We start from the raw sequence: 56,150 nt of genomic DNA, 5'->3' as shown, positions 1-56,150 counted from the left end.
AGCAGCGGCTTGTTACGATGTACCTCCTGGCCGACATGCGCGGCCACCAGGCGAATGATCCGCTCGCCGTCGCCGGCCGCCAGCGTACCCAACCTTGAGCGGCCGGCGGAAAGGCGATCCAGCCAGAGTACGCCGTCGGGGTTGAGCATCACCTCGACCACGTCGGGGTCGTCCAGAGCTGCAGCGATCAGCGGACCCATCGCCGTGCGCAGCATGTGCGTGCGCCGATTCAGGGAAGCCGCCGCTGCGCCCAGTACGCTGGAAGTTGCGGCGGTCATGGACGTTCTCCCGAGACCTGAGCCTCTGCCTGAATCTCTTCATTTACGTCTCTGACCAGGCTGCGCCCGCGCTGCAAGTGACGCCCCAGTTGCTCGACGAACTGGCTGAAGCGCAGCTTGCCCTGCGCGCGGGCCGCCTCCTGATGTGTCTCGGGCACTGGCGTGCTGACCGTGAGGTAGTAGCGCACGTACAGCGCCACGGTCTCGATCAGGATGTGCTGGTCGCGCTCCAGACGTTCGAACTGACGTGACAGGCGATCCAGGCGTTTGGCCATGGCCACCTCGCGCTGCTCGCCGGACTCGGGCGACAGCCAGGAGGCCAGCGCCGCGGCGATGATCGAGGACTTCGATACGCCCTTGGTGATCGCCAGCTCGTTCAGGCGCTTGGCGTGTTCGGGTTGGATAAACAGGTTGAGGCGGGCTCGGCTCATAGGGCTATTCCATCGTCAGGGTCGAGGGCGGCCAGCCGCGCGACGCGCTGTAGGCGTGGGTCCGGCTGGGTGGGGAAGGGCGTGGGAATGTCGTCCTCGTCGAGCAACAGCAGGTCGCTGGTCAGCTCGTCGTGATCCGGAAACTGGGCGAGCACCGCCAGTTCGGGCTGACGGCGTGGGCCGCCGTCCTCGATGGTCGAGTCGTCGCTCAGGTCGGCCGGCGATGCTGTAACGGCCGCAGTCACAGCCAGGCTGCTCCAGTCGTCTGGGCGTGGCGCTGGTACGTCTGCGTAGCGGCCCGGCTGCAAGCGCGGCGTCGGCAGCACCCGGCTCTGGAAGTTGGCGTCGGTGAAGTAGCGCAGCTTCTTCGCGCGGATCGGTGCGAGGCCCGAGAGCATAACCACGGCCTCGTCGCTGGGCAGTTGCATCACCTCACCCGGAGTCAGTAGTGGGCGTGCGGTTTCCTGGCGCGACACCATCAAATGCCCCAGCCAGGGCGCCAGACGGTGGCCGGCATAGTTGCGCTGCGCGCGCAGTTCGGTGGCAGTGCCCAGGGTCTCGGAGATGCGCTTGGCGGTGCGTTCGTCGTTGGTCGCGAAGGTCACCCGTACGTGGCAGTTGTCGAGGATCGAGTGGTTCTGGCCGTAGGCCTTGTCGATCTGGTTCAGCGACTGAGAGATTAGGAACGCGCGCAGCCCATAGCCGGCCATGAAGGCTAGCGCCGTCTCGAAGAAATCCAGCCGCCCCAGCGCCGGAAACTCATCCAGCATCAGCAGCAGCTTATGCCGGCGCTCGATGCCGTCGGAGCCGTCGAGCGACTCGGTCAGGCGCCGGCCGACCTGGTTGAGGATCAGGCGGATCAGCGGCTTGGTGCGGCTGATATCCGAGGGCGGTACCACCAGGTACAGCGACACCGGATGCTCGGCGGAGATCAGGTCGGCGATGCGCCAGTCGCAGCGCGAGGTGACTTCGGCCACCGTCGGGTCGCGGTACAGGCCGAGGAAGGACATGGCCGTGGACAGCACGCCCGAGCGCTCGTTGTCGCTCTTGTTCAGCACCTCCCGCGCCGCAGAGGCCACCACCGGATGCGGCGCATCGCCCAGGTGCGGCGTTGTCATCATCCGGTGCAGCGTCAGCTCGAAGGTGCAGGCCGGATCGGAGAGGAAGTTGGCGACGCCGCGCAGGGTCTTGTCCTGGCCGGCGTAGAGCACGTGGAGGATGGCGCCAACCAACAGCGCATGGCTCGTCTTCTCCCAGTGATTACGCCGCTCCAGTGCGCCCTCTGGGTCGACCAGGATATCGGCGATATTCTGTACGTCGCGCACCTCGTGGGCACCGCGACGCACTTCCAGCAACGGGTTGTAGGCGGCCGAGGCTAGGTCGGTGGGGTTGAACAGCAGACAGTGGGAAAAGCGCGAACGCCAGCCCGCGGTCAGGCTCCAGTTCTCACCCTTGATGTCGTGGATCACCGCCGAGGCCGGCCAGGAGAGCAGGGTAGGCACAACCAGGCCGACGCCCTTGCCCGAGCGTGTCGGCGCGAAGGTCAGCACATGCTCGGGGCCTTCGTGACGCAGGTACTGATCGTCGAACTGGCCGAGGAACACACCCGCGGGCTGGGTCAGGCCAGCCCTGAGCACCTCATCCGCATCGGCCCAGCGAGCGGAGCCGTAGGTGGTGACCCGGCGAGCCTGGCGTGCACGCCAGATCGCCATACCAATGGCCACCACCAACGCCAGCAGGCTACTGCAAGCAGCGATACTGCCGCCGACATTAAATACGTCCGGTGCGTAGGCATCGAAGACGAACCACCACTCGAATAGACGCCAGGGGTGATACACCGGCGTGCCCAGCAACTCGAACCAGGGCGCGCCAAGGCGAGCCTGGTAACCGAGCGCAGCAGCCGTCCACTGCGTGGCACCCCACACCCCGGACAGGGTAATGGCCAACACCACCAGCACCTGGCCGTACAGAACCGTTGTTGCATGCATCCCTGAACCCAAGCTCCCAGACAAAACGCACGGCACGCAGATGTGCTGCGGATGAGAGGTTCGGTACTGGGACGGAAGGGGTCAAAGACCGTTTCGGCGAGGACTAAGGAGGTAGGGGCAACACAGCTGGCTGTGGCGGTCGGTGGAAAAACTCAGCAGGGTGTGTACACGAGGTAGATGTCTATCAGAAACTACACCTGGCTACTGGCAGAAACCGGCCAGAAGCGGACTTCGGCGAGGGCTGTGCAAACCAGCACAGCCCTCCTTTTTAACGTCAGATCACGCGCTTGATCGCGATGTACTCACCCTCGGTGCGCAGCGTCACGGTTACCGGTTTATCAGTGCGGTTACGCCAGAACCAGCCGTGCTTCCCGTCGAAGGCCGCCTCCAATACGCCCTTGTCTTCCGGGGTGAAACGACCCTTGCCGTAGCCATGGTAGAAGTCACGCGGTGCGTTGTAGGGATCACCGTGGGTGTCGTAGTTGACCTGGCCACCATTGGCCGTCCAGAAGTAGTTCACCTTGGCGCCCTTGAGCATCTCCAGCTTGATTTCGGCGCCCTGGCCGGGAGCCAGTTCAATGCTCATCTCGTGCTTCAGACCTGCCACTTCCGGCGCTGCCGGCACTACGGGCGCGGACGGCTGGGCAACTTCGGCCACCACCACCTCGGGGGCTGGCTGCGCGCTGGGCTGAACCACCGCAGGCGCCTGCGCGACCGGGGGTGCGTTCTCGGCGGCGGCTTCTTCGGCCAGTTGTTGCTTGATCTCGCCCATTTGGGTCAGGCCCAGCATGCGGCCCACGCCGGTCGGGTCGACGGCGTATTCCGACGGCATCACCACGGTGACAAGCAGGGCCATCGCGACGATCAGGGCGATGACGGTGGAACGCAGCAACTGCTGGCTGCTCGGCAGTTCGTTGAGGCTTGGGGCTTTGCTATTGAACATGGGGGAATTCCTTACTGGGAGACGATCAGGCCGGTGAGCTGGTAACCCATCAACAGGAAACCGGCGCTCATCATGGCGACATTGGCGGTGTATGCATGGCGCCAGAAGCTGGCGGTGCGCCGCCAGTAGCCCATCAGAATGAGGATGGTGCCGAGGGCCAGCAGCTGGCCGATTTCGACGCCGACATTGAAGGCGATCAGGTTGGCGATCAGGCCATCCGGCGAGATCTCGAACTCCTGGATCTTGGTCGCCAGGCCGAAGCCATGCAGCAGGCCGAAGATCAGCGTGGCCGCGCGCGTATCGGGCTGATAGCCGAACCAGCGCTGGAAGGCGCCCAGGTTATCGAGCGCCTTGTACACCACCGAGAAGCCGATGATGGCGTCGATCACGTAGGGACTGATGCTGATATTGCTCAGCACCCCGAACAGCAGGGTGATCGAGTGGCCGAGCGCGAACAGCGTGACATACAGCCCAACATCCTTGAGGCGGTAGAGGAAGAAGATCACCCCGAACAGGAACAGCAGGTGGTCGTAGCCGGTGATCATGTGCTTGGCGCCCATGTACACGAACGGCATCAGCAGCACGCCGCTGCTTTCTTGGATGAAACCCTTGTCGCCTTCGGGCACGCCATGGGCGAGCGCCTCGGGCGTGCCTATCAGCAGCAGAACGAAAGCCAGCAGGGGCAATAGAAACGGTCGACGCAGGGCGCCGTGACCGCGAAGTGGTAGCGATTGCATAAGGAGATCCTAAGTTGATGAGGTCTGGGCCACGAGGGCCAGAGTCAGAACACCCGTCAGGATCGTGGAGGGCGCTCTATGCGCGTGCGGGGGCCGTGGGCCAGCCGCTGGTCATAGGCAAACGCGGGCTGCCCTGCGGACACACGCCCAGGCGCTGGCAGCCAGGCGCTCAGGTGCGGCGTTTCATGCACATGATCGGCCATCAGCGATGAGTGCTGGTGGTCTCCCCACAGCTGAAAATCCTGTCCGAACGAGTCGTCGTGACTGTGCGGATGGTCGTCGTAATTCGCTTGCGCAGCCGATCCATTGCCTGCGGAATAGCCCGATAGCGCATGCCCCGTCCACAACAATAGCGACAGCAGTGCCAGGACGGAAAGGGATCGACAGGTAGCGATTTGGCTCAGCATCGACGGACAAATTACGACTCGACAGGGGAGAGCGTCTGGTTTGACGCATCCCCCCCAGGGGGATAGGATGCGGCGGCAGTTATCCTTGCATGAGACTCGGCGATGGGCAAGCACGAACACGAACATCAGCACCAAAGTCATAAGGAAATCATCAAAAGGTTGAAGCGTGCCGAGGGCCACCTGCGCAGCATCGTCGGCATGATCGAGGACGGGCGCGCCTGCGTGGACATTGCCCAGCAACTGCATGCGGTCGAGAAAGCGGTGTGTCAGGCCAAACGCACGCTGATCCAGGATCACATCGACCACTGCCTGGAACACACGGTCGGCGCCCTTACCAACGGTGAGCGGGCGCCACTGGAAGAATTCAAGCAGATCACCAAGTACCTTTGAGCACCCTGCCATGTCGTCCTTCGCCGAAATTCTCCAGCAAGGGGCCTCGCAGGCCTGGCTGTATATCCCCACCGCCATCCTGCTGGGCGCGCTGCACGGCCTGGAGCCCGGCCATTCGAAGACCATGATGGCCGCCTTCATCGTGGCCATTCGCGGCACGGTGCGCCAAGCCATTCTGCTTGGCCTGGCCGCCACGGCCTCGCACACCGCCGTGGTCTGGCTGGTTGCCATCGGTGGCATGTATCTCGGGCAGAACCTCGACGCGCAGACCACCGAGCCTTACTTCCAGCTCGCCTCGGCGGTGCTGATCATAGCCATCGCCCTGTGGATGCTCTGGCGCACCTGGCGCGGGGAGCAGATGTGGCGTTTCGAGCAGGGCAATGATCATCATCACGCGCATGACCATGCGCACGACGAAACCCGCCGCATCGACACGGGGCATGGGCGCATCGAGCTGTCGATTTTCGAGGAAGGGGTAGCGCCGCGCTGGCGGCTGCAAACTCTCAGTGGTCACACGTGGCAAGCCACCGATGTCGTCCTGCAGACCACCCGCGAGGATGGCAGCATGCGCCGCTTCGCCTTTGCCCAACGCGACGGCTACCTGGAGTCCGTGGATGAAATTCCCGAGCCCCACGCGTTCAACGTGCGTCTGAGCCTCGGCCATGGCGGCCACTCCCACGACTACGACCTGGAGTTCCACGAGCATGACCACGCGCATACCGAGCTGGAAGGTTTGGAGCTGTCACTGGAGGGTTACCAGGACGCCCACGAACGGGCTCACGCCAACGACATCCGGCGCCGTTTCGCCAGCCGTAACGTCAGCACTGGCCAGGTCATCCTGTTCGGCCTGACGGGTGGCCTGATCCCCTGCCCGGCGGCCATCACCGTGCTGCTGCTCTGCCTGCAGGTCAAGGAAGTCACGCTGGGTGCCGTGCTAGTGCTCAGCTTCAGTGTCGGTCTGGCCTTGACCCTGGTTGCGGTGGGCGTCGCCGCTGCCATTGGCACTCGCCATGCCACCAATCGTTGGCCCTGGCTGGGCGTAGTGGCGCGCCGTGCCCCCTACCTGTCGAGCCTGCTGATCATCGCCGTGGGTATCTATGTCGGCCTGCACGGCTGGGCCGGGCTGAACATCTGAGGTGTGGGACTTCTCCGCCTACCTGGGGCTGTTCGTCGCAGCCTTCGGTGCCGCCACCCTGCTGCCGCTGCAGTCCGAGGCAGTGCTGACCAGCCTGCTGCTGGCTGCCAAGCAACCAGCGGCCATGCTGCTGTTGGTGGCCACGCTCGGTAACGTGCTCGGCTCGGTGGTCAATTGGCTGCTGGGCCGCTACATCGAGCACTTTCGCCACAAACGCTGGTTCCCAGTGCCAGAGGACAAGCTGCAACGCGCCCAGCAGGCCTACCATCGCTACGGGCGCTGGTCACTGCTGCTGAGCTGGGTGCCGATCATCGGCGACCCGCTGACCGTCATCGCCGGCACCCTACGCGAGCCGTTCTGGAGCTTCCTGCTGATCGTGCTGGTAGCCAAGGCCGGACGTTATCTGGCACTGGCCGCGTTGACGCTTGGGCTGCTGGGATGAAGCGCGACGCCGGGCTCGATTTGGTCAAGTGGCTGGCCATGCTCAGCATGCTGATTGACCACTTGCGTTATCTGTGGCCGGACACCTATGGCCTGTTCGTCATCGGCCGCCTGGCGTTTCCGCTGTTCTGCCTGGGCATCGCCGCCAACGTGGTCAGAACTCAATCCGGCGAGTTGTTCAGCGAGAGCAATGCGCGCTACCTCGGTTGGTTGCTGGCCTTCTCCCTGCTCTCGGAGCTGCCCTACCGCCTGCTCTCGCCGGAGAGCGCGACGCTCAACGTGATGCCGACCCTGTCGCTCGGCCTGCTGGTGGCCTGGGGCGTTCACCATGCAGATCGCAAAAGTCTGCTCATAGCTACCAGTGCACTGGTCGTCGCCCTGTTGCTACATAGACAGTTGATGTACGGGGTAATCGGCGTGATGTTGCCTGCTGCCTTCGTTGTCGGGCTAATGGGTGTTCGTTGGTGGTTATTGCCTGCAGCCCTGGCGGTATTGGCAAATAGCCGCAACCGCTGGTTGGTGGAGTGGGGAATAGTGCCGGAGACCCTGGCCATGTTCGCCATGGCAGGCGCAGCCGTGTTGCTTGGGTTAGCCCTGTTGCGTCAGCCCATGCCCTGGACAGTCTGGCCCGTTGGCCGCTGGGGTTACTGGTTCTATCCAGGACACTTGGCTGCGATATACCTGATGAAATCCTAGATGAGGGTGGCGTATGGCGGCCGATGGCCGGCTCTGCGCGATCAGGTTGGCAGTGAAGCCTTGGTTCCTTACCTTTCAGCATTACCTGCGGGGGATGCAGTGGCTCGGCAGCGCTTCCTGATCTACGCCAGTTCGCGAATGAGCTCTGGATGCTTGCTCAGGATACGGATCAGGACGGTGGCCTGGTCGTTGGGCTTTGAGCGGTTCTGTTCCCAGTTCTTGAGGGTTGCTGGCTTGGCGTGAATGGCCTGGGCAAATACACCCTGGGACATCTGCAGCTTTTCGCGCAGTGCGACGATTTCTGCACCTGTCGCGGGTTCGATTGGCTTGTATTCGACCTTGTGGGTACGCAGCGTACGCTTGCCTTCACGTGCTGCGGCCAGGTCGTCGAAGCCTTCGATCAGCTCGGAAAAAATATCGCGTTTGGTCATGGTGCTTGCCTCGTCTTCACTTCGCGCTCAAGGAGCGCTTTCAACTGCCTGCGCTGGTCACTGCTCAGGTCATCGAGTTCGTCTTTGTCATACAGGGTGAAGAGCCAGAACTGCAGGCAGCTGTGCCAGTAGTAGTAAATTACCCGAACACCACCGCGCTTCCCTTTGTTGCGCCTGATCGATCCGAAGCGGACCTTCCTCAGACCACCGCTGTTGGCGATGACTGCGCCTGTCTCCGGGTTGGCCAAGAGCATCTGCTGGAATAGAGAGTACTCGTCGTCATCCAGGTGGGCTTTTCGATTGCGCTCAGAGGGTGACAGCTCAACGAACAATGCTTTCATATATGTGCGCTATTTGCGTATATTTAATGGTGAGTGTCTTCTTGTCAAGAAATGAGCAGGTGGCCAGATACAAGAAATGCGGCAGCCTGGCTGGGCTGCCGTTAAGACGCTCTTCTGAGAGGGCTCGCCGCGAGGGGGAGATCTAGTGCCTGTGGCGATCAGGCGATTTCCTTCTGTGATGTGTGATCAGGCAGCAACGCCTGGCTTTCCGCCGGACTCACCCGCCCGATGAACCGGGCCAGTTGTTCGGCCGGTTCGCCTTGGCGTCGTACCAGGTAGGTGGTCAGCATCGCGGGGCAGCCGGCCAGCGGCCGGGCCACGACGTCCGGGTTGTTGAGTTCGGTGATGCGCGCCAGGCTGGAAAAACCCAGGCCGTAACCCGCGGCTACCAGCGCCATCATCAGGTCCAAGGTGGGAACGCGGTCAGCGATGGTCAGCCGTGCATCCACCGTTCCTAGCACACGCTGCAGTTGCCTCCAGAAGCCTTCGCAGACCTGCGGATCGCAGAGCACCAGCGGATAGCGCACCACCTCGTCGAGCGGCACGCGCCGATAGGTCAACAGCGGGTGGCGTGCCGGCACCGCCACTACCAGCGGATCGAACCAGACCGGCTCGGCCACCAGGCCATCACCAACCTCGTCGGACTGGGCGAACCCGATGTCGAACAGGTCGTCGTTCAGGCCTCTGACCTGCTCGCTGAAGGTAACCTCCGACAGGCAGATCTCGACTTCTGGTTCTTCCTCGCGGCACTGGGCGAGCAGGGCGGCCAGGCGTGCCTGTGGGATGCCATCGGACAGCGCGATGCGGATGCGCCCGCGGTAGCCGGCCGCCGCGCTCTTGACACTGGCTTTGGCCTGGTCGACCACGGCCAGCACCCGACGTGCTTCTTCCAACAGGACCTTGCCGGCCCAGGTCAGGCGCGTGCGCCGTGTGGTGCGCTCGAATAGCTGCACGCCCAGGCGGTACTCCAGCTCCTTGATGATCCGCGACAGGGGCGACTGTTCGATATGCAGGCGCGCGGCGGCACGCGCAAAGTGCAGTTCTTCTGCTACGGCGATGAAACAGCGAAGGTGGCGCAGTTCCACGGCGGTCAGGCCGAACTTGGTGAAGGGGCCGACGGTGTTGCAGACGACCTTGGCGCCCTTGAACGCTTCGATCAGCGAGTCGACATTGTGCTCGGCCTCGATGATCTCGTAGGTGGCCGACTCCAGGCGTACCACGCGTTGCGCCATCATTTCGCGCACCCGTCCGGCGTTGCGCGCCACGGCGGTGAAGGGGATGTTCTGGTCGATCAGCCAATCCATGGTCAGCATGCCGGTGTAGCCACTGGCGCCGTAGACAACGACGGGGTACTTAGCCATTTCGTGTGTTCTCTTGTTCTTGCTGCTGTTGAAGGAATACGGGGCAGGGGAGCGATGCGGGTTTCAGTGCAGGGACGCGAAACTCACTGCGGGCGGAAAGCAGGCAATTCGGTTCGCCTGGCATTCATTCGCGGCAATTTGCCGGGACGGTATCCACGCGGCGCCGAGGAAAGTGGCGATCACGACCAGTGAGGCGACGGCCGATAGCACGATTGTCGTTTTCATCTTCTTCACCTGCTGTTCGAGCAATGTCTGAGCTCAGCAGGTGCGGCTCGCCGCGCCGGGTGGAGTCGAATCCAGCACCTGTTGACTGGACTTAAAGATAGAGAGCGGGTGTTTTTTGAACCCCCCCACGCCGAGGGGGACTAGGGACGCACGCATCCGGCGCGCGAGTGCCGCCGGAGATGTTTCCGCAAGTGCAGATTGCAATGTCTTCTGGAACGCAGGGGGGAGGGCTCAGCGCGCAGCTTGCTCGGTTGGGGTTGTCGAATTCCATGCGGACTTCACTGTACTCGACGGAAGTTCACCGAACGCTCTGCGATAGTCCATTGCGAAATTGCCAAGATTGCCGAATCCGCATTTATAGGCGACCGCCGCGACGGTCGTCCCCGGTTGGCCGCTCAATAGCATCTGGCGTGCGTGGCGAAGGCGCACTTGCTTCACGAAGCCCATCGGAGAGTAACCGCGATTCTTCTTGAAGGAATGAAACAAGCTGCGCACGCTGACATTGGTAAGCTGCGCCAGGCGTTCCACTGTGATGGGCTGGTCCCAGTGAGCCTCGATGTACTCTTCCGCAAGCCGGACTGTTCTGGGTGCGACATCGCGGTGCGGACCATTCAACAAGTGACTGAGACTATGGCGGCTGGCCTTGAGGAACATGACGATCAGCGCCTGCTCAATCTCACTCAATGAGGTCAGCGGAATGCCGACCTCGCACGCCTCGGCCTCCCCGATGAGAAAGCACAACAGCCGCCACCATTGTCGGCCGACCGGATTTTCGAAGTCGAAGGCCGGGTCGAAGATGACGCCCCCGTTGACTTCAGCGCCGACCAGGCAGGCGAGCTTTCGCTCTACTACAGAGGCGTCCAGCAAGACTGCGATCTCCTCGAAGTCGGGATCGGAGTGCAACTCGGTTCGCCCACCCGGTGATGCAATCAAGCCTTGTCGTCCGGCAAGACTCACCTTTTGGCCCCGCGTTTTGCCCCAGCCGGTTCCGGCAATGGCAATCGGTACGGCGTAGCTGGCCGAAGTGTCAGGGTAATAGGCCTGATCGACTGCGCTCCCAAAACTCACATAGGAGATTGCCATATCGTTGAGCTGGCAATGGTTGGCTCGGGCGCGAAAGTCTCTGTAGTCATCGGCGACGGAAAAATACAGCTCACCGTAAAATGGGCTGGCCGCCACTCTCATCTCTTCGACGTCGTCGGTCCGGATGACCGCAAATCGATCGAGTGGTTTCCTTTCTATCTGAGTATCCATTGGTGTCCCCAGCGACCTGACGCTGTCGTCTGCAACCGGATGGCAACCTCCGGTGCGAATCACGTGTTACGCAAACCCTTTCACAATTCGGGCAAAGTTTGCACTCGAATGGTAGACGGGGTCTTTCCCCCGGCGAAAGAATATGGCGGCTAGTTGCCATATGCACGGCACCCCTCGAATCAAGACGGAATGTGCTTTTGACCAGCGCCAGGAACAGGCGGTTGCTACGATAACGGCTCAGTTGCACTACGTTGGCAGAGGGGTACGTACTGTCCCCATATTTCCAAAAGGGGAGTTCGTACGAGTGACGGGGCTACGGGTAGCGCAGAAGGGTCAGTTGCGCACGCCGAATCGGACTGGAGCCTCACTCACAGGAAACTCGGATTGTTCAACGCCGGATTTCTGACCAGCTATATACCTATCTTGCGTCTCTTCAACCCGCTATAGGCTGACTTCGACACGTCCTGGCCACCAGGTGACATCGAGTTGGTGAAGCAGGAGAGGCGCATCGCTGCACGTATCGCAAACAAGGATAAAAGGATGACTCCACGTCTTTACATGGCAGTTTCAGCCGCCCTCATGGTGTTGCCCGGTCAATTGCTGGCCGGAGGCCTGATGCTCTATGAGATCGGCACGGACAACGTGGGGCTGGCCAATGCGGGAGCCGCAGCCAGAGCCCAGGGGCCTGCCACCCTCGCCAGCAACGTGGCGGGTATGGCCTGGTTGCCCGGTACGCAGATCACCGCTGGCGCCCAGGTGCTGCACAGCAACCTGGACTTCGAGTTGGACGCAAACACCAACGTCGCAGGGGGAGACAGCGGCAACGCGATGGAGTGGTCCCCAGGCGGGAGCTTGTTCGTGACCCGGGAAATCGGCGATGGCTGGTCGGTCGGGTTTGCCAGCTACGGTGACTTCGGCCTCAATCTCAATTATGAGAATGACTGGAGCGGCCGCTACTTCCTGCAGAACGGCGAATTGCTCGGTATGTCGCTCATGCCGGCACTGGCCTATCGCCTCAACGAGCAGTGGGCATTCGGCGTTGGCCTGCGTGCTTTCTATGCCACGCTGGATACCCAGTTGGCCGTGAACAACGATCCGCTGGGACTGCTCCAGCGCCCGGACGGCCAGTTGAAATACCAGGATCATGACTGGGGCTATGGCGGCAATCTGGGGGTTGTCTATGCCCCTGCTCCCGGGACGCGATTGGGCCTGAGCTATACGAGCGAGATCGACATCGAGTTCGAGGATGGCCTGGACCTTCAGGGTGTCGGCCCCGTGACGACGCGCTTGCTGCGCGATCGCGGGCTGCTCGATGCCGCCACCCGCATCGATATGCATGTGCCACAAACCCTGACCTTCAGCCTCTACCACCAGCTCGATGAGCAGTGGGCACTCCTGGCCAGTGCCAATTGGCAAGACTGGTCCAGGTTTGGTGAGGTGGGCGTCGATCTGGACAGCAATCAGCCTCGCTCAGCAACGCTTGAGGCGAATTATCACGATACCTGGCATCTCTCTGTCGGCACCCAGTACCGGTTCGATCCACGGTGGATGTGGAGTTTCGGCGTGGGCTACGACAGCTCGCCGGTGGATGACGAGGATCGCACGCTCACGGTGCCGATGGCCGAAACCTGGCGCATCGGCACGGGCCTGACCTATGCATTGGATGCCCAGACCGAGATGAACCTGAGCTATGAAATGGTCTGGCTCGGGGACATGGAGATCAGCCAGGAGAAGTCGCTTCCCGTGAATGACCCCCAGCGGGTCTCCGGCGAATTCGACAATGCCTGGATCCAGGCGCTCAGTGCCAGCGCTACCTGGCGCTTCTGAGTGTTGTGAGTGGTGGTCCGTGACGCGGTTGGATGCACAACGCATGCATGTACAGGGACTCGTAGAATCTAATGTCCAACAAGGAGAGAGCACGATCATGATGAAGACCAGGACCCTGATGGCAGGCAGCCTCGTGGCTGCCGCAGTACTACTGAATGGCTGCACCAGCAAAACGGTCAGCCAGGAGCAGTATTCAGGGTTTCTTCCCAGCTACGACGGGTTGAAAACCGTCGAAACCGCCAGCGGCCAGAAGGCCCTGCGCTGGGTGGATCCCGCGTTCAATGTGGCCAACTACGACAAGCTGATCTTTCAGCCGCTGCGCTTTTACCCCACCCCGCAAACGACAGATCGCATTGGGCAGCAGACCTACGACGAACTGTTGAAGTACGCCAACGCGCGCCTGGGCGAGGCGTTGTCCAGCAGGTTCCAACTGGTGGGCTTCTCCACCGGGCCTCGCACCCTCGAGTTTCGCGGGGCCATTACCGGCGTCAGTGCCAACACCGAGGGGCTCAAGCCCTATGAGGTCATCCCCATCGCTCTGGTGGTGGCCGGCACCATGGCCGCCACCGGCGAGCGCGACCAGGATACCGAGTTGTACCTGGAAGGGGAGCTGATCGACACCAGCACCGGCAAGGCCGTGATGCGCGTCGTGCGCAAGGGCTTTGGGAAGACGCTGAGCAATGACCGCCAGGCTATTGGATTCGCCGATCTCAAGCCGGTTGTCGACGAACTCACCACCGACGTTTTGAAGTTCCGTTAGCCCTGCAGGGGACTGTGCGCGAGTAAGTGATTCGATATCCAGACCGCGCTGTGTTCCTGTGCGCAAAAACCGTCTCATAGCCAAGGAGAATGCATATGAAAATTGCATCTACAGCCATGCTGGCTGCCGCTATCAGCCAGGGGCTAGCCGGCCATGCATCGGCTGCCGATCAGGACGAACTCCTGCAGATTGCCAAGGACGCCTACGTCTACGGCTATTCGTTGATGACTACCGAGGTCACCCGTGTGCAGATGACCAACGTAGACAAGGTGGACAACGAACATGCCCCCATGGGGCAGTTCTTCAACGTCAAGCGTTATCCGCCGGCGGGGTACCGCGGCGTGTCGGCACCGAATGCCGACACGCTCTACTCGATTGCTTGGGCGGATCTGAGCGAGCCGCAGGTATTCAGTCATCCCGACATGGGCGATCGTTATTACCTGATGCCGATGTACAACCTGTGGATGACCATCTTCGACTCGCCTGGGGCGCGCACCGCAGGCGGCGCTGCGGCCAACTATCTGCTGACCGGGCCGGGCTGGGAGGGCAAGGTGCCCGAGGGTATGAAGCAGATCAAATCCGCCACCCGAAAGATGTTGATTCTGGGGCGCACCTACGCCAACGGCACCGACAAGGATTACGCGACCGTCAATGCCTTACAGGCGCAATTGAAGCTCACCCCGCTGTCGGCCTGGGGTAAACCCTATACGCCCAAGGCTCCAGCAGTGGATCCGAATCCGGGCTTCAGCATGACGGCCAAACCGCAGGAAGTCATTCTCGGCATGAGTACCGAGACCTATTTCAACAAGCTCGCCGAACTGATGTGTGAAGCGGCGCCTCCCGCCGCTGAGGACGGCGCTATCCTGGTCCGCATGGCCAAGCTTGGCATCGAACCCTGCAAGCCGTTCAAACTCGGCAACCTGGACTCGGCGCTGCAAGCGAAGTTGAGCGACCTGCCAGAGGTCGCCCTGAAGGAGATCGGGGCCAACCAAGGCACCCTGGGACACAAGGTCAACGGCTGGACCTACACCAAGGGGCTTGGTGTATACGGCACTGACTATATGAAGCGTGCCGTAGTCGCAGCCTTCGGCTGGCCCGCAAACGTGGAGAGGGACGCGGTGTATCCCTACACCGAGGTGGACAGCGACGGACAGAAACTCAACGGCGCAAACAAGTACACCCTGACGTTCCCCAAGGGGCAGACGCCCCCGGCGAACGGCTTCTGGTCCATCACCATGTATGAGATCGACAAAGGTTGGTGGTTCGTGCCGAACCCGCTCAGCAAGTTCACCGTCAGCGCGCGCAACGATCTGCAATACAACGCCGACGGCTCGCTTACGCTGTACTTCCAACACCAGTCTCCCGGCAAGGACAAGGAGGCCAACTGGCTGCCGGCACCTCAAGGTGATTTCCTGCCAATGATGCGAATGTACTGGCCGAAGGAGGGCAACCCCTCGATCCTGGATGGTAGCTGGACTCCGCCGCAGATCGTCCGCGTCAATTAGCTGCCTTGGTGAGATGCCCCAATGCAGTTGGCATTGGGGCCCATTGGGCTACTCATTGTTCGCAAGCCTGATTCGGAGGGGGCGGTAATCCCCTTGTCTCACCTTCGGCACTCCCAGATACCACGCGGCCGATATGTCATGGCCTCATCCTAGTACAGCGTCGGCGCCCCGAGGCCTGAGCTCTGGTTGCTTTCCCGTCTTGTTCAACGTCATGCCCCCTCGTTGCTGGGGGTGGAACCTGAGCCATGGCTTTTTATGTTTTGCAGAATGCTGTCGCGCTTTGCCGGTGGCTGCCGCTAGTGAGCGCGACGAGGATGCCGAGTTGTATATGGAAGGGGAACTGATCGACACCAGCGCTGGCAAGGCCGTGCTGCGCGTCGTGCGCAAGGGCTTTGGGAAGACGCTGTTCAACGACAGTGCTGATCTCAAGCCTCTCATTGATGAGCTCACCACCGAGGTTTTGAGGTCTTGAAGGGGGGAAGACTGGCCCCGGTCAGGGGCTGCACCGATTGTGTGACGCCCATATAACGTAGTGCCGCTGAGCCGTCTCAGCGTGCCCTGTCAGATAGCCAAGCGAATAAAGAGAGCGAGTTCCGATGACGCCCAAATACAGGATGTGCCTGGCCGCGTTGGCCATGCTGAGTTGCGGATCAGTTGCCGTAGCGCAGGACAAGACACCGGGTTACAACTACCGGATTCCCGACAAGGTCATGACCCCGGACTCCGTCGAAACCCGACTGGGCACATTGCGTTTCTTCGACGGAATGCCGGATGCGGCGACGGTCGAGGCGCTGTATGACAACCTCGACCTCATGCGAGGCGTGGAGACCTTCCTCAATGGTATCCCCGCCACCTCCATTGAAGGGCTGCGCCTGGGTCACCTCAGCATGGGGGTGGATGCCTCGAACAAGGCACTCATCATGGACAAGTTGCTGGATTCGGCTCCTCTGATGCTGACCGGCAACACCGACACGGTCTATTTGTCGGTGTTCCTGAATCTCGAGAAGGACGGCGCAACCGTTGTCGAGATTCCACCAGGGTCGGGCCCTGGGACTGTCAACGACGCGTACTTCCGCTTCGTAACGGACATGGGCGCCCCCGGCCCTGACCGCGGCAAGGGGGGTAAGTACCTGATCCTGCCACCGGACTATAAGGGGGATCTCGATCCGCCAGTGGGTGGTATGGAAGCTGTCGTCGAAGGTGAGAAATACTTCGTTTCCAGGTCGACCAGTTACGTCAACTGGCTGATCCTGCGCGGCTTCCTGGTGGACGGCAAACCCGATGCCGCAACCAAGATGTTCGAAAGCGGAGTAAAGGTCTATCCGTTGTCCAGCAAGGGCAATCCTCCGAAGATGGAGTTTGTCAGCGCCTCGCGGAAATTCTTCAACACCATCCACGCCAACAACCTCAAGTTCTACGAAGAGCTGCATACCGTGATCGATCGCGAGCCGGTGTCGATGCTTGACCCGGAACTCCGTGGGCTGTTCGCCGCTATCGGCATCGAGAAGGGTGAACCCTTCGCACCGGACGCGCGGATGCGGAAGATCCTCACCGAGGCGGTCGCCATCGGCAACGCGACCGCCCGGGCAATCAGCTTCCGGCCGCGCTTTAAAGACGCCCCTCTCTATCCGGGTAGTGCATGGACGCATGCATTCATCGGCGGCGATTATCAGTGGCTATCAGACAAAGGCATGGGCGGCCGCAATCTGGATGCGCGGACGCTGTTCTTCTACCAGGCCACCGTCAACACCCCGGCCATGGTGTTGAAGATGGTCGGGGCGGGCTCGCAGTACGCCTATGCGGCGACTGACAGGAAGGGTGCCTACCTGGACGGCAGCAAAACCTACAGGCTGAACATCCCCGCCAACGCACCCGCCAAGAATTTCTGGTCCATAGTGGTCTACGACCCGCAAACCCGGTCCGAGCTGCAAACAGGACAGACATTTCCCAGCAAGAACAACAAGCGCGATGACCTGATCGCCAACGCAGACGGCTCCGTTGACCTGTATTTCGGCCCGAAGGCGCCGGAAGGCAAGGACGCTAACTGGATCCAGACCGTACCTGGAAAAGCCTGGTACACGCTGTTCCGGCTGTACGGTCCGCTCGAGCCCTGGTTCGACCAGACCTGGCGCCCTGGTGAAATCGAAGAGGTGAAATAGAGACGCCGATAGCCGTTCACCTGAATACGCAGGGCAGGGGGCTCGTCATCGTTAGGCTTTCCCCTGTGCCTGCGGTTCTGGTGGAGTTGCGGTAGTGCTCGACAGCACTCCAGCGGGGGCGTCATCCGGGCCAGTATGCTGATTAGATTTGATTCTGGGGCGCAACCGCCAAGGTATGGCCGTTATCTTGGTGCCTGGTGGTTGAAGCACTGGGTCCAGGCTTTACGTGCCATTGCCGTGAGCGGAGCAGTTGTCCCCGAATGATGCAGACCTCGGCAAGCTCCTCCCTGACTTTGAAAACCAAGGGAAAAAGCAGCATTGCCAGGAATTTCCATGCGACCTGTGCAATAGCAGCGTGCGTTTGACACGTTGGCATCGTGCTGGCCGCGACCGTACGAACGATCAAATCACCAATTCGAAGCTCGATAACAGCCTCTCGGTCTGGGTTAGCTCCTGCTGAAGCAGTTTATCGAGGTACTCCCGCGCAGTATGGGGCGGGTTCCTTAGGGATGCTCGTTGGCGCTGCGCAGCCTCTAAGACTGCCGCCTGATCCAAATCCCAAAGGTCAGCGATGAAATCATCAGGGTGCAACGCCTCGATTTCGAGTGGCGCGAGCACCGAATCGGGGAAGTCTCTCAGGTTGAAGGTCACGATAACTGAAGCATTACATTTGATCGCTGCGGCAAGCACATGACGATCATCCACGTCGGGAAGGTCCAGACCTGCACAGAGGGACTCATAGCCCGTCACAAGTGCGTCGGGCACAGCACGATCCATCAGTGCCGAGGTGCGATCGACCTGCTCCTGAGTAAGGTCGGTTCGATTCAGCAGAAGGTTACGCTTCCATTCATCATGGATCTGCGCGGTCCAGCGTGCGCGGTACACGCCAGTCAGAGCAAGATGCATCAAGAAGTCACGAAGAGGGGCAGGGTAGAGAACATTCGCATCATAAATGGCAGTAAAGGGTGTATGCCTCATTCGTACCCCATCCCTAACTCCTGGGCTTGAGCGGCAAGCTCATCCATGGCTTCACGGCTAGCACGGTCTCGCAGCTCCTTGTACGCCATCAGATCCGCGAACCTGACCCGGCGGTGACGACCAGTCTTGGTGTGAGGAATCACCCCCTCATCGAGCAGTTTCACCAAGTGCGGCCGCGAGACATTGAGCAGATCAGCCGCTTCCTGGGTCGTCAGTTCCGCATGGATGGGCACCACCTTTACGGCGTTTCCCAGGGCCAGCTCACTGAGAATATTGTCGAGCAAGCGCAGCGCGAATGCTGGCATCTCGACAACCTGGCGCTTCTGCTGCTCATCAACCAGCTCGATGCGTTGAGTCTCTAGCTTGGTTGAGAGAAATGCTGCCAACTGGCGACGTGATTCCACAGCCGCAGCAATCTCCTTCTCGTCAGGGAGAATTGTGCGATTGAGGTCGGCGGTGGTCATGGCTTTCTCCAAAGAATGCTCTGTTTCGAACGGTGCGCATGATTGCGGCTTCGCACCAACGTAGCCTTTATATTCGAAATAAACGAAAATCGCAATAAACGAAACGGAGTTGTTCGAGGTTTGGAGCACCAGGAATTTCTCCCAGGCTCAAAGCCGCATGGGGGGCAGGTCGCTGCGCAACTAGAAGTGCATCCAGCCAGGAGATACGCATCAGGGTGTGTTCGCTGACGCTTGGTGTGTGCCTGAAGCCTTGAGGAAGAACAGTGGCGCCGGCTACGAAGCGAAGATCGGGGGTGGGCTGGTGAGGTTCGGGCGCCGGAGGTACCAAGTGACCTATCTGGTCGAGGGAATTTCCAGTTCAGCCGTAGGCGGCAGGGGCGGCAGATCGTTATAGGGCTTGTCGGCCTGCCAGGGGAGGTTGGCTGTAGTCATGGTGTGATCCGGGGCCTTGGGGTATCCATCCAAAGGAGCGGCCCTCTGGAGAGGGCCCGTTTCGTGGCGTCCGTGTAAACATGTGCGCATAACGTGTCGTCGTTTTTTGAATTTGGCGACACGTTATGTTCTCGTGTCGCTGGTGACGACATGTGGACACAACGTGTTCTTGAAATGGATTTTCTGCGACGTATTGCTTACGGCCTGGTGAGTAGTGAGGCGCCTGGCTGGAAATGCTCACAACTGGGTATGGCTAGCTGGAATTGACTTGGGGTTGTGCCATTCCTGTATGACCGTAGCCCAGTTGAGCTGGTTTGAAGATGCTGCTCCATCCCTATAGCTATGCGGAAGCTTTACTTCGGAGCAGGGACTTTTGCGGGAAAACGTTGAAAACCGTCAGGTAGCGTAGGACATCGGTTGCAGCGAGCGCCCTAGCTGATGCTATAAAAATCAATATGTTATAACTCGGCCACCGGCATGGGGTATAGGGGTGCGATGGAGTACTCCCTAGCTTGTCAGGACGCTCCTCAGCACGCCCTACAGCGGTTAATTACAGCGTTTTGGTGGCCGCCTACCTGTAGTGGATCAGCCCATGCCGGACGGCGGTTGCCACGCGCAACGGAGCCTCCCTGGTTGAACGGCTTTTTGTGCTATCTATTTCTGCTATCATCTCTGCCATGAAAAATCGACACCGTAAAACCCTTGAGGCCATTTTCCGTACGCCGACTAGTGCGGCGGTGGTGTTCTCCGATATCGAAGCCTTGGTTCTACACCTAGGCGGTCAGGTGCTGGAGCGCGAGGGATCCCGGGTCAAGCTCTTGCTGGGAAACGTGCAATGGCGCTGCCATCGTCCGCACCCCGGGAAAGAGGCAAAGAAGTATCAGGTAGAAGAGGCTCGCGAGTTCTTGCAGCGGGCAGGAGTTGAACCATGAATAGCATGAGTTACAAAGGCTATGTTGCGCGCATCGAGTTTGATGAGCGTGATGATATTTTCGTTGGCCGTTTGTTGGGCGTGCGGGACATCATTAGCTTTCATGCAGAATCAGTGGCGGGATTACGCGCAGAGTTTCATTTGGCTGTGGATGATTACCTGGACGATTGTGCCGAGCGTGGGGTTAGTCCGGAGAAGCCGGCGTCCGGCAAGGTGATGCTGCGCATTCGCCCTGAAATACATGCTGCGGCCACAGTCGCTGCTCAGGCTGCCGGAAAAAGTCTGAACCAGTGGGCGGACGAGGTATTCGAGCGCGCTGCACATGCTGGATAACCGCGAAGGGTACCGTTTGGTTGACCCGCTTGTGCGAAAGACTTCCTCTCCCGCTTGGAGGTGAGGTTCAGATGAGGGGATATAAGAGGGGCGGTGAACTGCGGGTATGGCACCTGTGATTACCGGTCATACCTGAATGGCAAAGGCCCGACCAGCGAAGGTCGGGCCTTGTGCGTATATGTGGGGCAAAGGTACTTGGCTCAACGAATACCTGCGTTGCGCAGTGCCGCCGGGGTGAAGTCATTCAGGCTGAACTGTAGGTCATAGGTGATACCGCGCTTGGCCTCGTTGATCAGGTTCATCACCAGATAGCGCCCGGCGACCAGGTCATAGAGGCTGACCGCGGCGTAGGAGCTGACGCCGGCCTGATAGTTGAGTACCTGATGGCCCTCGCCAACCCGCCAGAGCTGGCCGCGGCCATCGTAGTGATCCACCTCCACCAGGGTCCAGGTGTCCTCGTCGAAGTACATGTGGCGCTTGGCGTAGATGTGCCGCTCGCCGGGCTTGAGGGTGCCTTCTACCTCCCACACGCGGTGCAGTTCGTAACGGGTCAGGTCCTGCTTGATGTGTCCGGGCTGGATGATGTCCGCGTACTTCAGCTTCGGCGACCACAGGCGGTAGTTGTTGTAGGGGATATAGATTTCCCGCTTGCCGATGAGCTTCCAGTCGTAGCGGTCAGGCGCGCCGTTGTACATGTCGCCGTTGTCCGCCGTACGCATGCCATCGGCTGCGGTGCCCGGACCGTCATAGGCGACCTGCGGGGCGCGGCGCACGCGGCGCTGGCCGGCGTTGTAGGCCCAGGCCATACGCGGTTCCTTGACCTGGTCGAGGGTCTCGTGGAGCAGGATCGCGCCGCCAGCCAGGCGTGCCGGCGAGAGCACCTTCTGTTTGTAGTAGATGAGGATGTTCGAGGCCTCCTGGGGGTTTACATCCTTCAAGGTCGCCGGGAAGGCGAAGGTTTCTTCCATCTGCACGACGGTATAGTCACCGTTCACCTGGGGCGTGATCTGCGACACCAGTTGGCTGCCATTGGTGCCGCGGTAGCGGGTCTCGTGGTTCCACACCACTTCGACGCCGTTCTTCGGGATCGGGAAGGCGTAGTTGCGCGACTGCTCAAAGTTCTTCAGACCATTGCCGTCGTTTACCGTCTCGGTGGTCACCGCGCTGACTTTCGCTGCGTCGTAGACCGCCTGCGGCGCCGCGGCGCTGCGGCGGGTCGGGTACACCGGAATCCTGTAGGTCTCCGGGTAGCGCTTGAACAAGGCCTGCTGCCCCGGGGTCAGCTTGTCCTTGTACTGGCCGACGTTGTCCTTGGTGATGACGAACAGCGGTTTGTCGTCCGCGAACGGATCGCCGAGGAAGCCATTGGCATCCACCGGCGCCGCACCCGGCTGCAGGCCGCCGGCCCAGGCGGGGATGCTGCCGTCGGCATTGCCAGCCTTTTCCGCGCCGAGCGGAGTCAGGCTGGTGCCCAGCTTGGCTGCTTCTTCCGGGGATACCGCCGCCAGCACGCTGCAGGACAGCAGGGACAGCGCCAGGGCGCCGGTTTTCAACATAGTGCTCGATTTCATGCTCTGGTCCTCTGCCGGGCTGGCGTTAGAAGTTCACGCCGAAGCTGAGCGCGACGAAGTCGCGGTCACCGTTGGTGTTGAAATCGCCGCCAAAGAAGTCGGTGTAACTCAGGCTGGCGGTGTAGGTGCTCAGGTAGTCGGCGTCGACGCCGATGCTGATGGCCTTTAGGCCTTCCTCGAAGTTCGGGCCGTTGCCATCCACGTCGTGGGACCAGGCCAGGTTCGGCGACAGGTTGATGCCGGCGAGCACGTTGCTGTAGTCCAGCTTGGCGCGGGCGCGATAACCCCAGGAGTGGGTGGTGTAGAAACCGTGGTCGTTGCACTCCTGCTGCGGGTTGCTGGCCGACGGCGTACCCGGGTTGCTGCCGACGCACAGACTGGTGCCCGCCGGCACGAGCTGCCCTGGGCCGAAGATCGGATTACGGCCGAAGCGGATGTCGGTACCGTCGGTTCTGCCCAGGCCGTTGATGCGGTTGTAGCCCACCTCGCCGACCAGGGTCAGGCGGTCGGCGCCCCAGAACCGATCGAAGAATTGGGTGGCGGTCATCTGCGCCTGGAACACCGGCATGCGTTTGTAGCCGGGCAAATCGCCACCCGGCGCAACGGATGCTTCGCCGCTGACGAAGACCGGCGAAACCTGCTGGCTGAAGGTCTTGATGTCGGTTTGCTGCAGCGCGGCTAGGTTGGCGTCGGTGGTGTTGATCTGCAGCGGCATGTTCGGCCGGTAGCTGATCTCGCCGCCCAGCGCGGCACCGGCGACATTGGTCTGGAAGCTCAGGCCGTAGAGGCGGATGTCTTCCGGATAGTCGATGAAGAAGCGCGTGCTGCGCAGCCGGTCGAGCTGGTTCTGGCCGACAGCGCCCAGCACAGCCCGTTGCGCCTGGGCGAGGGTGCCGCCGGCGGCGATCACCTGGCCGGCGATGCCTTGCACCTGCGCGCCGGTGATGGGCGCCACTGTGGTCTGCTTGAAGCTGATGTATGGGTTGCGGCTGTGGTAATTCATCATGTAGGCGCCGAACTCGGTGTCGTTCAGCTCCGGCACGAACCAGCGCAGGGCGATGCCGTACTGCCCGCTGTCGCGGGCGTCGTTGTCCGGGAGGCGCGGTTCGAAGGCGTTGCCCTGGCCGGCCGCGACGACGCCGATATTGCCGGTGTTGGCCCGTGGATCGCCTTGCGCGAAGTCCGGCCCGGCACCCACCAGTCGATCGTTGCAGCCCTGGGCGACGGCATCGCTGCCAAAGAAGGTGCCGCAGTTGTCGACGACGCTGTTGTCCCACTCCAGCTGGTAGAAGGCTTCGGCGGTAAGGTTGTCGGTTAGGCCCTGGGAGATATAGAACATGTTCACCGGGATCAGGCCTTCCTTGATCTCGGCGCCCGGACGGCGCAGGGCAGCGACGTCGATCGGGTTGATCGAGTTGATGCTGTTGCCGATGAAAGTGCTTTCGCCCCAGCTCACCACCTGCTTGCCGAGGCGCACGTTGCCGGCAAGGTCCCCCAGGTAGTAGTTGTGGTGGACGAAGGCATCGAGAAACTCCGCGCCCGAGGACTTGGCCAGGTCATCGCGGCCGCTGTCGTCGATGTCGTAGAACAGGCGGTGTTCGTCCTTCAGCTCGAAGTCGTACCAATACTTGCCGCGCACGAACATACCGCTCTCGCCGTACTTCAACTCCAGGTCGTGCACGCCCTTGAAGATCTTCGAGAAGGTCTCGCCCTTCTTGAAGTTCAGGCGATTGTCGTCGGCGGTCCGGGTCGAGGACTCACCGCGCATGCCCAGCACGTTGGCGTTGGAAATGAAATCCGGGTCCGGGCCCCGAACCGCCCAGCTAGCGCCGATGGACAGTGATGAGTCGAACTTCCCTTCGAGCTCCCCGATGTTGAAGTCAATGGCATGGGCCTGTGCGCTCACGCCCAGGGCCACCGCGGCTGCCAGTCGATGCAGGCGGAAGGCTCGGTTTCTTGTTGTGTTCATACGGCGCTCCGACGGGGGAAGAAGAGGCTGTCGAAAGGTGAATCGCCGTCGGCCTGGACGGGCAACGAAGTTGGTGGGAGGGGAAAAGCGATGGGCACTTGCGGGTACTCCTCAGCGGTTTCTTGTTGTTTTGGGAGGGGGCTGAGGACCGATCCTAGGAGCGTGACCGATGGGTTCTACCACTCGTGGTGGGGGGAAAGGGGGGGGGGGGCAGGGGGCGTGGATGCTGGCCGGGCAGGTTTCACCGTTGGCTGCGGTGGAAATTCGCCGCGCGGATTTTCACCCTGCGTGGGCGTCGGGAGGGGTGGGGTGGGCCGCTTTCCTCCACGTGGGTGGGTACGCCATGGCGCTGGAAATCTAGTGTCTTGCCGTGATTCGGCTCCGTTCCGGATGGCAGGTACTCATGCAACGACACGAGAGAGATGAGATGGCAGGACCACTGGCTGGTGTGAAAATAGTCGAAATGAACGCGATCGGTCCGGCACCCTTCGCCGTAATGATGCTCGCCGACATGGGCGCGGAAGTCATACGCGTCGATCGTCAGGTGGCCAACTTCCTCAATGCCGATGGCAGCCTGCTCGGTCGCGGTCGCCGCAGTATAGCCATCGATCCGCGCAAGCCCGGAGCGACCGAGGTGCTGTTGAAGCTCATCGATGACGCCGATGTGCTGGTCGAGGGTTTTCGCCCGGGCGTGATGGAGCGCCTCGGGCTCGGACCGGACCTGTGCCTGCAGCGCAACCCGAAGCTGGTCTACGGCCGCATGACCGGCTGGGGGCAGAGTGGTCCGCTCGCCCAGGCCGCCGGTCATGATCTCAACTACATCTCCCTGAGCGGTGCGCTGCATGCCATGGGCCATGCTGATCGCGCGCCAACCCCGCCGTTGCACCTGGTGGGCGACATGGGGGGAGGTGCCATGTTCCTGGTCGCCGGGGTGCTTGCCGCGCTGTTGGAGGTGCGCAAGTCGGGCAAGGGGCAGGTGGTGGATGCAGCTATCTGCGATGGCACGGCATTGCTCAGCAGCATGTATTACGACCTGCGTCAGCAGGGAAGCTGGAGCGACGGGCGGCAGCGGAACATTCTCGACGGCGGCGCGCCTTTCTACGGCTGCTACACCTGTGCCGACGGCAAGTTCATTTCCATCGGCCCGATCGAGCCGCAGTTCTATCGGCTGCTGCTGGAACTGTGCGGGATCGAGCACCCGGCCTTCGAGGACCAGTGGGCGCGCCAGGAGTGGCCGACGCTGCGCGGGAAGCTGGAGGAGATGTTCCTGACTCGCTCGCGGGACGAGTGGGCGCTTCTGCTCGAAGGCACCGATGCCTGCGTTGCGCCGGTGATGACGTTCGCCGAGGCGCCCGAGCACCCGCACAACAAGGCGCGTGAAATCTTCATCGAGACCGGTGGCGTGCTGCACCCGTCTCCGGCGCCACGCCTGAGTCGCACGCCGTTGCGCGCCGGCGAGGTGGTGGAAAATGGCGCCCATACCCTGGAAGTTCTCCGGGAGGTGGGGCTTGGCGAGGAGGAAATTGCCGGTTTGCGGGCCAGTGGAGTGATTGCCTGATCGTCCTCCTCTCCCGCAAAGGGAGTTCCTGCTCTGTAGGATGGGGCGGGACGCGTAGTCTGAGCTTGCGATACCGATCGTGGGAGTGCCCGGCCATGGTTGATGGGTATTGCTTCGCTCAACCCATCCTACGGCCCTTGTAGTAAGCCTGTACGGCTTGGCAGGGCAGGGCGATCTGCAGTCCGCTCAATTGCTGGCTTCCCAAAAGGGAAGGGCAGAAATGCCCTTCCCTTTTTTGTTCTCCTTCTTCGCAATCTCACGACTGGCGCCTCAGTACTTCGGTCCAGGCCACCCCACCCCCACCCCCGTCCCCTCATCCCGAGCGGGTACAGCCTGTGGCCGATTCGCAACGATAGCCAAGCGTTCGCTGGGGTCACCCGACGTGATCCAAGCAACTTCAACTCATCGTGGAGATTGTGATGTCGCAGAAACCTTACGTTGCCGGGGTCGGCATGATCCCCTTCCTCAAGCCGGGCGCCAGCGGGTCCTACATCGAGATGGGCGCCGAAGCGACTCGCCTGGCGCTGAAGGATGCCGGCCTTGATTACAACCTGGTCCAGCAGGCCTATGTCGGCTACGTCTACGGCGACTCCACGTGCGGCCAGTCGGCACTGTACGAAGTCGGCCTCTCCGGCATCCCGGTGGTCAACGTCAACAATAACTGCTCCACCGGTTCCAGCGCCCTGTACCTGGCGCGCCAGGCGGTGGAGAGTGGTGCAGCGGAGTGCGCCCTGGCCCTGGGCTTCGAGCAGATGCAGCCGGGCGCCTTGGGCGCGACGTTCAATGATCGTCCGTCGATCCTGGGCAGGCACTTTGAAGTCATGGGCGAGCTGACCGCCGATGGCGCCGCGATTGGTGTGCCCATGGCGCTGCAGCAGTTCGGTGGCGCCGGCCGCGAACACATGCAGAAGTACGGCACCAAGCTGGAAACCTTCGCCGCCATCCGCGCCAAGGCCAGCCGCCATGCGGCCAACAACCCGCTGGCGCTGTTCCGCAAAGTGGTCACCACCGAAGACGTGATGAACGACCAGGTGATCTGGCCGGGCGTGATGACCCGCCTGATGGCCTGTCCGCCGACCTGTGGCGCCGCCGCCGCGATCATCTGCACCGAGGCCTTCGCCAGGAAGCACGGTCTGCGCACTGACGTGGCGATCCTCGCCCAGTCGATGACCACCGACACGCCGATTGCCTTCGAGCCGAAATCGATGATCCAGATGGTCGGCTTCGACATGGCCCAGCGTGCGGCCCGGGAAGTCTATGAGAAGGCCGGCGTCGGCCCGGAAGACATCCGTGTGGCCGAGATGCACGACTGCTTCGCCCACAACGAGCTGCTCACCTACGAATCCCTCGGGCTGTGCCCGGTGGGCGGTGCCGAGAAGTTCGTCCTCGACGGCGACAACACCTATGGTGGCCAGGTGGTCACCAACCCGTCCGGCGGGCTGCTTTCGAAGGGCCACCCGCTGGGCGCCACCGGCCTGGCGCAGTGCTATGAGCTGACCCACCAGTTGCGCGGCACCGCAGAGGCGCGCCAGGTCGAAGGCGTCAATCTCGCCCTGCAGCACAACCTCGGCCTGGGCGGCGCTTGCGTCGTCACCCTGTTCGGCCGCGTTTGATTTCCATGGCGCGCCCGTCAAGGGCGTGCCGCTTTCCTGCAAGGAGAATTCCGAGATGGCAGACAAGAGTCTGATCGGCCGCTCGCTCGGCGTGACCACCGCCGAAGTGGAGAAGGGCCGCCTGCGTTTCTTCGCCAAGGCCATTGGCGAAACCAACCCGGTGTACAGCGACGAAGCCGCCGCCAAGGCCGCCGGCTACAAGTCCCTGCCCGTTCCTCCGACCTTCCTCTTCTGCCTGCAAGGCGAGGGGCGGGACCTCGGTGAGTTCCTCGCCCTGCTGCAGTGGGACCTCGGCCGCATCCTGCATGCCGAGCAGGAGTTCAGCTACCACAAGCCCGCTGTCGCCGGGGATGTGCTGACCTTCGATACCCGCGTGGCCGACGTCTACGAGAAGAAGGGCGGCGCCCTGCAGTTCGTGGTGCAGGACACCCGCGTGACCAACCAGGATGGCGAGCACATCGCCGACCTGCGTTGCTCTCTGGTCCAGCGTTGAGGAGCCTTCGATGACTACCGTGCAATACAGCGATATCCAGGTTGGCGATGAAATCCCGCTGCTGAAACTGCAGCCGGTCGACCGCACCACCCTGGCCCTCTACTGCGGCGCCTCCGGCGACCACAACCCGATCCACATCGACCTCGACTTCGCCCGCAAGGCGCGCATGCCCGATGTGTTCGCCCACGGCATGCTCTCCGCCGCCTACCTGGGCCGCCTGGTGACCCAGTGGGTGCCCCAGCGGCAGGTGCGCAGCCTGGCGATGCGTTTCACCGGCATCACCCAGCTCGGCCACATCCCCACCTGCACCGGCAAGGTCGTCGAGAAGTTCGAGGAAAGCGGCGAGAAGCGCGTGCGCCTGGCCATCCGCTGCGGCAACCAGCACGGCGAAGAGAAGCTGCTCGGCGAAGCCGTGGTCGCTCTGGCCTGATCCCTGACACAACCAACAAGAATCGAAGGTAAAGCAAGATGAAAAAGCTCGAAGGCAAAGTCGCCCTGGTTACCGGCTCCGGCCGTGGCATTGGCCGTGAAGTCGCGCTGCAACTGGCCGCCTATGGCGCGAAGGTGGTGGTGAATGACCTGGATGCGACTCCGGCCGAAGAAGTAGTCGCTGAGATCCGTGCCGCCGGTGGTGACGCCGTGGCTTGCGTCGGCAGCGTCACCGCCGTCGATTTCGCCGATCGCTTCGTCAAGACCGCGGTCGAGAACTATGGCGCCATCGACATCATCATCAACAACGCCGGCTACACCTGGGACAACGTGATCCAGAAAATGACCGACGAGCAGTGGTACGCCATCATCGACTGCCACCTGACCGCACCTTTCCGCATCCTGCGTGCCGCCCAGCCAGTCATCAGCGCCGCTGCCAAGGCCGAAGCCGCCGAAGGCCGCGAAGTGTTCCGCAAGGTGGTCAACATTTCCTCCGTTGCCGCTGGCGGCAACCCCGGCCAGGCCAACTACTCCGCCGGCAAGGCCGGTATCCTGGGCATGACCAAGACCCTGGCCAAGGAGTGGGGCCGCATGAAGGTGAACGTCAATGCCGTTGCCTTCGGTTTCATCGAGACCCGCCTGACCCAGGCGCTGGCCGGAGAGGACAGCAAGACCGTCAACATTGAGGGTCGCCAGATCAAGGTCGGCGTCCAGCAGGCCGTGGTCGACAGCGCCAAGCACGTGATCCCCCTGGGCCGTCCGGGCACTCCGGCCGAAGCCGCCGGCTCAGTGGTGATGTTCTGCCTGCCGGAGTCCGACTACGTGTCCGGCCAGACCCTCGTCTGCGGCGGCGGCATGGGCAACATCTGAGGCCCCGCGCTGCTTCCCGTTCGCCCTCTCTCTCATCAGCGGGAGAGGGCGGGCGCACAAGGATCAAGAAGAATTCGAGGTTTTCGCCATGCTGGAAAATTACCGCTCTCCCTGGCTTGACGACGAGGTCGAGCCATTTGTCGATAGCGTGCGCCGCTTCGTTACCCAGACCCTCGCGCCGCGTGAAGAGCAGTGGCGCGAACAGCACCAGGCTGACCGCGAGTCTTGGCTGGCCTGCGGCGAAATGGGCATGATCCTGCCTGACGTGCCGGTCGAGTATGGCGGTTCCGGCGGTACCCCGGCGCATGTGGCGGCGGTGATTAACGAACTCAGCTACGCCGGCGTTGCGGGCCTCGGGCTCGGCATCAGCCATATAGTCGGCCACTACATCCTCGATGACGGCACTGAGGCGCAGAAGCAGTACTGGCTGCCGAGGATCGCCTCCGGCGAAGTGATCTGCTCCGTCGCGATGACCGAGCCGGGCACCGGTTCCGACCTGCAGGCCGTGCGCACCCGTGCGGTAAGGCACGGTGACAAGTACGTGATCAACGGCGCCAAGACCTTCATCACCAACGGCCAACTGAGCGACATGGTGGCGGTGGTGGCCAAGACCGACCTGAGCGCAGGCGCCAAGGGCACCTCGATCTTCCTGGTCGACACCCGGCTACCAGGTTTCCGCCGTGGCAAGGTCCTGGACAAGGTGGGGCTGACGTCCTCCGATACGTCGGAGATGTACTTCGACGATGTCGAGGTCCCGGCCGACTGCCTGCTCGGCGGCGTGGAAGGCAAGGGCTTCTACACCCTGATGAAGCAGCTGCCCTACGAGCGGGCGCAGCTCGCCATGGCCGCTACGGCCCAGATGGAGCGCGCGTTGAAGCTGACCCTGGAGTACACCCGGGAACGCAAGGTATTCGGCAAGCCGGTGCTGGAGTTCCAGAACACCCGCTTCAAGCTGGCCGACGCCAAGGCCACTGTACTGGCCTCGCGAACCTTCTGCGACTACATGATCCAGGAATGGATCGAGGGCCGACTGGATTCCACCCTGGCGTCCATGGGCAAGTTCTGGCTGACCGAGCGCAACAGCGAGGTGATCGACACCTGCCTGCAGTTCTTCGGCGGCTACGGCTACATGAACGAGTACCCCATCGCCCGCATGTGGGCCGATGCCCGCGTCGCGCGCATCTACGGTGGTGCGAACGAGATCCAGCGCGAGCTGGTGGGCCGTTCGCTCTGAGCGGGTGCGACGTGCGTAGCGCCGTTGTTGGCGCCCTGTGTCGGCGTACCGAAAGGCGCGCCGCACGAGGCATAAACTGGCTGAACAGCTTCCCGAGACTGCCCTGATGACGGACCAACCCACTCACCAGCCCGGCCGGCGCCTGCTGCATACCCGCCAGGTTACCTGCACCGGCTACCTGCGCGACGATGGCCTGATCGAGGTCGAAGGCCGGCTGCTCGACACCAAACCGAGCGACATGGTCGACGTGTACCGCACCGTACGGGCTGGCGAGCCCTTGCACCAGATGCGCGTGGTCATGGTCGTTGATGAAGAGTTCGTGATCCGCAAGGTCAGCGCCGTGACCGAAGCGGCACCGACGCCCGAATGTCCGGGCATCGCCTCCGCCTACGCGGCCCTGGAGGGCCTGCGAATCGGCCCCGGCTTCACTCGGCGGGTCAAGGAGCGCATGGGCGGCATTCAGGGCTGCACCCACCTGACCGAACTGCTCGGCCCCATGGCCACCACCCTGTACCAGAGCAGCATGCCCCTGCAGGTTGAAGCGATGCGGCAACGGGCTGTTGCGGAACCGGGCTACGAGCCGCCCAGGCCCTTCGTCATCGGCGCCTGCCACGCCTACCGTGCCGATGGCGAGCCGGCCCGGCGACTGCAGGAGCAATGGAGCAACTGGCGACGGCAAGCGATGGCCGGCACCGCTGAAACCGAATGATGCGCAAGGACGCCGGAAGGCCCTGAGGGCGCCGCGAACACAGCCTGGCGAACTCCTACAAAAATAAGATCGGAGGTATTTGATGAACATTACTCAAGCGCTGCACCGCCACATGCAACAGCGCCCGCATGCAATCGCCATCCGTAGCCTGGGTCAGAGCGTCAGCTTCGCCCAGCTCGGCGACCGCGTCGCCCGCCTGGCGGGCGGCTTGAAGCGCGTCGGCGTGGTCAGCGGCGACCGCGTCGCCATGCTGTCGATCAACTCCCAGCGCTACATCGAATACTACCTGGCGGTGCCCTGGGCCGACGCGGTACTCAATCCGGTGAACATCCGCTGGAGCCTGGAGGAGATTGTCTATTCCCTGGACGACTCGGAAACCACCGTGCTGATCGTCGACGACAGCTTCAAGGAGCTGGCGCTCAAGGTCGCCGAGAAGTCTAAGACCATCTGCACGCTGATCCATGCCGGCGACGGCGAGGCGCCGCAGGGCATGCTCTCCTACGAAGCGCTGATCGCCGAAAACCCGCCGGTGGAGGATGTGCGCCGGGGCGGCGACGCGCTGCTGGGGATCTTCTACACCGGTGGCACCACCGGTTTCCCAAAGGGCGTGATGCTCAGCCACAACAACCTCGCCTTCTCCTCCATGGCCCTGCGCGACGGTCTGGCCTTCCGCGAGGACAGCGTCTACCTGCACGCCATGCCGATGTTCCACCTGGCTGACCTGTCGGCGATGAACGGCCTGTTCATCAGCGGCGGCACGCACCTGGTGCTGCCGGCCTTCCGGCCCCGGGAGGCGCTGGAGCTGATCAGCCGGGACAAAGCTACCGATACGCTGCTGGCACCGACCATGATCCAGATGCTGCTGGACTGCCGTGAATCGGACCCGGTCGCAGCGGGACTCGACCTGGGCTCGTTGCGCACCATTTTCTACGGGGCATCGCCCATTTCTCCGGCGCTGCTCGAGCGAGTGCGCGGGACCATGCCCTCGGCCGGGCTGGTCCAGGGTTATGGCATGACCGAAATGGCCCCGGCGATAACCGTGCTCGGCGCGCAATACCACTGCGCCGAACACCAGGCCAGCGGCAAGATGTACTCCGCCGGGCGGCCGGTGAGCTGTGTCGAGGTGCGCATCGTCGACAGCGAGGACCGCGAAGTACCGCGCGGCACCACCGGCGAAATCGTGGCGCGCGGACCGAACGTCATGCTCGGCTACTGGAACAAGCCGGAAGCCACCGCCGAAGCCCTGCGCGGCGGCTGGATGCATACCGGCGACGGCGGCTACATGGACGAGGATGGTTTCCTCTACGTCCGCGACCGCCTGAAGGACATGATCGTCAGCGGCGGCGAGAACATCTATTCCGCCGAGGTCGAAGGCGCCATCGCCAGCCACCCGGCCGTGGCGCAGTGCGCGGTGATCGGCATCCCCTGCGCCAAGTGGGGCGAGACGGTGCATGCGGTGATCGTGCTCAAGCCGGGCGCCAAGGCCAGCGTCGAGGACATCGTCGCGCACTGCCGCGAGCGCATCGCCGGCTATAAGTTGCCGCGCAGCGTCGAGTTCCGCGACAGCCTGCCGCTGTCCGGCGTGGGCAAGGTGCTGAAGACCGAACTGCGCAAACCCTTCTGGGAGGGCCACGCGCGCGGCATCGCCTGAAGCCGAGCTGGCCGCAATCGACGCGGCCGGACCTCCAATCATTCCGAAGAGCTTTCCCGTGCCTCGCAAACGAGGCGCGGCGCCCGAGAACTGCCTGAACAGTTGGATCAAGAGCTCTTCCATCCCCGACTTGCAGGAGTACCGAGATGCAAACACTGCAAGGCAAGACTGCCCTGGTCACCGGGGCCGGTCGCGGCATCGGCCGCTGTGTGGCCCTGAAACTGGCCGCCGAGGGCGCCCGCGTGGTGCTCAACGACCTGGACACAGCGCCGGCCGAAGCCGTGCTGGCGGAAATCCGTGCCGCCGGCGGCGAGGCCGTGGCCTGCAACGGCAGCGTCACCGCTGAGGATTTTGCCGAGCGCTTCGTGAACACCGCGGTCGAGCATTTCGGCGGCATCGACATCATCGTCAACAATGCCGGCTACGGCTGGGGCGGGGTGATCCAGAAGGTCACTGACGAGCAGTGGTACGCGATGGTCGACTGCCACATGAGCGCGCCGTTCCGCATCCTGCGTGCGGCCCAGCCGATCATCAGCGCCGCGGCGAAGCAGGAGGCCGCCGAAGGCCGCGAGGTGCTGCGCAAGGTGGTCAATGTCTCGTCCATCCTCGCCGGTGGCGAAGCTGGCCAGGTGGCCTATTCCTCCGCCAAGGCCGGCCTGCTCGGCATGACCCGGACCCTGGCCAAGGAGTGGGGCCGCCTGAAGGTCAACGTCAACGCCGTGGCCTTCGGTTTCATCGACACCCGCCTGACCCGCGTCGAGCCCGGCGCCCAGCTCGGCACTGTGGTGGTCGACGGCCGCGAGCTGCCGACCGGCCTGCGGGAGGGCGGGCTCGATGTACTCAAGCATTCCATCCCGCTGGGCCGCAGCGGCACCCCCGAAGAGGCCGCGGGCGCGGTGTACCTGCTGTGCACTCCCGAATCCGACTATGTCTCCGGGCAGACGATAGTCTGCGGCGGCGGCTACGGCAACATCTGACCCTGAGGATCAATCACCATGCTGGACAACTACCGCTCCCCCTGGATGACCGAAGAACTCGAGCAGTTCGCCGACAGCGTGCGGCGCTTCGTGACCCAGACCCTGGCACCGCAGGAAGAACAGTGGCGCCAGCAGCACCGTGTCAGCCGCGAAGCCTGGCTGGCGATGGGCGAGATGGGCATGATCCTGCCGGACATCCCCATCGAATACGGTGGCTGCGGCGGTACCGCGGCCCATGTGGCCGTGGCCAACCATGAGCTGTTCCATGGAACCGTCGGTGGCGCGACCTTGATGATGAACCACATCGTCGGCCACTACTTGTTGAACGACGGCACGGAGGAGCAGAAGCGCCAGTGGTTGCCGAGGATCGCTTCCGGCGAGGTGATCTGCTCCTTGGCCATGACCGAGCCGGGTACCGGGTCCGACCTGCAGGCGATACGCACCCGGGCGGAAAGGCGCGGTGACAAGTACGTCATCAACGGCGCCAAGACCTTCATCTCCAATGGCCAGATCAGCGACATGGTGGTGGTGGTCGCCAAGACCGACCTGGAGGCCAAGGGCTCCAGGGGCATCTCGCTGTTCATCGTCGACACTGCGACGCCCGGCTTCCAGCGCGGCAAGTGCCTGGACAAGGTCGGCCAGGTGACGGCGGACACCTCGGAAATGTACTTCGACAACGTCGAGGTGCCGGCGGATTGCCTGCTCGGTCGCGTAGAAGGGCAGGGCTTCTATTCGATGATGAAGCAACTGCCCTATGAGCGCGCGCAGATCGCCATCGTCGCGATGGCCGTCATGGAGCGTGCGCTGGAACTGACCCTGGAGTACACCCGGGAACGCAAGGTGTTCGGTCAGCCGGTGCTGGACTTCCAGAACACCCGCTTCGTGCTGGCCGAGGTGAAGGCCACCGTGCTCGCCTCGCGGACCCTGTGCGACCACATGATCCAGCGCTGGGTCGAGGGCGAGTTGGACTCGACCCTGGCCTCGATGTGCAAGTTCTGGCTGACCGAGCGCCAGGGCGAAGTGCTCGACCGCTGTCTGCAGTTCTTCGGTGGCTACGGCTACATGAACGAATACCCCATCGCCCGCATGTGGGCCGATGCCCGCGTGCAGCGCATCTATGGCGGTTCCAACGAAATCCAGCGCGAGCTGGTCGGCCGTTCCCTCTGAAACCGCTGGCCGCCAACGGCCCGACAACACGAACGGAGCTTTGCATGTACATCACCCAAGGGCTGCACCGGCACCTGCAGCAGCGTCCCAGCGCCCGGGCCATTTTCGACCAGGGCCGCAGCCTCAGCTTCGGCCAGCTCGGCGATCGCGTCGCCCGCCTCGCCGGTGCGCTGAAGCGGCTGGGCGTTGCCAGCGGCGACCGCGTGGCGATGCTCTCGCTCAATTCGCAGCGTTACATCGAGTACTACCTGGCGGTGCCCTGGGCCGAAGCCGTGCTCAACCCGGTGAACATCCGCTGGAGCGAGGCGGAGATCGTCTATTCCCTGGACGACTCCGGCACCTCCGTGCTGATCGTCGATGACGCCTTCATCGAGCTCGGTGCTCGGGTGGTGGCGCAGGCGAAAACCGTCCGCACGCTGATCCATGCCGGCGACGGGGATACGCCGCCCGGCATGCTCTCCTACGAGGCACTGATCGAGGCGGCCGTGCCGGTGGAGGACGCGCGCCGTGGCGGCGACTCGCTGCTGGGCATCTTCTACACCGGTGGCACCACCGGCTTTCCCAAGGGCGTGATGCTCACTCACAGCAATATCGGCTTCTCGGCGATGGCTGGCGTGGCCAATGGCGTCTTCGGCGGCGACGAGGTGTTCCTGCACGCGATGCCGATGTTCCACTTGGCCGACTACTGGGCCATGAACGGCCTGTTCATCACTGGCGGCTCGCACGTCGTGCTGCCGTCCTTTGTACCGCAGGTGGTGCTGGAGACAATCGCCCGGGAGCGCGTCACCCAGACCCTCCTGGCGCCGACCATGATCCAGATGCTGCTGGACTGGCGGGACAGCCACCCGGAGGCGACCGTCCTCGACCTCGGCTCGCTGTCCACCATCTGCTACGGCGCCTCGCCGATCACCGCCACCTTGCTAGACCGCGCCCGCCAGGCCTTCCCCGCGGCCGGCTTCTTCCAGGGCTACGGCATGACCGAGCTGGCGCCGCTCGCCACGACGCTCAGCGCCGAATACCACAGTGCCGAGCACCAGCAGAGCGGCAAGATGTACTCGGCCGGACGGCCGGGGGCCTGCGTCGAGGTGCGCATCTTCGATGGCAACGACCGCGAAGTGCCCCGTGGCACCGTCGGCGAGATCGTGGTGCGCGGGCCCAACGTCATGCTCGGCTACTGGAACAAGCCGGAGGCCACCGCCGAAGCCCTGCGCAATGGCTGGATGCACACCGGCGACGGCGGCTACATGGATGACGACGGGTTCGTCTACGTCTGCGACCGGCTCAAGGACATGATCGTCAGCGGTGGCGAGAACGTGTACTCCGCCGAGGTCGAGACCGCCATCGCCAGCCACCCGGCGGTGGCGCAGAGCGCGGTGATCGGCATCCCCTGCGCGCAATGGGGCGAGACGGTGCATGCCGTCATCGTGCTCAAGCCAGAGGCCAGCACCACGGCCGAAGCGATAGTCGCCCACTGCCGCGAACGCATCGCCGGCTACAAGTGCCCGCGCAGCGTGGAGTTCCGCGATGCGTTGCCGCTGTCGGGCGTGGGCAAGGTGCTGAAGACCGAACTGCGCAAGCCGTTCTGGGAAAACCAGCAGCGCGGCATCGCCTGAGTCGCGCTCCTGGAACAAGACAACCAAGAATGATCGAGGAAAACCATGAGCCAGATTCCCGCTACCGATTTCCAGACCATTGCCTTCGAGAAGCCGGCGCCCCACGTCGCACGCATCAGCCTCGACCGGGTGGGAAAGCGCAATGCCCAGGACACCCGCCTGCTCTACGAACTGAACAGCGCCTTCGACTTGGCCAACGGCGACGACGAGGTGAAGGTGATTATCCTCGCGGCGAAAGGCGAGCACTTCTCCGCCGGCCATGACGTAACCGAGGAAAACGCCATGGAAGCCATGGCCGATTACCAGACCGTGGGCACCTGGTGCGGTTTCGGCTGCTGCACCTCTGGCACCGAGGCGCAGATGACCCGGGAAAAGGAAATCTACCTCGGCTTCTCCGAGCGCTGGCGCAACATCGCCAAACCGACCATCGCCCAGGTACAAGGCAAGTGCATCGCCGGCGGCCTGATGCTGGTCTGGCCGTGCGACCTGATAGTCGCCGCCGAGGACGCCCTGTTCATGGACAACACCGTGGCCATGGGCATCTGCGGCGCGGAGTACTTCGTCCACCCTTGGGAGCTGGGCCTGCGCCAGGCCAAGGAATTTCTCTTCACTTCCGGCTGGCTCACCGCCCAGGACGCCTGGCGCATGGGCATGGTCAACCACGTGGTGGCGCCGGAGAAACTGGCTGACTTCACCCTGGCGCTGGCATCGAACATTGCACAGAAGCCGCTGTTCGCGCTGAAGCTGACCAAGGAGGCGCTGAATGCCGCCCAGGATGCCCAGGGCCGCGTCAACGCCATGCAGACCGCCTTCGCCCTGCACCAGGTGTGCCACAGCCACAACCTGATGCGCTTCGGCACGCTGATGGACCCCTCCGGCGCACCGCGCATGACCAGTGCCGCGGCCGCCTCGGGCCAGGTCGGCGCGAAGGACCAATAGGCAGGGTGGGGTGGGGGAGGTCCCCTCTCCATGAGCGGTGGCCGAGCCGGGTCCCGCCTCTAATCTGGTCCCCGGTCGTCCCGACCAACTCACCCTCGGGTTGGCTCTCCGCCTGGAGACGCAGGTCCTTTGGGACCGGCGGCCGGACTGCCTGTAGTGCGTTGTGGTCATCCTTTCCGGGCCTCGCGGCCCGGCTTTTTTTTTGCCAGCAATCAACCATCGGGTGCCAGTCATGAGTTACCAGTCGATTACCTGCGCCAGGGAAGGCGCCGTTGCCGTCATCACCTTGAACCAGCCGAAATCCCTGAATGCGCTCAGCGAAGCCATGCTTCTGGAGGTGCTCGACGCCCTGGCCGAGGTGCGCCGCGACAAGGCGGTACGCGCCTTGTTGCTGACCGCCAACGGCAGGTTGTTCAGCGCTGGTGCCGACCTGGATGCGCTCACCCGGAAGAACGACCTGGGCCTCAGCCGCGGCGAGAACGTCGCCAGGATGATGCGCAACGTGTTCAACAAGGTGACGGCCGAGCTGCGCGAATTGCCGGTGCCGGTCGTGGTCGCGCTCAATGGCGGCGTGGCCGGTGGCGCGGTGGGCATTGCGCTGGCCGGTGATGTCATAGTCGCTGCACGCTCGGCCTACTTCTACCTGCCCTTCGTCACCAAGCTCGGCCTGATTCCTGACCTCGGTGGAACCTGGTTCCTCCAGCGCATGCTGGGCAGCGCACGTGCGCTTGCACTGTCGCTTACCGGCGAGCGCTGGTCGGCGGAACAGGCCGAGCACTGGGGCATGGTCCATGCCTGCGTCGATGACGAGCAATTGCCGGAGACAGCCATGAATCTGGCCCTGCAGCTTTCCCGCCTACCGGCCCATGGCGTGGTTGAGGCGCGCAGGGCGTTCGACGCGGCCAGTCGCAACGACCTGGCGGGCCAGCTCGCCTACGAGGCGGATCGCCAGGGCGAGCTGCTGGATCTGCCGACCTTCGAGGAGGGCGTCCAGGCCTTCTTCGACAAGCGCGAGCCGGAGTTCGCCGGGCGCGATTGAGGCAGGCCGAAGCCGCATCGCCGCCACCCTGCGCTGCGGCATCAGGCCATCGGCCTGAACAGGGCCGGTTCCGCCTGAAACATGAAGACGGGTGTAGAGGTCGATCGACGTGAACCGCAAACTCTCAACACTGTTCGGACCTGCCCGCCTGCTCGACGGCGGAGCCGTGTTCGGCGCCCTGCCTCGTCAGTGCTGGGTCGATTGGCTCAGGCCGGACGACCATAACCGTGTACGGCTGGAGTCCCGGGCACTGCTGGTACAGGAAGCCGGGCGAAACATTCTGGTGCTGGCGGGAAGCGATGCCCTGTTGGCTCCACCGTCACGCACCTGTCGTTGCCAGCCCTATAGGAAGGGGCTGCTCGACGGCCTGCAGGCACTTGGCCTCGGCGAGCGAGATATCCAAGGGGTGGTGCTGACCCATCTGCACGCCTTCCTATCCGCGGAGCTGCAAGCGGCCGTGCACGACGGTGATACGCCACGACTGTTGTTTCCTGCGGCCCGGTACTTTGTCGGCAGGCGCCATTGGATGCGCGCATGCCATCCGCATCCCCGCGACCGGGCTCTGTTCGTTCCACAGCTCCTGGATCACTTGGAGGAAAGCGGCCGTCTAGAACTAATTGAAGGCAGGCAATGCGCCGATTTCGGTACGGACTGGCATTTCCATGTCAGCGACGGTTATACGCCTGGGCAATTGCTGCCTGAAATCGCGATGCCAGGCGGCGCTGTGGTGTTCGCTGGGGATCTAGTGCCGGGCATCCATTGGCTCCGTCTGGATATCACCAGTTCGTTCGATCGCAATCCCGAATACCTAGTCGATGAGAAGGAGCAGTTGCTCGATCATCTCGTGGCTAGCGGCGGACGTCTGGTACTCAGCCGGGACCCTGGCACGGCGATGATCAGAGTGTTACGCGACAGGCAGTCACGCTATCAGCCATACGACCAGCACCCGGCCATCGTGCGCATGGATTGCTAGGCCGGTACGAGGCCGGCCTGGCTTTCGAGTCTATGTCGGCTCGGCTCAGTCGTCTTCCATCTGCTGGCGGGCCGCGATGATCGCTTCGTAGCGCCCGGCCACGCCCAGCTTGGCGTAGATGTTCTTCAGGTTCCACTTGACCGTTTCCAGGCTCAGGTTGAGCGTCTGGGCAATGCGCTTGTTGGACATCGATTGTTCCAGCAATTCGATGATCTGCTGTTCCCGCTTGGTGAGGAGGTTGCTTTCTCCCGCGCTGAGTGCCTGTGCGCCCTGCGGTGTGCCGGAAGGGCTGGGGATCGCCTGCAGGGCTGCGTCGGCCAGGCGCAGGCGGAAGCTCTCCAGCACGGCGTCATCCCGGCAATCCAGGCGCAGCAGCAGCTCGCGCAAGGGTTTCCCTTCATCCAGCAAGGAGCGTATCAGGCCTTTGCGGTAAGCCTGATCGAGAAGCCCACGCAGCAGTTGCATGGCGTCGCTCTCCCGGCCAAGTGCCTCCAGAGCCAGGGCGCGCAGCACACCAGCCTGTGCCTGCCACTGTCCGCGCTGGTAGCGGTCGGCAATCTGTTGGGCGTCGTCGACCAGCTTCAGCGCCTGCTCGGGTTCCTGTCTCGCCAATGTCAGCCGTGCTCGGGAGAGGGTGGCGAGCGCAACGATCTCGGCATCGACTGGCGTCTGCTGGTTCTGATGCTCCTGGGCGAGGCCATCCAGCGCCTTCTGCGGCCCCTCGCTTTGCCGCCAGTCACCATTGCCCAGCAGGATGCGTACTTGCTCGACCAGCATGTTGGCAATACCGCGCGGGCAACCCAGGGCGCGGAAACCGGAGATCTTCCTAGTCAGGTAGTCCAGTGCCCGCTGTGCCCCTTCCTGATGGTATTGCAGGCGTATGTAGCAGACCGCCGTACGAATCATGTAGGTCGGTGTGGAGAAATGCAGCATGCCGAGGCGGTTGGTGATCGCCTCTCGCGCATCGTCGATGCGATCGCCCTCGTAGAGCGCTTCCGCCAGGACCACGGCGCAATTGCAGGCGCTGACCGAACCTTTGCCATGGAACCGTTCAGCGCGGTGCAGCGCGTCGCTGGCCAGACGCTCGGCTTCCAGGATGTCGCCCTCGATGAATGCCGCATGGGCCCCCGTGGCCTGGAAGATCAAGGCGATCTCGTCAGTGCTGGCGTGCAACGGTCGCGTACGTGGCGCGTTGAAGTATTGTCGAGCCCGGTCATGCATCCCCATGTACGCGAGGCACATGAGGTACATGGCGCTGCGTACCTGTTCGTAGAGCGGGTGGGTGAACTGCCGGCCTTCCAGAGTCTCGAGCAAGGCGAAACAGCGGGCCAGGTCGTCGCGCTGCAGTGCGATGGTTGCCCTGACCAGGCTGATGTGCGGCGTCCAGGTCGTGGTCGTCTGGGTTGTTTCGAGCGCGTTAAGCCAGGTTTCCGCCTTGTCGGTCTGCACCAGCAGCAGGCAGCTCCAAGCCCCCATGAGCAGGATACCGGGGTGCTGGGCCAGCCGCTCCAGAGGCACGCTGTCGAGCCAGCGCGTGTACTGATTGAGGTTGCTGACGCTGTGGTAGGAGCCTTGGGAGCGCTCCAGCAATTCGATGAGGACATCCAGGTCTTCGCAGAGGATGGCATGGCGCGCGGCCTCGGCAATCAGGCCGGCGCCCTCGAACCATTGCGCAGCCTTGCGGTGCAGGAGGCCAACATCGACTGGCGAGGCGGCCAGGCGTTGACCGAGGAACTCGGCGAACAAGGGATGCAGCCGGTACCACTGATGCCCACCCTCGTTTCCGGCCGGCAGCACGAACAGGTTCTGCGTCTGGAGCGTTGCAATCAGCTCCGATGCATCAAGCGAGTCCGCCACATGAGCCGCGACGGCCGCATTGAAGCGACGGAGAATCGCGATCTTTTGCAGGAAGTCGATCAGCGCCTGCGGCAGTGGGGCGAGGACTTCCTCGGCCAGATAGTCGGCAAGTCCCGCCTGGTATTGCGGCAAGGGAGTCAGCGCCTGTTTGCGGGGGCTGCCTTTCAGTGCGTTCGCCATCAGTTGCAGTCCGATCGGCCACCCGGCGGCGATGTCGTGAATCGAATGGGCAACATCCAGTTTGACGTCGTCGCCCAGGCAGGCTTTGAGGAATGCCTCTGACTCCCGGAAGCTGAAGCCCAGTTCGGAACTGGCGATCTCGCACACTTCCCCCATGCCGCGGAGCCTGCCCAGCAGGAGGCCAGGCATGTCACGCGAGGCAAGCACAAGGTGAAGGTTGGTGGGAGCCCGGTCGATCAGCAGTTGCATCATCGCAGTGATGCGCGGGTCCCTGGCATGCTGGAAGTCGTCGAGGATCAGGTACAGGCGTGCGCTGACCCGTGCGATGGTATTGATCAGTACCGATGCAAAGGCCCGCGCACCTTCCTGCGTACCGGCCTCGAGCAGTTTGAACAGGTTGTCTTCCAGCGGCAGGCCCGCTTGCAGCAGGGTGCCCAGCAGGTCGGCGCCGAAGAGGCTCAAGGTCTCGTCTTCAGGCGCCAGCGATAGCCAGGCCACATCGGCCCCCTCCCGGATCAGGATTTGCCTCCACTGCGCCAGCAGGGTGGTCTTGCCATAGCCGGCACCGCCGGTCACCAGCACCAGGCGGGCGTTGTGTGCCTTGCCCAGGCGTTCGAGCAGCTGCTCGCGTGGCACCGCATGGCTGCTGATGCGAGGCGGTGCGAACTTGGTGGTGATCAATTGGGGCATCGGGTTCATGAAGCGACACTTGTTGTAATTCGATGAAGGGGGTGATCGCCCGTAGTGGAGTGGGTACACCCCATGCATGGCATGGATGCTGCGCAGGACAGTTATTTACCAATAACCGCTCCGGCATGAAGACTTCAAGAGCTACCTCCAAGCGCAAGGATACTCCCCTGCTCAACCTGTAAGGGTACAAGGTCCCGGTGACCTGGCCACTTCCTGCAATGGGCCAGTGGCCGCTGGTGAGCGTCGCCTGGCGTATCGCGGCGTTCGCTGATGGGTGGGGGTGGGGAATTCACCCCTACTCGAGTGGGGGCGAGCCGCGATCGGCTGGCTACCTTGCCGGACAGTTCCTTACCAATGCAGATCACGCATCGACCGGGTTTGGCGAAAGCCTGCCGCTGTCCGTTGTCGGCAAGGTACTGAAAACCGCGTTACGCAAGCCTTTCTGGCCGATCCGGAGGCACGGTGTCGCGTGACTCCCCGCGTGGCTGCTGCCAGGGGGCGTCCACAGTTCCAGAACGAGGAAGAATGATGAAAAGGCCTGAAGGCAAAGTGGCTCTGGTCACCGGTTCTGGTCGCGGTGTACCTGCTGCGCATAGCCGAATCCGATTATGTCTCCGGGCAGACCCTGGTCTGTGGCGGGGGGCCTTGGGAACTCTGATCACCGTGGCTCGCCGGCTGTTCAGCGCTCTCATTGCAACGGATGCCGTACTGCACTCGGTACTTCGCATGATTCGTACGTCGCCGGAGGTCCGGAGTTTCACGACAACAGCGGCGCCAGGCGCCGCCCACAGGAGCAATGCATGGTTATGAATTTCTCTGGTCAGGTCGCCCTGGTCACTGGCGCGGCAGGCGGCATCGGGCGCTCGACCGCCCAAGCGTTCGCTGCCGAAGGTCTCAAGGTGGTTGTCAGCGATCTCAACGTCGAAGGGGGCGAGGAGACGGTGAGGCTGATCCGGCAGAATGGAGGGGAGGCGGCATTCGTTCGCTGCAATGTGGCGAGCGAAGCCGAGGTGAAGTCGCTGGTGGAACGGACCGTGGGCCTTTACGGCCGACTCGATTACGCCTTCAACAACGCGGGTATCGAGCGGGAAAAGGGACGCATGGCCGACAGCAGCGAGGCCGTGTTCGACTCCATCATGGACGCCAACGTCAAGGGCGTCTGGCTGTGCATGAAGCACCAGCTGCAGCAGATGCTCGCCCAGGGCGGTGGTGCCATCGTCAACACGGCTTCGGTCGCCGGCCTGCAGGGGGTGGTGAAGATGGGTATCTACGCGGCCTCCAAGCATGCGGTGATTGGCCTGACCCGGTCGGCAGCGATTGAGTACGCGAAGAAGGGCATCCGGGTGAATGCCATTTGTCCTGGAGTGATCGACACACCGATGTATCGGCAGATGGCCGAGCACGACCCGCAAATACCGGAGCGGTCCGCCGCCATGCACCCGATTCGTCGCGTGGGGCAGCCCGAAGAGATCGCCGCCGCCGTGCTGTTCCTGTGCAGCGACGGCGCCAGTTTCACCACCGGCCAGGCGCTGGCGGTGGACGGCGGCATGACCGCCGCCTGACCGCGGCGGATGCGACGACCATCGCGTCGGCGATGCCGGCGGAGCAACCGGTGTTCCACTCCATCTGAAGAGACTGTACACAGCATGACAATTTCGTCTCCCATTCCCCCGAATTTCGCCACCGCCCTCGACTTCAGCGGCAAGACCGTGCTGGTGGTCGGTGGCTCCAGCGGTATTGGCAATGGCATCGCCCAGGCCTTCCGCCGCCTCGGTGCCGAGGTACACGTCTGGGGCACACGGGCCGGGGCCGGCGACTACCACCCGGACGAGGGCTCCGACCTGACAGGCCTGCACTACGCCCAGGTGGATGTGTCCACCCAGGCTGCCATCGAGGCCGCCCAGCCCGCCTTTGAGCGTCTCGACGTACTGGTGCTTGCCCAGGGCATCGTCCTCTACAAGCGCGCCGAGTTCGCCATGGAAGGCTTCGACAAGGTGGTGCAGGTCAACCTGGCCAGCCAGATGGCCTGCGCACTGAAGTTCCAGCCGATGCTGCGCGAGAGCCGGGGTTCGGTGGTGACTCTCAGTTCCACCACCGGTTTCCGTTCCGCGCGTGGCAACCCGGCCTATTCGGCCTCCAAGCACGCGGTCGTCGGCCTGACAGCCAGCCTCGGAGAGGCCTGGGCGGGCGAGGGTATCCGCGTCAACGGCATCGCTCCCGGGCTGGTCGAGACCAAGCTGACCAAGGTAACCACCGAGGTCCCGACGCGCCTCGCCGCGTTGCTTGGCCGCATCCCGCTCGGCCGTACCGGGCTTCCCGAGGAAATGGCCGGTGCCGTCGTCTTCCTCGCGTCGCCCTTGGCCTCCTACATCGTCGGACAGACCTTGATCGTCGACGGCGGCCTGACCCTGGCCTGACCCTGATTTTTCTGGAGAACTACCCATGAGCTGGTCTTTTGAAACCGATGCCGAATTCCAGGCGCAACTCGACTGGATCGATGAATTCGTCCGTACCCGCGTCGAGCCCCTCGACCATGTGCTGGACTGCGCCTACGACGTGAAGAACCCAGCCAATATTCGCCTGGTGCGGCCGTTGCAGCAGGAGGTCAAGGCCCGTGGTCTTTGGGCATGTCACCTGGGCCCCGAGCTTGGCGGGCAGGGCTTCGGCCAGGTGAAACTGGGGCTGATGAACGAGATTCTCGGCCGCTCCGATTTCGCACCGATCGTCTTCGGCTGCCAGGCGCCGGACAGTGGCAACGCCGAAATCCTCGCCCACTTCGGCACGCCCGAGCAGAAGAAGCGCTGGCTCGAGCCGTTGCTGGCCGGCGAGATCGTTTCCTGCTTCTCGATGACCGAGCCCCAGGGCGGCGCCGATCCGCAGGTATTCACCACCACCGCGGTGCGTGACGGTGACGAATGGGTGATCAATGGCGAGAAGTGGTTTTCCTCCAGCGCACGCTTCGCGGAGTTCTTCATTGTCATGGCGGTGACCGATCCGGATGCACCGTTGATTTCCGCACAGTCGATGTTCATTGTCCCGGCCGGCACGCCCGGCCTCGAAATCATCCGCGACGTAGGCTTCGCCTCTGAGAAGGTGCCCACCCATGGCTACCTTCGCTACAACAGCGTGCGTGTGCCGGCCGACCACATCCTCGGTGGCGAAGGCCAGGCCTTCGTGGTGGCCCAGACCCGCCTGGGCGGCGGCCGTATCCACCATGCGATGCGCACCATCGGCGAGTGCAAGGCGATCCTCGACATGACCTGCGAGCGTGTGCTCTCGCGGGTGACCAAGGGTGAGCGCCTGGCGAAGAAGCAGCTGGTGCAGGACAAGATCGCCGACAGCTGGATGGAGCTGGAGCAGTTCCGCCTGCTGGTGCTGCGCACGGCCTGGCTGATCGACAAGCACCAGGACTACAAGCGGGTGCGCAAGGATATCGCCGCGGTCAAGGCACTGATGCCCAAGGTGCTTCACGACATCGCGGCACGAGCCCTGCACCTGCATGGTTCGATCGGGGTCTCCGACGAGATGCCGTTCGTGCACAGCGTGATCAACTCCTTCTTCCTCGGCCTCGCCGACGGCCCCACCGAAGTGCATAAGGTCACTGTGGCGCGCGAGGTGCTGGCCGGCTACCAGCCGACGACCGATCTGTTCCCCTCCTATCACCTGCCGCGTCAGCGCGAAAGAGCTCTCGGCCTGTACGGCGATTCCCTCGAAGACTTGCAGGCAGTGCTGTGACCTATCCGATGCAAGAGGGATGAGTGATGAGTGATCTGGCAAACGGCCTGCGCTGGCAGGCACTAGTGGACATTGAACGGCTGATCGGGTGGATGGATGAGCAGGGGCTGGGTGAGGGCCCCATCGTCGGTGCGCAGTCGCTGGCCGGCGGCACCCAGAATCTGCTGTTGCGTTTTCAGCGTGGCGGGCGCGACTTCGTGTTGCGCCGCCCGCCGCTGCATCCGCGGGTCGATGGCAACAGCACCATGCGCCGCGAGATGCGGGTGCTCGCGGCCCTTAAGGACACCGAGGTGCCGCACGCCGGTTTTATCGCCGGCTGTGAAAGCGTTGAGGTACTGGGCTCGGCCTTTTACCTCATGGAACCGGTCGAGGGCTTCAACGCCTGCGCCGAGATGCCGGAACTGCACGCCAGCGATCCTGCCATCCGGCACGCCATGGGTTTGGCATTGGCGGATGGCGCGGCGGCCTTGGGGCGGGTGGATCTGAAGGGCGTTGGCCTGGCCGATCTGGGCAGGCTCGACGGATTCCTCGAGCGTCAGGTACCGCGTTGGAAGGCACAGTTGGACGGTTACGCCGAGTACGCCGGGTGGACCGGCACGGCAGCGCTGGGTGATGTGGCAAGTATCGGCCGCTGGCTGGAGGAGAAGCGGCCGAAGTCGTTCCTGCCGGGGCTGATGCACGGCGACTACCATCTGGCCAATGTCATGTTCCGCAAGGATGGCCCCGCACTGGCCGCGGTCGTCGACTGGGAAATGACCACGGCGGGCGACCCGTTGCTCGATCTGGGTTGGATGCTGGCTACCTGGCCGGACGCCAATGGTGTATCCGCTGGGCCGGCAGCACCCCAACCCTGGGTGGGCTTCCCCAGGGCCGATGAATTGGTAGCCCGGTACGCCAAGGGCAGCCAGCGAGACCTGGACAATGTGCACTGGTACGCCGTGCTGGCCTGCTACAAACTGGGCATCGTTCTGGAAGGTACCCATGCCCGTGCGTGCGCCGGTAAGGCTCCGCGCGAGATTGGCCAGCAACTCCACGCTACCGCGCAAAGGCTGTTCGAGCGCGCCGCGCAGTGGATCGCCGGTCGTCCCTAATGGCAGCAGGACGTGCCATCCCGGTCAGGGACTTTTGCGGGAAGTCGTTGAAAACCGTCAGGTTGCGTAGGACATCGGTTGCAGCGAGCGCCCTAGGTTATGTTAGAAAAATCAGTGAGTTACGAGGTCGACCACTGGCATGGGGTGCGAGGGGTAGAGTGTTAGAATCACTCCGTCCCACCCAAACTCTCGAAGAAGCTCAAGCACTTAGCAGCTTGAGCTTTTTGTTTCAGCGACGTGCGCAAACTTGCTCAAAATGCGCTCAGAACGATTCACTCCGGACCTGGTCGTCAAGGTGTAGTTGGCATTCTTTGCAGTCTTTTCGCTCGGGGGTAACCGGCCAGCTCTTCGGATGAGTAATTCAATTCAAACTCAGCCCGGAGGCAATGGTTATGGCGAAACTAAGCTTCTTCCTGAAAAGCGCTCTGGAGCATACGGCGCTCCTGCGGAGACCTGACCGGTAAGTAGCCCCTGAGCGAGAAATGACGCATCAGAATTAATACCGAATCTTTCCAGGAGGCACACCGTTGGCGACTCCCCCCCTCCGCACCATTCAATAGGCGACTTGGCTGATATCCAGATCGGCTTCAGATGACTTCCATTGGCTCTTCGAAGGAGCTACGCCATCGACAGCGGGAAAATGCCTGCCGGAGCTGTGGAGTCCAGTGTTCACGGAATGGAACTCTGAGAGCTGGCTGATAGGCCTACCAAGGGCTTCGTTGCGGAATTACCGTTGCTTCCGTTGGCGACTGAAGGTCGCATCGCAGGCCAGGTCGTTGACTAGTCTTTTCAATCTCCGCAGTGGAATTGCGGGGCCGCGGTTCGGCTGCAATGGCCAGGATGGCCGATTTCCGGGAAGGTGCTGACCGAAGGTCGTCATCTCTGGCAAACCGTTCATGTGAGGAGAGCTGCCTTGAATGAATCTCCCAGGATCAATGTGTTGGGTATCTCCGGCAGTTTGCGGCGTGGTTCGTTCAACACCGCAGCGCTTCGGGAGGCCAGCAACCTGGCGCCGGCGGGCATGAGAATCGAACTGGCGGATATCACGGAGATCCCCTTGTATGACGAGGATGTCTACGCGAAAGGCTTTCCTCCCGCCGTCGAGCACCTGCGCGAACAGATCCGGGCTGCCGATGCGCTGCTCATCGCCACGCCGGAGTACAACTATTCAGTGCCAGGGGTGCTGAAGAACGCCATCGACTGGGTTTCGCGTCCGCCGGATCAACCATTCGCCGGCAAGCCTGTCGCCCTGATGGGGGCCAGTGCCGGTCGTTTCGGCACGGCAAGGGCGCAGTACCACTTGCGGCAGAGCATGGTCTTCCTGGACATGCGCCCGCTCAACCGGCCCGAACTGATGATCTCCACCGCCCAGAAGGTGTTCGATGACCGGGGCCGCCTCACCGACGAGACGACCCGCGAGTATCTCCGCGGACTGCTCATGGCGCTCCAGGACTGGACCTTGAGTCACCGGAAATAAGCAGCCCCGGAGAAGAGAGACCAAGCGATGAGCACCCACGAAACACAATGCGAACTGTCATCCTCCTACGACTGTCCGTTGAACGATGGCAATCGGTCCATACAGCGAATCGTCGCCCGCGCTGCCGAGATTGGCGGCGGAATCCCGGTCAGCCGGTTGCTCCCCTCACGCCATAGGCGCATGGTCGGCGCCTGGTGTTTCCTCGACCATGCCGGCCCGGCGATCTTCGAATCCGGCGACGGTTTGCGCGTGGGACCACATCCGCATATCGGCCTGCAAACCTTCACCTGGATGATCGAAGGCGAAGTGCTTCACCGCGACAGTCTGGGCAATGCCCAGGTGATCCGTCCTGGCCAGGTGAACCTGATGACCGCCGGTTACGGGATCACCCACACCGAAGAGACCCTGCCAGGCGAGAGCCGTCTGCATGCCGTGCAGTTGTGGATTGCCTTGCCGGCGTCTGAGCGCGAACGAGCGCCGGTGTTCACTCACCATGCCGATCTGCCCCGGTGGCAGTCGGAGGGCTTCGGTTTCACGCTCCTCGCCGGGAGCTTCGAACAGCGCACCTCGCCGGCCGCTACCTTCTCGCCGCTGGTTGGTCTCGATCTGGCGGCGAACGACGCTGCGAGCACCAGGCTGAATCTCGATCCCGGCTTCGAATATTGCGTCCTGCCCCTGATCGGCGAATGGCGGGTGAATGGCACGGCTTTCGCCGCGAACGAACTGGCCTATCTCGGGCGGGGACTGGAGTCGCTCGAGCTGGAAGCTCCCGCCGGGGCAAGGGCCGTCCTGCTCGGTGGCGTGCCGTTCACGGAGGAAATCTTCCTGTGGTGGAACTTCGTGGGGCACAGCAGGGAGGAGATCGCCCTGGCCCAGCGTGAATGGGAGGAGGGGAGTGCGAGGTTCGGCGAGGTGGTCGGATTCGATGGACCGCGTCTGATTGCACCGCCTCTTCCCTGGCGGGCATGAGCCCCTTCGAGAATGGATGCTCGTATCGCCGAGCGACACCTTCTGCTCGTCTTTTGGGATTTGGCCGCCGCTCCGGGCCCGTGAGTACGACGCTCGTGGCAACACCAAGGCCGACGAGTACCGCTCGATAGTTGATTACCCCACCAGCCTGTTCCGAGAAGTTGATGACCCCTCCTTCCGGAGAGGCGCTGCCACTTCGCGCAAGAATCACCGCTTCCGCTACTGCCAGGCCATGGCAAGCCCTTCCCCGGCACACCGGCGACAGCGGAGGCACCGGTTGCGGTCAGTCGCTATATGGGCAGGCAGGGCGAGCGCTTGATCTCCTTCAGCGAGAAACCGGTGTACATCTCCTTGACGTTGCCCAGGGGGCGGATGCGATGCAGGGCGAGTTCGTGGAACGCCGCCATGTCCTTCACGACGACCTGCAGCAGGTAGTCGTAGCGCCCCGAGACGGTGTGGCAGGCCACTACGTTCGGCAGTTTCTGGATGCCCTGTTCGAACTTCTGCATCGCCTCCTCGGAGTGGGAGTCCAGCGTGATGCTGATGAAGGCGAAAAGGCCGAGTCCCAGGGCTTCCTGGTTCAAGGTGGCGTGATAGCCGACGATGACCTCTTCTTCCAGGCGCTTGAGCCGTTTCCAGCAGGCGGGTGGCGACAGGTTGATCCTGGATGCCACCTCCGCGTTGGTCAGCCGGCCATTGATCTGAAGTATTTCCAGGATCGCCCGATCGATGCTGTCCAGTTCTGCCATGCCTTGTCCTCCCGTTGATGGTCCGGTCCGCCTCACCCGCGTCAGCTCTGCGCTTTGGGGGGATTGGATAATTTTATTAACCAGAAACAGGAAAAAACAAAATAAAAGGAAAGAACATTTCCTGATCAAAAAAATAACATTCAGCCACGGCCCGAGCTTTCTCCGCAGCGCTGATGTCCCTTCCACCACGTCTTCGGCACGGAGACAGGCCGCCTCAGCCCAACAAGAACAAGTAGCCCCCGGAGGCAGCTGTGAGCCTATTCAGAACCAAGAACCTCGATGCGATGGTCATGAGCAGCCAGGCACCTGGCGGATTGAAGAAGGTCCTCGGGCCTTTCGATCTGGTGTTGATCGGCATCGGTGCAATCGTCGGTACGGGTATCTTCGTGCTGACCGGAACGGGGGCATTGACCGCCGGTCCCGCCCTGACCATTTCCTTCGTCATCGCCGCCCTGGCCTGTGCCTTCGCCGCGCTCTGCTACGCCGAATTCGCCTCGTCGGTACCCGTTGCCGGCTCCATCTACACCTACAGCTACGCCACCCTGGGCGAACTGGTCGCCTGGATCATCGGCTGGGATCTGATGCTCGAATATGGCCTGGCCAGTTCAGCGGTGTCCGTGGGCTGGTCCGGGTACTTCCAGTCGCTGCTGAGCGGCTTCGGGATTTTCCTGCCGGCTGAACTCACGGCGGCTCCGGGGGCGGTCCCCGGCGTGGAAACCTGGATCAACCTGCCCGCGTTCCTGATCATGATCGGCCTGACCGCCATGCTGTCGTTCGGCATTCGCGAATCGGCGCGGATCAACAACCTGATGGTGGCGATCAAGATCGCCGTGGTCCTGCTGTTCATCGTGGTGGGTGCCAACCATGTGCAGCCGGCCAACTGGCAGCCGTTCGCACCCTACGGCTACAGCGGCATCTTCAGCGCAGCGGCTCTGGTGTTCTTCGCCTTCATCGGATTCGACGCCGTATCGTCGGCGGCCGAAGAGGTCAAACGCCCGGACCGCGACCTGCCCATCGGCATCATCGGTTCGCTGGCGGCCTGCGCCATTCTCTACGTCGCGGTCTCCATGATCATGACGGGGATCGTTCCCTACCGTGAGTTCCTCGGCGTGGACCACCCGGTATCCCTGGCGCTGCAGCGCGCCAACGAAAACTGGTTCGCCGGCTTCATCGACCTGGGTGCCATCCTCGGCATGACCACGGTGATCCTGGTGATGGCCTACGGGCAGACCCGCATCATCTTCGCCATGTCGCGCGATGGTCTGTTGCCCCAGCGCCTGGCCAGCGTTCACCCCAGCTTCGGCACGCCGTTCTTCGCCACCTGGATGGTCGGCATCGTGTTCGGCCTGGTGGCCGCGCTCGTTCCCCTGAGCGTCCTCGCCGAGCTGATCAACATCGGCACCCTGGCTGCCTTCTGCCTCATCGCCGTCGCGGTGATGGTGCTGCGCAAGAACCGTCCGGATCTCCCGCGGGCCTTCCGCTGCCCGGCCGTCCCCGTCGTGCCGCTGCTGGCCATCGGCTTCTGCCTCACGCTGATGACCTTCCTGCAGGCCGCCACCTGGATCGCCTTCGGCGGCTGGCTCCTCATCGGCCTGGCGGTGTATTTCGGCTACGCACGCAAGCGTTCCCTGCTGAACTGACACCCGGCCCGCCCCATCCGAAGCCGCTGGCACGCAGGATGGGGCGGGCGACAGGGATGCGGAAGGGCCGTAACGCCAGGGCTGGGGAAAACGTCAGCTAGCGTACTCGGCAGTCCTCACCCGTGCTGTATCCCCGCCCGCTTCAGCAACTGCTTGCAGCGCTCCGACAGATGCACCACCCGCAGGTGCTTTCCGGCCCTGTCATAGCGTTCCCGCAGAGTCTTCAGCGCGGCGATGGCCGAGTAGTCGACGAAGCTCAGATGCTGGCAGTCCAGGGTGACCTGCGCCGGATCTCCCGCCGGGTCGAACTGTTCGAGGAAGGGCGTGGTCGAGGCGAAGAACAGGGTGCCGTGGATGCGGTACAGCTTGCTGCCGTCGGTTTCCAGGTGGCTGTCGGCGTACAGTTCGCGGGCGTGCTTCCAGGCGAATTCCAGCGCGGCGATGACGATGCCGCAGAGCACCGCCGTCGCCAGGTCGGTGAAGACGGTGATGACGGTCACCGCGATGATGACCAGCACGTCGCTCGGCGGCACCTTGTTGATCACCCGCAGCGAGGCCCAGGCGAAGGTCTGCTGGGCGACCACGAACATCACCCCGACCAGCGCGGCGAGCGGAATGCGTTCGATCAGCGGGGAAAGGAACAGCACGAACAGCAGGATCATCACCCCGGCGACCACACCGGAGAGACGGCCCCGGCCGCCGGAGCTGAGGTTGATCACCGTCTGGCCGATCATGGCGCAGCCGCCCATGCCGCCGAACAGCCCGGAGACCATGTTGGCCGCGCCCAGCGCCACGCACTCGCGATCCGGATAGCCGCGGCTTTCGGTGATCTCGTCGGTGAGGTTCAGGGTCAGCAGGGTTTCCAGCAGGCCGACCATCGCCATGAGCAGCGCATAGGGGGCGATGATGCGCAGGGTGTCCAGGTTCCACGGCACTTCCGGCAGGGTCAGGGCGGGCAGGCCGCCGGCGATGTGCGCCATGTCGCCGAGGGTGCGGGTCGGCAGGCCGAGCAGGTAGACCAGCAGGCCCACGCCGAGGATCGCCACCAGCGCCGGGGGTACGGCGCGGGTCAGGCGCGGCAGCACGTAGACGATGGCCATGGTCAGCGCCACCAGGCCGAGCATCAGGTACAGCGAGGTCCCGCTCAGCCAGGTTTCGCCGGCCCTGAAATGCTCCATCTGGGCCAGCGCGATGATGATCGCCAATCCGTTGACGAAACCGAGCATCACCGGGTACGGCACCATGCGCACCAGCTTGCCGAGGCGCAACAGGCCGAAGGCGATCATGATCAGCCCGCCCAGCAGCACGGTGGCCAGCAGGTACTGCACGCCGTGCTGCACCACCAGCGCGACTATCACCACGGCCATCGAGCCGGCCGCGCCGGAGATCATTCCCGGACGGCCGCCGAACAGGGCGGTGAGGGTGCAGATGATGAAGGCGCCATACAGGCCCATCAGCGGGTTGAGATGGGCGACCAGTGCGAAGGCGATGCACTCCGGGACCAGGGCGAAGGATGTGGTGAGTCCGGCCAGGACATCGGCGCGCAGACGGGCTGGTTTCATGGCTTACCTGAGGTGCTGCTGGGATCGAAAGGGGCGGGAATGGTACGGAAATGCCGGCGGCCGGGCCAGTCATTGCCACCGGTCGCTATCTCTGAACGACAACGGCTCCGGCCCATTCAACAAGATGTCACTCTTCTTTATTAAGAGGCACTCGCCATGAGTATTCAGAATCAGGGGCAGCCGGGCCAGGGGCCCAATCCGGGGCAGCCCGAGCGGACTCCCGGGCAGGGCGAAAGCCCGGGCCGGGGCGATCAGCCGAATCCCGCGCCACACCCGTCGGACAGGCCGGGCGATCCCAACTGGTTGCCGGAACAGGAGCCGCAACCGGGACAGGTTCCTCCTCCGGAGAAATCGCCTGGGCCGCAAGGCGGCAGTCCGATGCAGAAGCCCGACAACGGCCGGGAAGACGATATGGAGCAGCCGCCGGAGTACGAACGGCGGATAGAGGAGTAGGGGGCTGCCCATTCTGAATGGACGTGGAGCGTTGGGGGATGGATTCCGACGCGGGAAAGACGGGGGCCAGAAAATGCCGAAGCCGCCAGGTTCGACTGGCGGCTTCTCGTCGCCATCAGCCGGCTTTCTTGGCCGTTAGCGCTGCAGCTGCAGTCCCACCCAGTGCCGGTCCGCGACGATGCGCGAGGCCTTCATGGGCATGCTCCTGCACGGAGCGCCGGTTACCCGGCGGCAGGTGGGACAGGCCGTCCAGCGTTTCCTCGCGCAGGCTGCGGAGCAGGGTATAGCTCATGAACATCATCAGGATGGCGATGGGCAGCGCTACCACGATGCTGGCCATCTGGATGGCCTTGAGGCCGCCCGCCAGCAGAAGGCCGGCGGCAATGGCGCCTTCCAGGATGCACCAGAGCAGCCTGATCCAGCCGGGTGGGTTGGTACTGCCCAGGGCGTTCAGCGTGCAGAGCACCTGGGTTCCCGCGTCGGCGGTGGTGACGAAGTGCACGGCGAGCAGCAGGCAGACGAGGATGGACAAGGCTCCACCGACCGCCGGGCCATCCAGTTTCTCCAGCAGGGTGAACATGGCGGCGGTGTGATCCTTCCTGGTCGCCTGGAGAACGGCCCCTCCCTCGAACTTGTCCTGTTCCTGGATCTGTTCGCCGCTGGTGATCGCCTGCTGATATTGCTGGCGATCGGTCTGCTCGCTCTTCAGGGCGGAGCCGCCGAAGACGGCCATCCAGAGGATGGTCACCAGCGTGGGCACGAAGAGGGCGCCCGCCACCAGTTCACGGATGGTGCGGCCCTTGGAGATGCGTGCGATGAACAGGCCCACGAACGGACCCCAGGTCATCCACCAGGCCCAGTAGTAGGCGGTCCACCAGTTCTGCCAGTCGCTGTCCTTCTGGGTGTCCATCCACAGGCTCAGGGCCGGCAGGTTCTGCAGATAGTCGCCGGTGGATTCGAACATCAGGTTGAGGATGTAGCGGGTCGGACCGATGGCCAGGACCACCAGCATCAGGGCGAACGACAGGTACATGTTCAGCGTCGAGATCCGCTTCATGCCCTTGGAGAGGCCGGCCAGCAGCGAGAAGGACGCAATGACGGTGACGATCAGGATGATGGTGAGCTGCAGGCCGATGCTGATGGGCAGGCCGAATATCTGATGAAGCCCGGTATTGATCTGCGCGACGCCCAGGCCCAGCGACTGGGAAACGCCGAAGGCGGTGATGGCCACGCCCATGATGTCGACGATATGGCCGATCCAGCCATAGATGCGGTCGCCGATGAGCGGGTAGAGCAGTGAGCGAAGCGCCAGCGGCAGGCCCTTGCGATAGGCGAAGTAGGCCAGGCTCAGGCCGATCAGGGCGAAGATCGCCCACGGATGGAAGCCCCAGTGGAACAGGGTGATGCGCATCGCCATGCTGGCGGATTCATCGGTCAGCCCGGTGGAAAACGGGTTGCTGGCGTAGTGCAGCATCGGCTCGGCGACGGACCAGAAGATCAGGCCGATGCCCATGCCGGCGCTGAACAGCATGGCGATCCAGGAAGCGAAGCTGAACTCGGGCTCGTCGTGGTCGGCGCCCAGCTTCAGGTGCCCGAACCGGCTGGTGGTGATGTACAGCAGAAGGCACAGGATCCCGCTTGTCAGCGCCAGGTAGTACCACTTGAAGTTGTTGAGGATGAATGTCGAGGCCGATTCGAAGGTCTTCGCGGCTTGTTCGTCCGTGAACGCGCAGAACAGTACGAACAGGATCACGGTGGCTATCGAGGTGAGGGTTACATGAGGGTTGAGGCCTTTCAACAGGCCTGATTCTGCGCGCATTGTGTCCCCTTTTGTTTTTGTACAAGGGTGGACGGCCTTGCTGAGGCGAGCGAGGGCCGGGCATGGTGTCTCCTTGAGAAACCGTTCCACCATTGGATGAACTCAGATCGATGCCCTGAGATGTGGCAACAAGATGTTGGAAGCCGACCGGTCGCCAACTCATCCTCATCAAATCATCACCGGAACGCATAGATACAGAGGTGCGTGTGCCGCTGCATATCCAATTGCGGCTGCGTCCTGCCAAGGAGCGCCGGTTGGGCTGAATGAGCGTTTGTTCGGTCGTGCAGGCGTATCCCTGGTTTGAGAATTTTCAAAAAAGTCGTTGACGGGAATTTCCAGGTCCCTATAATGCGCCCCACTCCAGTCGACGACGCCGACGAAGTTCTTGAAAATCAAGCACTTAAGCGTGGTGAGGTGGTTGGAGTGGTGGTTGGCGACGATCATCGAGGTGCTTGACAGTGAAACTGATTGCTGTAGAATGCGCCTCCCGCTGATGCGAAGGTCTCGACCTTCACGGAAGCGCAAGCGATTGAGTAGAAACGAAAATTTCGAAAATAACGCTTGACGGAAAGAGAGGTTAGCGTAGAATGCGCGCCTCGGTTGAAGCGAAGGCCTCAACCAACTGCTCTTTAACAAGTCGAATCAAGCAATTCGTGTGGGTGCTTGTGAGATAAGA

Annotated in this window: 51 protein-coding genes (1 of these 51 running past the window's edge); 32 read left to right on the top strand and 19 right to left on the bottom strand. The window is 62.8% G+C overall.

Features of this window, described 5'->3' with window-relative positions; translation table 11 throughout:
• The 5 genes from trbB to BLR75_RS09890 form a co-directional block, all read right to left on the bottom strand.
• A protein-coding gene (gene trbB / locus BLR75_RS09910; RefSeq protein ID WP_139207013.1) for a P-type conjugative transfer ATPase TrbB crosses the window boundary here: on the bottom strand, positions 1-278 show its beginning. The gene continues 715 nt to the left of window position 1, outside the view; only the first 278 of its 993 coding nucleotides appear in the window; its start codon is at positions 276-278; its stop codon lies beyond the left edge, outside the window.
• Positions 275-709 (bottom strand): CopG family transcriptional regulator, encoded by a 435-nt coding sequence (locus BLR75_RS09905; protein ID WP_084310725.1) that lies wholly within the window; start codon positions 707-709, stop codon positions 275-277. The genes trbB and BLR75_RS09905 overlap by 4 nt, the downstream gene beginning before the upstream one ends.
• Positions 706-2,697, bottom strand: coding sequence for a conjugal transfer protein TraG (locus BLR75_RS09900; protein WP_084310724.1), 1,992 nt, complete (start codon positions 2,695-2,697; stop codon positions 706-708). Before BLR75_RS09900 ends, BLR75_RS09905 begins: the two co-directional genes overlap by 4 nt.
• Positions 2,698-2,971: 274 nt before the next feature.
• Positions 2,972-3,640: a transmembrane anchor protein gene (locus BLR75_RS09895; RefSeq protein ID WP_084310723.1), complete on the bottom strand. Its 669-nt coding sequence runs from the start codon at positions 3,638-3,640 to the stop codon at positions 2,972-2,974.
• A gap of 11 nt (positions 3,641-3,651) precedes the next feature.
• A complete protein-coding gene (locus BLR75_RS09890) occupies positions 3,652-4,377 on the bottom strand; it encodes a HupE/UreJ family protein (protein ID WP_084310722.1) in 726 nt (241 codons plus the stop codon).
• A gap of 509 nt (positions 4,378-4,886) precedes the next feature.
• On the opposite strand from BLR75_RS09890, the gene BLR75_RS09885 reads away from it, so the two are divergent.
• The 4 genes from BLR75_RS09885 to BLR75_RS09870 are packed head-to-tail and all read left to right on the top strand — an operon-like array spanning position 4,887 to position 7,446.
• Positions 4,887-5,174, top strand: coding sequence for a metal-sensing transcriptional repressor (locus BLR75_RS09885; RefSeq protein WP_059392035.1), 288 nt, complete (start codon positions 4,887-4,889; stop codon positions 5,172-5,174).
• A gap of 10 nt (positions 5,175-5,184) precedes the next feature.
• A complete protein-coding gene (locus tag BLR75_RS09880) occupies positions 5,185-6,309 on the top strand; it encodes a nickel/cobalt efflux protein RcnA (RefSeq protein ID WP_084310720.1) in 1,125 nt (374 codons plus the stop codon).
• A gap of 1 nt (position 6,310) precedes the next feature.
• Complete coding sequence (locus BLR75_RS09875; protein WP_084310719.1) at positions 6,311-6,751, top strand: YqaA family protein; 441 nt, start codon at positions 6,311-6,313, stop codon at positions 6,749-6,751.
• Positions 6,748-7,446 (top strand): TraX family protein, encoded by a 699-nt coding sequence (locus BLR75_RS09870; RefSeq protein ID WP_084310718.1) that lies wholly within the window; start codon positions 6,748-6,750, stop codon positions 7,444-7,446. Before BLR75_RS09875 ends, BLR75_RS09870 begins: the two co-directional genes overlap by 4 nt.
• Before the next feature lie 122 nt (positions 7,447-7,568).
• Here BLR75_RS09870 and BLR75_RS09865 read toward each other — a convergent pair whose 3' ends face one another.
• From BLR75_RS09865 to BLR75_RS09845, 5 genes are all read right to left on the bottom strand, one after another.
• On the bottom strand, positions 7,569-7,877 hold the full coding sequence (locus BLR75_RS09865) for a helix-turn-helix domain-containing protein (protein WP_074879837.1): 309 nt from the start codon (positions 7,875-7,877) through the stop codon (positions 7,569-7,571).
• Complete coding sequence (locus BLR75_RS09860; RefSeq protein ID WP_084310717.1) at positions 7,874-8,218, bottom strand: toxin; 345 nt, start codon at positions 8,216-8,218, stop codon at positions 7,874-7,876. Before BLR75_RS09860 ends, BLR75_RS09865 begins: the two co-directional genes overlap by 4 nt.
• A gap of 158 nt (positions 8,219-8,376) precedes the next feature.
• Positions 8,377-9,303, bottom strand: a complete 927-nt coding sequence (locus BLR75_RS09855; RefSeq protein WP_084310941.1) for a LysR family transcriptional regulator — start codon at positions 9,301-9,303, stop codon at positions 8,377-8,379.
• 339 nt (positions 9,304-9,642) lie between these two features.
• Positions 9,643-9,804, bottom strand: coding sequence for a hypothetical protein (locus BLR75_RS26710; RefSeq protein WP_169720226.1), 162 nt, complete (start codon positions 9,802-9,804; stop codon positions 9,643-9,645).
• A gap of 231 nt (positions 9,805-10,035) precedes the next feature.
• Positions 10,036-11,058, bottom strand: coding sequence for an AraC family transcriptional regulator (locus BLR75_RS09845; RefSeq protein ID WP_084310715.1), 1,023 nt, complete (start codon positions 11,056-11,058; stop codon positions 10,036-10,038).
• 540 nt (positions 11,059-11,598) lie between these two features.
• Here BLR75_RS09845 and BLR75_RS09840 point away from each other — a divergent pair.
• The 5 genes from BLR75_RS09840 to BLR75_RS09820 all read left to right on the top strand — a co-directional run bounded on the left by BLR75_RS09840 (position 11,599) and on the right by BLR75_RS09820 (position 17,309).
• On the top strand, positions 11,599-12,885 hold the full coding sequence (locus BLR75_RS09840; protein ID WP_242443097.1) for an OmpP1/FadL family transporter: 1,287 nt from the start codon (positions 11,599-11,601) through the stop codon (positions 12,883-12,885).
• A gap of 97 nt (positions 12,886-12,982) precedes the next feature.
• Positions 12,983-13,645 (top strand): DUF3313 domain-containing protein, encoded by a 663-nt coding sequence (locus tag BLR75_RS09835; protein WP_217633606.1) that lies wholly within the window; start codon positions 12,983-12,985, stop codon positions 13,643-13,645.
• Positions 13,646-13,740: 95 nt separating this feature from the next.
• Positions 13,741-15,150, top strand: coding sequence for a DUF1254 domain-containing protein (locus tag BLR75_RS09830; protein WP_084310714.1), 1,410 nt, complete (start codon positions 13,741-13,743; stop codon positions 15,148-15,150).
• 199 nt (positions 15,151-15,349) lie between these two features.
• Positions 15,350-15,622, top strand: a complete 273-nt coding sequence (locus BLR75_RS26465) for a DUF3313 domain-containing protein (protein ID WP_174688561.1) — start codon at positions 15,350-15,352, stop codon at positions 15,620-15,622.
• Between the two features lie 124 nt (positions 15,623-15,746).
• Complete coding sequence (locus BLR75_RS09820; protein WP_084310713.1) at positions 15,747-17,309, top strand: DUF1254 domain-containing protein; 1,563 nt, start codon at positions 15,747-15,749, stop codon at positions 17,307-17,309.
• Between the two features lie 402 nt (positions 17,310-17,711).
• On the opposite strand, the gene BLR75_RS09815 is transcribed toward BLR75_RS09820, so the two are convergent.
• Positions 17,712-18,287: a PIN domain-containing protein gene (locus tag BLR75_RS09815; RefSeq protein ID WP_084310712.1), complete on the bottom strand. Its 576-nt coding sequence runs from the start codon at positions 18,285-18,287 to the stop codon at positions 17,712-17,714.
• Entirely contained in the window at positions 18,284-18,751 is a 468-nt protein-coding gene (locus BLR75_RS09810; RefSeq protein ID WP_084310711.1) for a helix-turn-helix domain-containing protein, read from the bottom strand. The genes BLR75_RS09815 and BLR75_RS09810 overlap by 4 nt, the downstream gene beginning before the upstream one ends.
• Before the next feature lie 1,109 nt (positions 18,752-19,860).
• On the opposite strand from BLR75_RS09810, the gene BLR75_RS09805 reads away from it, so the two are divergent.
• Together BLR75_RS09805 and BLR75_RS09800 are read left to right on the top strand one after the other, a co-directional pair.
• Complete coding sequence (locus BLR75_RS09805) at positions 19,861-20,115, top strand: type II toxin-antitoxin system HicA family toxin (RefSeq protein WP_084310937.1); 255 nt, start codon at positions 19,861-19,863, stop codon at positions 20,113-20,115.
• Positions 20,112-20,447, top strand: coding sequence for a type II toxin-antitoxin system HicB family antitoxin (locus tag BLR75_RS09800; protein WP_084310710.1), 336 nt, complete (start codon positions 20,112-20,114; stop codon positions 20,445-20,447). The genes BLR75_RS09805 and BLR75_RS09800 overlap by 4 nt, the downstream gene beginning before the upstream one ends.
• 200 nt (positions 20,448-20,647) lie before the next feature.
• On the opposite strand, the gene BLR75_RS09795 is transcribed toward BLR75_RS09800, so the two are convergent.
• A complete protein-coding gene (locus BLR75_RS09795; RefSeq protein ID WP_084310709.1) occupies positions 20,648-22,018 on the bottom strand; it encodes a DUF1329 domain-containing protein in 1,371 nt (456 codons plus the stop codon).
• A gap of 25 nt (positions 22,019-22,043) precedes the next feature.
• Positions 22,044-23,987 carry a DUF1302 domain-containing protein gene (locus tag BLR75_RS09790; RefSeq protein WP_084310708.1) on the bottom strand — a complete coding sequence of 648 codons (1,944 nt, stop codon included), beginning with the start codon at positions 23,985-23,987 and terminating at the stop codon, positions 22,044-22,046.
• 427 nt (positions 23,988-24,414) lie between these two features.
• Between BLR75_RS09790 and BLR75_RS09780 the strand changes: the two genes are divergently transcribed.
• From BLR75_RS09780 to BLR75_RS09715, 14 genes are all read left to right on the top strand, one after another.
• Complete coding sequence (locus BLR75_RS09780; protein WP_084310707.1) at positions 24,415-25,545, top strand: CaiB/BaiF CoA transferase family protein; 1,131 nt, start codon at positions 24,415-24,417, stop codon at positions 25,543-25,545.
• Positions 25,546-25,964: 419 nt separating this feature from the next.
• On the top strand, positions 25,965-27,158 hold the full coding sequence (locus BLR75_RS09775; protein ID WP_084310706.1) for a lipid-transfer protein: 1,194 nt from the start codon (positions 25,965-25,967) through the stop codon (positions 27,156-27,158).
• Between the two features lie 55 nt (positions 27,159-27,213).
• Positions 27,214-27,651 (top strand): MaoC family dehydratase N-terminal domain-containing protein, encoded by a 438-nt coding sequence (locus BLR75_RS09770; protein WP_084310705.1) that lies wholly within the window; start codon positions 27,214-27,216, stop codon positions 27,649-27,651.
• A gap of 10 nt (positions 27,652-27,661) precedes the next feature.
• On the top strand, positions 27,662-28,081 hold the full coding sequence (locus BLR75_RS09765; protein WP_084310704.1) for a MaoC family dehydratase: 420 nt from the start codon (positions 27,662-27,664) through the stop codon (positions 28,079-28,081).
• A gap of 38 nt (positions 28,082-28,119) precedes the next feature.
• Positions 28,120-28,950, top strand: coding sequence for an SDR family NAD(P)-dependent oxidoreductase (locus tag BLR75_RS09760; RefSeq protein ID WP_084310703.1), 831 nt, complete (start codon positions 28,120-28,122; stop codon positions 28,948-28,950).
• 88 nt (positions 28,951-29,038) lie between these two features.
• The gene (locus tag BLR75_RS09755) at positions 29,039-30,184 is read left to right on the top strand and encodes an acyl-CoA dehydrogenase family protein (protein ID WP_084310702.1); all 1,146 of its coding nucleotides are present in this window, start codon (positions 29,039-29,041) and stop codon (positions 30,182-30,184) included.
• 106 nt (positions 30,185-30,290) lie between these two features.
• The gene (locus BLR75_RS09750; RefSeq protein ID WP_084310701.1) at positions 30,291-30,893 is read left to right on the top strand and encodes a DUF2889 domain-containing protein; all 603 of its coding nucleotides are present in this window, start codon (positions 30,291-30,293) and stop codon (positions 30,891-30,893) included.
• An 82-nt stretch (positions 30,894-30,975) separates the two neighbouring features.
• Complete coding sequence (locus BLR75_RS09745; RefSeq protein ID WP_084310700.1) at positions 30,976-32,544, top strand: long-chain-fatty-acid--CoA ligase; 1,569 nt, start codon at positions 30,976-30,978, stop codon at positions 32,542-32,544.
• 146 nt (positions 32,545-32,690) lie between these two features.
• Positions 32,691-33,521 carry an SDR family NAD(P)-dependent oxidoreductase gene (locus BLR75_RS09740; protein ID WP_084310699.1) on the top strand — a complete coding sequence of 277 codons (831 nt, stop codon included), beginning with the start codon at positions 32,691-32,693 and terminating at the stop codon, positions 33,519-33,521.
• Between the two features lie 18 nt (positions 33,522-33,539).
• On the top strand, positions 33,540-34,688 hold the full coding sequence (locus BLR75_RS09735) for an acyl-CoA dehydrogenase family protein (RefSeq protein WP_084310698.1): 1,149 nt from the start codon (positions 33,540-33,542) through the stop codon (positions 34,686-34,688).
• A 44-nt stretch (positions 34,689-34,732) separates the two neighbouring features.
• Positions 34,733-36,301, top strand: a complete 1,569-nt coding sequence (locus BLR75_RS09730; RefSeq protein WP_084310697.1) for a long-chain-fatty-acid--CoA ligase — start codon at positions 34,733-34,735, stop codon at positions 36,299-36,301.
• Between the two features lie 45 nt (positions 36,302-36,346).
• Entirely contained in the window at positions 36,347-37,240 is an 894-nt protein-coding gene (locus BLR75_RS09725; RefSeq protein WP_084310696.1) for an enoyl-CoA hydratase, read from the top strand.
• A gap of 232 nt (positions 37,241-37,472) precedes the next feature.
• A complete protein-coding gene (locus tag BLR75_RS09720; RefSeq protein ID WP_084310695.1) occupies positions 37,473-38,279 on the top strand; it encodes an enoyl-CoA hydratase-related protein in 807 nt (268 codons plus the stop codon).
• A gap of 109 nt (positions 38,280-38,388) precedes the next feature.
• A complete protein-coding gene (locus BLR75_RS09715) occupies positions 38,389-39,252 on the top strand; it encodes an MBL fold metallo-hydrolase (protein WP_084310694.1) in 864 nt (287 codons plus the stop codon).
• Positions 39,253-39,297: 45 nt separating this feature from the next.
• On the opposite strand, the gene BLR75_RS09710 is transcribed toward BLR75_RS09715, so the two are convergent.
• Complete coding sequence (locus BLR75_RS09710) at positions 39,298-41,988, bottom strand: winged helix-turn-helix domain-containing protein (protein ID WP_169720225.1); 2,691 nt, start codon at positions 41,986-41,988, stop codon at positions 39,298-39,300.
• 791 nt (positions 41,989-42,779) lie between these two features.
• On the opposite strand from BLR75_RS09710, the gene BLR75_RS09705 reads away from it, so the two are divergent.
• The 6 genes from BLR75_RS09705 (at position 42,780) to BLR75_RS09680 (ending at position 49,251) form a co-directional block, all read left to right on the top strand.
• The gene (locus BLR75_RS09705) at positions 42,780-43,541 is read left to right on the top strand and encodes an SDR family oxidoreductase (RefSeq protein WP_084310692.1); all 762 of its coding nucleotides are present in this window, start codon (positions 42,780-42,782) and stop codon (positions 43,539-43,541) included.
• 84 nt (positions 43,542-43,625) lie between these two features.
• On the top strand, positions 43,626-44,396 hold the full coding sequence (locus BLR75_RS09700; RefSeq protein ID WP_084310691.1) for an SDR family NAD(P)-dependent oxidoreductase: 771 nt from the start codon (positions 43,626-43,628) through the stop codon (positions 44,394-44,396).
• Between the two features lie 25 nt (positions 44,397-44,421).
• Positions 44,422-45,714, top strand: coding sequence for an acyl-CoA dehydrogenase family protein (locus BLR75_RS09695; protein ID WP_084310690.1), 1,293 nt, complete (start codon positions 44,422-44,424; stop codon positions 45,712-45,714).
• A 26-nt stretch (positions 45,715-45,740) separates the two neighbouring features.
• Complete coding sequence (locus tag BLR75_RS09690; RefSeq protein ID WP_084310689.1) at positions 45,741-46,805, top strand: phosphotransferase family protein; 1,065 nt, start codon at positions 45,741-45,743, stop codon at positions 46,803-46,805.
• Positions 46,806-47,718: 913 nt separating this feature from the next.
• Positions 47,719-48,282 (top strand): NADPH-dependent FMN reductase, encoded by a 564-nt coding sequence (locus BLR75_RS09685; RefSeq protein WP_084310688.1) that lies wholly within the window; start codon positions 47,719-47,721, stop codon positions 48,280-48,282.
• 27 nt (positions 48,283-48,309) lie between these two features.
• The gene (locus BLR75_RS09680) at positions 48,310-49,251 is read left to right on the top strand and encodes a pirin family protein (protein WP_084310687.1); all 942 of its coding nucleotides are present in this window, start codon (positions 48,310-48,312) and stop codon (positions 49,249-49,251) included.
• A gap of 290 nt (positions 49,252-49,541) precedes the next feature.
• On the opposite strand, the gene BLR75_RS09675 is transcribed toward BLR75_RS09680, so the two are convergent.
• The gene (locus BLR75_RS09675; RefSeq protein ID WP_084310686.1) at positions 49,542-50,000 is read right to left on the bottom strand and encodes an Lrp/AsnC family transcriptional regulator; all 459 of its coding nucleotides are present in this window, start codon (positions 49,998-50,000) and stop codon (positions 49,542-49,544) included.
• 251 nt (positions 50,001-50,251) lie between these two features.
• On the opposite strand from BLR75_RS09675, the gene bcaP reads away from it, so the two are divergent.
• On the top strand, positions 50,252-51,640 hold the full coding sequence (bcaP, locus tag BLR75_RS09670; protein WP_084310685.1) for a branched-chain amino acid transporter BcaP: 1,389 nt from the start codon (positions 50,252-50,254) through the stop codon (positions 51,638-51,640).
• A gap of 116 nt (positions 51,641-51,756) precedes the next feature.
• Here the strand turns inward: bcaP and BLR75_RS09665 are convergent, their stop codons facing one another.
• The 3 genes from BLR75_RS09665 to BLR75_RS26460 all read right to left on the bottom strand — a co-directional run bounded on the left by BLR75_RS09665 (position 51,757) and on the right by BLR75_RS26460 (position 55,918).
• Positions 51,757-53,202, bottom strand: a complete 1,446-nt coding sequence (locus BLR75_RS09665) for a SulP family inorganic anion transporter (protein WP_084310684.1) — start codon at positions 53,200-53,202, stop codon at positions 51,757-51,759.
• 568 nt (positions 53,203-53,770) lie between these two features.
• Entirely contained in the window at positions 53,771-55,474 is a 1,704-nt protein-coding gene (locus tag BLR75_RS09655) for a BCCT family transporter (protein WP_084310682.1), read from the bottom strand.
• Between the two features lie 168 nt (positions 55,475-55,642).
• Positions 55,643-55,918: a hypothetical protein gene (locus BLR75_RS26460; RefSeq protein ID WP_139207011.1), complete on the bottom strand. Its 276-nt coding sequence runs from the start codon at positions 55,916-55,918 to the stop codon at positions 55,643-55,645.
• Between the last annotated feature and the right edge of the window lie 232 nt (positions 55,919-56,150).

Origin of the sequence: Pseudomonas jinjuensis, assembly GCF_900103845.1 — a bacterium.
GTDB classification, from domain to species: domain Bacteria; phylum Pseudomonadota; class Gammaproteobacteria; order Pseudomonadales; family Pseudomonadaceae; genus Pseudomonas; species Pseudomonas jinjuensis.
The sequence above is the reverse complement of the archived record's forward strand: the minus strand, read 5'-3'. Positions and strand labels throughout refer to the sequence as shown.

What these genes read in the sequence shown, in the direction of transcription:
- BLR75_RS09700 (WP_084310691.1), top strand. Translation starts at nt 43,626, where the DNA reads ATGACAATTTCGTCTCCCATTCCCCCGAATTTCGCCACCGCCCTCGAC.
- BLR75_RS09900 (WP_084310724.1), bottom strand. Translation starts at nt 2,697, where the DNA reads ATGCATGCAACAACGGTTCTGTACGGCCAGGTGCTGGTGGTGTTGGCC.
- BLR75_RS09735 (WP_084310698.1), top strand. Translation starts at nt 33,540, where the DNA reads ATGCTGGACAACTACCGCTCCCCCTGGATGACCGAAGAACTCGAGCAG.
- BLR75_RS09675 (WP_084310686.1), bottom strand. Translation starts at nt 50,000, where the DNA reads ATGGCAGAACTGGACAGCATCGATCGGGCGATCCTGGAAATACTTCAG.
- BLR75_RS09750 (WP_084310701.1), top strand. Translation starts at nt 30,291, where the DNA reads ATGACGGACCAACCCACTCACCAGCCCGGCCGGCGCCTGCTGCATACC.
- BLR75_RS09665 (WP_084310684.1), bottom strand. Translation starts at nt 53,202, where the DNA reads ATGAAACCAGCCCGTCTGCGCGCCGATGTCCTGGCCGGACTCACCACA.
- BLR75_RS09885 (WP_059392035.1), top strand. Translation starts at nt 4,887, where the DNA reads ATGGGCAAGCACGAACACGAACATCAGCACCAAAGTCATAAGGAAATC.
- BLR75_RS09800 (WP_084310710.1), top strand. Translation starts at nt 20,112, where the DNA reads ATGAATAGCATGAGTTACAAAGGCTATGTTGCGCGCATCGAGTTTGAT.
- BLR75_RS09870 (WP_084310718.1), top strand. Translation starts at nt 6,748, where the DNA reads ATGAAGCGCGACGCCGGGCTCGATTTGGTCAAGTGGCTGGCCATGCTC.
- BLR75_RS09905 (WP_084310725.1), bottom strand. Translation starts at nt 709, where the DNA reads ATGAGCCGAGCCCGCCTCAACCTGTTTATCCAACCCGAACACGCCAAG.
- BLR75_RS09705 (WP_084310692.1), top strand. Translation starts at nt 42,780, where the DNA reads ATGGTTATGAATTTCTCTGGTCAGGTCGCCCTGGTCACTGGCGCGGCA.
- BLR75_RS09760 (WP_084310703.1), top strand. Translation starts at nt 28,120, where the DNA reads ATGAAAAAGCTCGAAGGCAAAGTCGCCCTGGTTACCGGCTCCGGCCGT.
- BLR75_RS09775 (WP_084310706.1), top strand. Translation starts at nt 25,965, where the DNA reads ATGTCGCAGAAACCTTACGTTGCCGGGGTCGGCATGATCCCCTTCCTC.
- BLR75_RS09725 (WP_084310696.1), top strand. Translation starts at nt 36,347, where the DNA reads ATGAGCCAGATTCCCGCTACCGATTTCCAGACCATTGCCTTCGAGAAG.
- BLR75_RS09845 (WP_084310715.1), bottom strand. Translation starts at nt 11,058, where the DNA reads ATGGATACTCAGATAGAAAGGAAACCACTCGATCGATTTGCGGTCATC.
- BLR75_RS09895 (WP_084310723.1), bottom strand. Translation starts at nt 3,640, where the DNA reads ATGTTCAATAGCAAAGCCCCAAGCCTCAACGAACTGCCGAGCAGCCAG.
- BLR75_RS09820 (WP_084310713.1), top strand. Translation starts at nt 15,747, where the DNA reads ATGACGCCCAAATACAGGATGTGCCTGGCCGCGTTGGCCATGCTGAGT.
- BLR75_RS09840 (WP_242443097.1), top strand. Translation starts at nt 11,599, where the DNA reads ATGACTCCACGTCTTTACATGGCAGTTTCAGCCGCCCTCATGGTGTTG.
- BLR75_RS09655 (WP_084310682.1), bottom strand. Translation starts at nt 55,474, where the DNA reads ATGCGCGCAGAATCAGGCCTGTTGAAAGGCCTCAACCCTCATGTAACC.
- BLR75_RS26710 (WP_169720226.1), bottom strand. Translation starts at nt 9,804, where the DNA reads ATGAAAACGACAATCGTGCTATCGGCCGTCGCCTCACTGGTCGTGATC.
- BLR75_RS09730 (WP_084310697.1), top strand. Translation starts at nt 34,733, where the DNA reads ATGTACATCACCCAAGGGCTGCACCGGCACCTGCAGCAGCGTCCCAGC.
- BLR75_RS09795 (WP_084310709.1), bottom strand. Translation starts at nt 22,018, where the DNA reads ATGAAATCGAGCACTATGTTGAAAACCGGCGCCCTGGCGCTGTCCCTG.
- BLR75_RS09865 (WP_074879837.1), bottom strand. Translation starts at nt 7,877, where the DNA reads ATGACCAAACGCGATATTTTTTCCGAGCTGATCGAAGGCTTCGACGAC.
- BLR75_RS09680 (WP_084310687.1), top strand. Translation starts at nt 48,310, where the DNA reads ATGAGCACCCACGAAACACAATGCGAACTGTCATCCTCCTACGACTGT.
- BLR75_RS09790 (WP_084310708.1), bottom strand. Translation starts at nt 23,987, where the DNA reads ATGAACACAACAAGAAACCGAGCCTTCCGCCTGCATCGACTGGCAGCC.
- BLR75_RS09880 (WP_084310720.1), top strand. Translation starts at nt 5,185, where the DNA reads ATGTCGTCCTTCGCCGAAATTCTCCAGCAAGGGGCCTCGCAGGCCTGG.
- BLR75_RS26460 (WP_139207011.1), bottom strand. Translation starts at nt 55,918, where the DNA reads ATGATCGTCGCCAACCACCACTCCAACCACCTCACCACGCTTAAGTGC.
- BLR75_RS09830 (WP_084310714.1), top strand. Translation starts at nt 13,741, where the DNA reads ATGAAAATTGCATCTACAGCCATGCTGGCTGCCGCTATCAGCCAGGGG.
- BLR75_RS09890 (WP_084310722.1), bottom strand. Translation starts at nt 4,377, where the DNA reads ATGCAATCGCTACCACTTCGCGGTCACGGCGCCCTGCGTCGACCGTTT.
- BLR75_RS09810 (WP_084310711.1), bottom strand. Translation starts at nt 18,751, where the DNA reads ATGACCACCGCCGACCTCAATCGCACAATTCTCCCTGACGAGAAGGAG.
- BLR75_RS09835 (WP_217633606.1), top strand. Translation starts at nt 12,983, where the DNA reads ATGATGAAGACCAGGACCCTGATGGCAGGCAGCCTCGTGGCTGCCGCA.
- BLR75_RS09765 (WP_084310704.1), top strand. Translation starts at nt 27,662, where the DNA reads ATGACTACCGTGCAATACAGCGATATCCAGGTTGGCGATGAAATCCCG.
- BLR75_RS09720 (WP_084310695.1), top strand. Translation starts at nt 37,473, where the DNA reads ATGAGTTACCAGTCGATTACCTGCGCCAGGGAAGGCGCCGTTGCCGTC.
- BLR75_RS09770 (WP_084310705.1), top strand. Translation starts at nt 27,214, where the DNA reads ATGGCAGACAAGAGTCTGATCGGCCGCTCGCTCGGCGTGACCACCGCC.
- BLR75_RS09690 (WP_084310689.1), top strand. Translation starts at nt 45,741, where the DNA reads ATGAGTGATCTGGCAAACGGCCTGCGCTGGCAGGCACTAGTGGACATT.
- BLR75_RS09740 (WP_084310699.1), top strand. Translation starts at nt 32,691, where the DNA reads ATGCAAACACTGCAAGGCAAGACTGCCCTGGTCACCGGGGCCGGTCGC.
- BLR75_RS09710 (WP_169720225.1), bottom strand. Translation starts at nt 41,988, where the DNA reads ATGAACCCGATGCCCCAATTGATCACCACCAAGTTCGCACCGCCTCGC.
- BLR75_RS09815 (WP_084310712.1), bottom strand. Translation starts at nt 18,287, where the DNA reads ATGAGGCATACACCCTTTACTGCCATTTATGATGCGAATGTTCTCTAC.
- BLR75_RS09780 (WP_084310707.1), top strand. Translation starts at nt 24,415, where the DNA reads ATGGCAGGACCACTGGCTGGTGTGAAAATAGTCGAAATGAACGCGATC.
- BLR75_RS09745 (WP_084310700.1), top strand. Translation starts at nt 30,976, where the DNA reads ATGAACATTACTCAAGCGCTGCACCGCCACATGCAACAGCGCCCGCAT.
- BLR75_RS09805 (WP_084310937.1), top strand. Translation starts at nt 19,861, where the DNA reads ATGAAAAATCGACACCGTAAAACCCTTGAGGCCATTTTCCGTACGCCG.
- BLR75_RS09860 (WP_084310717.1), bottom strand. Translation starts at nt 8,218, where the DNA reads ATGAAAGCATTGTTCGTTGAGCTGTCACCCTCTGAGCGCAATCGAAAA.
- BLR75_RS09755 (WP_084310702.1), top strand. Translation starts at nt 29,039, where the DNA reads ATGCTGGAAAATTACCGCTCTCCCTGGCTTGACGACGAGGTCGAGCCA.
- BLR75_RS09695 (WP_084310690.1), top strand. Translation starts at nt 44,422, where the DNA reads ATGAGCTGGTCTTTTGAAACCGATGCCGAATTCCAGGCGCAACTCGAC.